At 45.9% G+C, this 57,671-nt stretch carries 37 protein-coding genes, 1 other RNA gene and 1 pseudogene (1 of these 39 running past the window's edge); 19 read left to right on the forward strand and 20 right to left on the reverse strand.

Features of this window, described 5'->3' with window-relative positions:
- Positions 1 to 171: 171 nt before the first annotated feature.
- Complete coding sequence (locus NDI34_RS11835) at positions 172 to 1,116, reverse strand: vitamin K epoxide reductase family protein (protein WP_348232748.1); 945 nt, start codon at positions 1,114 to 1,116, stop codon at positions 172 to 174.
- Between the two features lie 163 nt (positions 1,117 to 1,279).
- The gene (btpA, locus tag NDI34_RS11840) at positions 1,280 to 2,122 is read right to left on the reverse strand and encodes a photosystem I biogenesis protein BtpA (protein ID WP_190415113.1); all 843 of its coding nucleotides are present in this window, start codon (positions 2,120 to 2,122) and stop codon (positions 1,280 to 1,282) included.
- A gap of 339 nt (positions 2,123 to 2,461) precedes the next feature.
- Here btpA and rimO point away from each other — a divergent pair, with 339 nt between their 5' ends.
- The 3 genes from rimO (at position 2,462) to thrC (ending at position 6,649) form a co-directional block, all read left to right on the forward strand.
- Positions 2,462 to 3,787, forward strand: a complete 1,326-nt coding sequence (rimO, locus tag NDI34_RS11845) for a 30S ribosomal protein S12 methylthiotransferase RimO (protein ID WP_190428665.1) — start codon at positions 2,462 to 2,464, stop codon at positions 3,785 to 3,787.
- Positions 3,788 to 3,915: 128 nt separating this feature from the next.
- Positions 3,916 to 5,349 carry a DEAD/DEAH box helicase gene (locus NDI34_RS11850; RefSeq protein WP_190428666.1) on the forward strand — a complete coding sequence of 478 codons (1,434 nt, stop codon included), beginning with the start codon at positions 3,916 to 3,918 and terminating at the stop codon, positions 5,347 to 5,349.
- A 187-nt stretch (positions 5,350 to 5,536) separates the two neighbouring features.
- Complete coding sequence (gene thrC / locus NDI34_RS11855; RefSeq protein WP_190428669.1) at positions 5,537 to 6,649, forward strand: threonine synthase; 1,113 nt, start codon at positions 5,537 to 5,539, stop codon at positions 6,647 to 6,649.
- Positions 6,650 to 6,743: 94 nt separating this feature from the next.
- On the opposite strand, the gene NDI34_RS11860 is transcribed toward thrC, so the two are convergent.
- Positions 6,744 to 7,322 (reverse strand): hypothetical protein, encoded by a 579-nt coding sequence (locus NDI34_RS11860; protein WP_199292084.1) that lies wholly within the window; start codon positions 7,320 to 7,322, stop codon positions 6,744 to 6,746.
- A 151-nt stretch (positions 7,323 to 7,473) separates the two neighbouring features.
- Between NDI34_RS11860 and NDI34_RS11865 the strand changes: the two genes are divergently transcribed.
- Positions 7,474 to 8,427 carry a YihY/virulence factor BrkB family protein gene (locus NDI34_RS11865; RefSeq protein ID WP_190428667.1) on the forward strand — a complete coding sequence of 318 codons (954 nt, stop codon included), beginning with the start codon at positions 7,474 to 7,476 and terminating at the stop codon, positions 8,425 to 8,427.
- Positions 8,428 to 8,435: 8 nt separating this feature from the next.
- Here the strand turns inward: NDI34_RS11865 and NDI34_RS11870 are convergent, their stop codons facing one another.
- The 4 genes from NDI34_RS11870 to NDI34_RS11885 form a co-directional block, all read right to left on the reverse strand.
- On the reverse strand, positions 8,436 to 9,221 hold the full coding sequence (locus NDI34_RS11870) for a hypothetical protein (RefSeq protein ID WP_348232749.1): 786 nt from the start codon (positions 9,219 to 9,221) through the stop codon (positions 8,436 to 8,438).
- 428 nt (positions 9,222 to 9,649) lie between these two features.
- Positions 9,650 to 10,041: a transfer-messenger RNA gene (gene ssrA / locus NDI34_RS11875) on the reverse strand.
- A gap of 183 nt (positions 10,042 to 10,224) precedes the next feature.
- Positions 10,225 to 11,943, reverse strand: coding sequence for a protein kinase (locus tag NDI34_RS11880; protein ID WP_348232750.1), 1,719 nt, complete (start codon positions 11,941 to 11,943; stop codon positions 10,225 to 10,227).
- Positions 11,944 to 12,007: 64 nt separating this feature from the next.
- Positions 12,008 to 14,155 carry a BamA/TamA family outer membrane protein gene (locus tag NDI34_RS11885; protein ID WP_348232751.1) on the reverse strand — a complete coding sequence of 716 codons (2,148 nt, stop codon included), beginning with the start codon at positions 14,153 to 14,155 and terminating at the stop codon, positions 12,008 to 12,010.
- A 224-nt stretch (positions 14,156 to 14,379) separates the two neighbouring features.
- Between NDI34_RS11885 and NDI34_RS11890 the strand changes: the two genes are divergently transcribed.
- Positions 14,380 to 15,705, forward strand: a complete 1,326-nt coding sequence (locus NDI34_RS11890) for a lipid-A-disaccharide synthase-related protein (RefSeq protein WP_348232752.1) — start codon at positions 14,380 to 14,382, stop codon at positions 15,703 to 15,705.
- Between the two features lie 269 nt (positions 15,706 to 15,974).
- A complete protein-coding gene (locus NDI34_RS11895) occupies positions 15,975 to 16,379 on the forward strand; it encodes a response regulator (RefSeq protein ID WP_348232753.1) in 405 nt (134 codons plus the stop codon).
- A gap of 89 nt (positions 16,380 to 16,468) precedes the next feature.
- Here NDI34_RS11895 and NDI34_RS11900 read toward each other — a convergent pair whose 3' ends face one another.
- Together NDI34_RS11900 and NDI34_RS11905 are read right to left on the reverse strand one after the other, a co-directional pair.
- Entirely contained in the window at positions 16,469 to 17,194 is a 726-nt protein-coding gene (locus tag NDI34_RS11900; protein ID WP_190415674.1) for a 2-phosphosulfolactate phosphatase family protein, read from the reverse strand.
- A gap of 80 nt (positions 17,195 to 17,274) precedes the next feature.
- Entirely contained in the window at positions 17,275 to 17,769 is a 495-nt protein-coding gene (locus NDI34_RS11905) for a thioesterase family protein (RefSeq protein ID WP_190415105.1), read from the reverse strand.
- Between the two features lie 74 nt (positions 17,770 to 17,843).
- Here NDI34_RS11905 and NDI34_RS11910 point away from each other — a divergent pair, with 74 nt between their 5' ends.
- From NDI34_RS11910 to NDI34_RS11940, 7 genes are all read left to right on the forward strand, one after another.
- A complete protein-coding gene (locus NDI34_RS11910) occupies positions 17,844 to 17,996 on the forward strand; it encodes a hypothetical protein (protein ID WP_190415104.1) in 153 nt (50 codons plus the stop codon).
- A gap of 58 nt (positions 17,997 to 18,054) precedes the next feature.
- Positions 18,055 to 23,247 (forward strand): tetratricopeptide repeat protein, encoded by a 5,193-nt coding sequence (locus tag NDI34_RS11915; protein WP_348232754.1) that lies wholly within the window; start codon positions 18,055 to 18,057, stop codon positions 23,245 to 23,247.
- Positions 23,248 to 23,436: 189 nt separating this feature from the next.
- Complete coding sequence (locus tag NDI34_RS11920) at positions 23,437 to 24,594, forward strand: DUF928 domain-containing protein (RefSeq protein WP_348232755.1); 1,158 nt, start codon at positions 23,437 to 23,439, stop codon at positions 24,592 to 24,594.
- 108 nt (positions 24,595 to 24,702) lie between these two features.
- A complete protein-coding gene (locus tag NDI34_RS11925) occupies positions 24,703 to 28,239 on the forward strand; it encodes a tetratricopeptide repeat protein (protein ID WP_348232756.1) in 3,537 nt (1,178 codons plus the stop codon).
- Between the two features lie 53 nt (positions 28,240 to 28,292).
- Positions 28,293 to 30,446 (forward strand): caspase family protein, encoded by a 2,154-nt coding sequence (locus NDI34_RS11930; protein ID WP_348232757.1) that lies wholly within the window; start codon positions 28,293 to 28,295, stop codon positions 30,444 to 30,446.
- A gap of 566 nt (positions 30,447 to 31,012) precedes the next feature.
- Positions 31,013 to 31,750 carry a hypothetical protein gene (locus NDI34_RS11935; RefSeq protein ID WP_348232758.1) on the forward strand — a complete coding sequence of 246 codons (738 nt, stop codon included), beginning with the start codon at positions 31,013 to 31,015 and terminating at the stop codon, positions 31,748 to 31,750.
- Positions 31,729 to 32,238 (forward strand): RNA-binding protein, encoded by a 510-nt coding sequence (locus NDI34_RS11940; RefSeq protein WP_190429814.1) that lies wholly within the window; start codon positions 31,729 to 31,731, stop codon positions 32,236 to 32,238. The genes NDI34_RS11935 and NDI34_RS11940 overlap by 22 nt, the downstream gene beginning before the upstream one ends.
- Positions 32,239 to 32,288: 50 nt before the next feature.
- On the opposite strand, the gene NDI34_RS11945 is transcribed toward NDI34_RS11940, so the two are convergent.
- The 3 genes from NDI34_RS11945 to NDI34_RS11955 all read right to left on the reverse strand — a co-directional run bounded on the left by NDI34_RS11945 (position 32,289) and on the right by NDI34_RS11955 (position 36,620).
- Positions 32,289 to 32,681, reverse strand: coding sequence for a hypothetical protein (locus tag NDI34_RS11945; RefSeq protein ID WP_190429815.1), 393 nt, complete (start codon positions 32,679 to 32,681; stop codon positions 32,289 to 32,291).
- 59 nt (positions 32,682 to 32,740) lie between these two features.
- Positions 32,741 to 33,751 carry an EAL domain-containing protein gene (locus tag NDI34_RS11950; protein ID WP_242031472.1) on the reverse strand — a complete coding sequence of 337 codons (1,011 nt, stop codon included), beginning with the start codon at positions 33,749 to 33,751 and terminating at the stop codon, positions 32,741 to 32,743.
- Positions 33,752 to 34,697: 946 nt separating this feature from the next.
- On the reverse strand, positions 34,698 to 36,620 hold the full coding sequence (locus NDI34_RS11955) for a tetratricopeptide repeat protein (RefSeq protein WP_348232759.1): 1,923 nt from the start codon (positions 36,618 to 36,620) through the stop codon (positions 34,698 to 34,700).
- A 271-nt stretch (positions 36,621 to 36,891) separates the two neighbouring features.
- Here NDI34_RS11955 and rpiA point away from each other — a divergent pair, with 271 nt between their 5' ends.
- Positions 36,892 to 37,602: a ribose-5-phosphate isomerase RpiA gene (rpiA, locus tag NDI34_RS11960; RefSeq protein WP_190415094.1), complete on the forward strand. Its 711-nt coding sequence runs from the start codon at positions 36,892 to 36,894 to the stop codon at positions 37,600 to 37,602.
- Positions 37,603 to 37,759: 157 nt separating this feature from the next.
- Here rpiA and NDI34_RS11965 read toward each other — a convergent pair whose 3' ends face one another.
- Positions 37,760 to 38,293: a DUF3421 domain-containing protein gene (locus NDI34_RS11965; protein WP_348232760.1), complete on the reverse strand. Its 534-nt coding sequence runs from the start codon at positions 38,291 to 38,293 to the stop codon at positions 37,760 to 37,762.
- Between the two features lie 72 nt (positions 38,294 to 38,365).
- Between NDI34_RS11965 and NDI34_RS11970 the strand changes: the two genes are divergently transcribed.
- On the forward strand, positions 38,366 to 39,547 hold the full coding sequence (locus tag NDI34_RS11970; protein ID WP_348232761.1) for an aldo/keto reductase: 1,182 nt from the start codon (positions 38,366 to 38,368) through the stop codon (positions 39,545 to 39,547).
- 106 nt (positions 39,548 to 39,653) lie between these two features.
- Entirely contained in the window at positions 39,654 to 40,832 is a 1,179-nt protein-coding gene (gene mnmH / locus NDI34_RS11975; RefSeq protein ID WP_348232762.1) for a tRNA 2-selenouridine(34) synthase MnmH, read from the forward strand.
- Between the two features lie 199 nt (positions 40,833 to 41,031).
- Here the strand turns inward: mnmH and NDI34_RS11980 are convergent, their stop codons facing one another.
- Positions 41,032 to 42,129 (reverse strand): tetratricopeptide repeat protein, encoded by a 1,098-nt coding sequence (locus NDI34_RS11980; RefSeq protein ID WP_348232763.1) that lies wholly within the window; start codon positions 42,127 to 42,129, stop codon positions 41,032 to 41,034.
- 149 nt (positions 42,130 to 42,278) lie between these two features.
- On the opposite strand from NDI34_RS11980, the pseudogene NDI34_RS11985 reads away from it, so the two are divergent.
- A pseudogene (locus NDI34_RS11985) lies at positions 42,279 to 42,526 on the forward strand (hypothetical protein).
- A 181-nt stretch (positions 42,527 to 42,707) separates the two neighbouring features.
- Positions 42,708 to 43,328, forward strand: a complete 621-nt coding sequence (locus NDI34_RS11990; protein ID WP_190415090.1) for a hypothetical protein — start codon at positions 42,708 to 42,710, stop codon at positions 43,326 to 43,328.
- A 104-nt stretch (positions 43,329 to 43,432) separates the two neighbouring features.
- Here the strand turns inward: NDI34_RS11990 and NDI34_RS11995 are convergent, their stop codons facing one another.
- Positions 43,433 to 43,891 carry a YbhB/YbcL family Raf kinase inhibitor-like protein gene (locus tag NDI34_RS11995; protein WP_190415089.1) on the reverse strand — a complete coding sequence of 153 codons (459 nt, stop codon included), beginning with the start codon at positions 43,889 to 43,891 and terminating at the stop codon, positions 43,433 to 43,435.
- 247 nt (positions 43,892 to 44,138) lie between these two features.
- Entirely contained in the window at positions 44,139 to 44,291 is a 153-nt protein-coding gene (locus NDI34_RS12000; protein WP_348232764.1) for a hypothetical protein, read from the reverse strand.
- Between NDI34_RS12000 and NDI34_RS12005 the strand changes: the two genes are divergently transcribed.
- Positions 44,290 to 45,687 (forward strand): carotenoid oxygenase family protein, encoded by a 1,398-nt coding sequence (locus NDI34_RS12005; RefSeq protein ID WP_348232765.1) that lies wholly within the window; start codon positions 44,290 to 44,292, stop codon positions 45,685 to 45,687. The genes NDI34_RS12000 and NDI34_RS12005 overlap by 2 nt on opposite strands.
- Before the next feature lie 75 nt (positions 45,688 to 45,762).
- Here the strand turns inward: NDI34_RS12005 and NDI34_RS12010 are convergent, their stop codons facing one another.
- The 4 genes from NDI34_RS12010 to metH form a co-directional block, all read right to left on the reverse strand.
- Positions 45,763 to 47,517 carry a DUF262 domain-containing protein gene (locus tag NDI34_RS12010; protein ID WP_348232766.1) on the reverse strand — a complete coding sequence of 585 codons (1,755 nt, stop codon included), beginning with the start codon at positions 47,515 to 47,517 and terminating at the stop codon, positions 45,763 to 45,765.
- A gap of 362 nt (positions 47,518 to 47,879) precedes the next feature.
- Positions 47,880 to 53,693 carry an AAA family ATPase gene (locus tag NDI34_RS12015; RefSeq protein ID WP_348232767.1) on the reverse strand — a complete coding sequence of 1,938 codons (5,814 nt, stop codon included), beginning with the start codon at positions 53,691 to 53,693 and terminating at the stop codon, positions 47,880 to 47,882.
- 369 nt (positions 53,694 to 54,062) lie between these two features.
- Positions 54,063 to 56,177: a carotenoid oxygenase family protein gene (locus NDI34_RS12020; RefSeq protein ID WP_348232768.1), complete on the reverse strand. Its 2,115-nt coding sequence runs from the start codon at positions 56,175 to 56,177 to the stop codon at positions 54,063 to 54,065.
- A gap of 667 nt (positions 56,178 to 56,844) precedes the next feature.
- Positions 56,845 to 57,671, reverse strand: partial view of a methionine synthase gene (gene metH, locus NDI34_RS12025; protein ID WP_348232769.1) — the end only. The gene runs 2,734 nt beyond the window's last position; 827 of the gene's 3,561 nt are visible here — the last part of the coding sequence; its start codon lies beyond the right edge, outside the window; the stop codon is at positions 56,845 to 56,847.

Genomic DNA, 57,671 nt, shown 5'->3' on the forward strand with positions numbered 1-57,671 from the left:
AACAAGTCTTTGAGCCGCTCCCATTGGTCATCGCGCAGGGCATACCGTCGTGTCATTGCTCAGCCTTTTCTTCTCTCTCTTGCTCTAGCTTATCTAATTGATGACACGCCCTACGGCAAATATCTTTTTTTCCGTTTCGGGTGACATCGCTATTTTCTATGGCACCCAAATTTAAAGTCCCGGCAAGGAGTTCTGAAAGTTGCGAGGTCCTGTATAACCCGTTAAATCAGCCAGTGTCTCTAAAGATTTCACACCTGGAGCGACCAATTTACCGTTGACTTCCCAGCTGGGGTAGCTTTTAATTCCTGCTTTTTGGCAGATTTCTGCCTGCTGCTGTGGTGCTTTGGGATCGGCACACTCAATATAATTTATTTGGCTGAATGCCTCTTTCCCAAACAATTGTTTTTGATCGTGGCAGTGAGAACACCAGAAAGCACCGTACATCTTTGCTCCTGCTGCTTCAAGATGTTTCGCTAAAGCAACTTCTGCGGAGCTAGAGACGGTGGTAATGGGAAATGTTTGCGATCCGGTGGTGGCAGAGCCACCCCCTGAAGCAACTGGTGACTTCACAGTGGCATAGACGCCCAGAGTGCTAACTAGGGCTACCATTGCCACCACGATCCCGGTAAAAAAGAGTTGTCCCCAGTCTTCCCAAGCGCGACCGATCAAGGTCAGCACTAACAAGCTAAGGGAGAAGAAAGCGGAGGCAAGACAGTAGAGACAAACGGCTTTGATTTCAAATGCCAGTAGATACATCAAGTAGCCGCTGAAAACCGTCATAGCGGTGCCACCGGCAAATAGTAGCAACCAAGTCCAGTTTTCCAGTTGAGAATGGAGGTCTTTTTTTTCAACTGGGTTGGCTACCATCGGAGCGAGGGCGAAAGCGACCATGCTGACATAAGCCAGCAAGCCAAATAAAGTTAAGGGAACACCAAAGACGGAGGCGTAGGGGCTTGAGAGGACTTGATCGCAACCGCTGGTAGGACAGGCAGCAGAGCCTCCTGTTAGCTTGACTACGGTTAGATAGCCCGTCACTAAGGCACCTAAAATAGCGATCGCCGCAATCAGCAGACGGGACCAGCGATGAATCCAGGGAGTAGAACGTCGGCGGCTCATGTCAGAACTGAGGTAGGAGGGCTGAGAAGTGAGAATCGAAAACTGAAGCGCGAAATTATCGCAGGTTAGAGAACTCAGTAAAAAGTTTTGAGATGTTAGTTTTTTGGAGTTAATTTAGAAAACCAACAACTAAAAACTAACAACTAACAACTGCAACTAACAACTAATAAGTGACCGAAGAAACAGGCTTGGGTTCCGCTTTGGTCGCAAAGCTGCGTCGGGTTGCTTCCACAAATTGGCTGACCCGAATCGGGTCAATGGGCTGCTCGATCCGCCCGTGGCGCTTGAGAGAGCTGGAAACAATCACGCCATCTGCGGCTTGCATCAGCGTAGAAATATTTTCCCAGTTGGCACCACTGCCGATAAATACGGGCGTCCCGTTGGCAGCGGCGGTTGCTAGTTCCAAGTCTTCTAGACTCGGAGGGCTACCCGTCGCCCAGCCACTTAAAATGACGCCATCTGCTAAACCCCGCTCAATCGTCTCTTGCACTGCTGTGGTTAGATTTGGGGAACCTAAAGGGCGACCGTGCTTGACTAAGACATCTGCCAAAATTTTTACATTACTGCCCAATTCCCGACGGTAACGGAGCAATTGATGCGCCTCTCCCTCAATCAGCCCTTGGTCAGTTGCCATGACGCCGGTAAGGACGTTGACGCGGATAAACTGAGCGTGGACGCAGGATGCAATTGCGATCGCGCTATGGGCATCATTGCGTAATACATTAATGCCTACAGGTAACGTCACCAAGTTCATGAGCCGCTGGATAATCAGTGTCATTGCACTAACGACCGCTGGATCTACCTGGTTTTTACTAAAAGGGGCGTCAAAGAAATTTTCCACAATAATGCCGTTCACGCCTCCAGCAGATAGCGCGGTCGCTTCCTGCTCAGCTCGATCGATAACCGCTTTCAGGCTACCTCCCCAGCGGGGAGATGTCGGCAGCGGCAGAAGATGAACCACGCCAATGATGGGATTCGGTGTCTTGAAGATTTGATTTAAGTCCACTTGTCTACCTGAAAACACCGGCGAATTCTTGCTACACCTGTCGGTTATTCTCCTCCAAGCAGCAAAAATGGCAGTGAAATGAATCGCATCTTGGATGATGCCATTCTAGAATTTTATCTAGAATGGAGACAGGGGTAGATACCACTATCCAGTTCCCTACTCTGGTTGGTGAGTGGAAGATAGATTCTTCAACGACTCAACTCCTATCTTCATACCCAAACCCGCTCCTCCCAGTTTGACACTCACGTCCCACTGGGTCGTACACTGCTGTGCCAAGAATAGGGTATAATATTTTGGCTTCAGCTTCTAACAGAATTTCTTTAGCCGTATCTAAACCGCATGGGCAATAAGCCAACAATTGCAATTTCTCACTTGGGCTGCGAAAAAAACCGTATTGATACCGAACATATGTTAGGTCTGTTGGTACAGGCAGGGTACCAGGTAGACAGTAATGAAGAATTAGCAGAATATGTTATAGTTAATACATGTAGTTTTATTGAGGCTGCAAGGACAGAGTCTGTCCGCACCTTAGTAGAACTGGCGGAAGCGAACAAAAAGATTGTAATCACAGGCTGCATGGCGCAGCACTTCCAGGAGCAGCTGCTGGATGAATTGCCAGAAGCGGTTGCCGTGGTGGGCACCGGCGATTATCACCAGATCGTCGATGTGGTTCAACGAGTGGAAGGCGGTGAACGGGTCAAGCAAGTTTCAGAGCTGCCGACCTACATAGCCGATGAAACAACGCCTCGCTACCGCACGACATCGGAAGGTGTCGCGTACCTGCGGGTAGCGGAAGGATGTGATTACCGCTGCGCGTTCTGCATTATTCCCCATCTCCGGGGAAATCAGCGATCGCGCTCCATTGAATCCATCGTCGCCGAAGCCCATCAGCTAGCCTCGGAAGGAGTCCAAGAGTTAATTCTCATCTCCCAGATCACTACCAACTACGGTCTGGATATTTACGGGAAGCCGAAACTGGCGGAACTTCTACGGGAGTTGGGAAAGGTTAACATTCCGTGGATTCGGATGCACTATGCCTATCCCACAGGTTTAACACCAGCCGTCATCGAAGCAATTCAGGAGACTCCTAACGTATTGCCTTATTTGGATTTGCCGTTACAGCACTCCCACCCGGAAATTCTCCGCGCCATGAACCGACCTTGGCAGGGACAGGTAAACGACCAAATTATTGAGCGGATTAAAACAGCTCTGCCTGATGCTGTACTGCGAACCACTTTCATTGTCGGGTTCCCTGGCGAAACGGAAGAGCATTTTGCACACTTGCTACAGTTCGTCCAGCGCCATGAATTTGACCATGTAGGTGTGTTTACTTTTTCTCCAGAAGAAGGCACCCCTGCCTTCACCTTGCCCAATCAACTGCCCCAAGAAGTCATGGATATCCGTAGGGATGCCTTGATGGAAGTTCAGCAGCCAATTTCCTTGAGAAAAAATCAAGCTTGTGTCGGCAAGATGGTTGATGTCTTGATTGAGCAAGAACATCCAGAAACTGGGGAATTAATCGGTCGATCTGCCCGATTTTCTCCGGAGGTAGACGGATTAGTCTACGTCCAAGGCGACGTCCCATTAGGTTCTATAGCATCGGTGGAAATTACAAGCACTGACATCTACGACCTGTATGGTCATGTCGCCAAGCCCGAAGCATGAAGAATGACAACTCAAGAATGAAGGCTGAAGAACTAAGGCAAATATTAATTCATACTTCAAACTTCATACTTAAAAACTTCATACTTCGCAATTCACAATTCTCGAACACTAACAACTAACAACAAATTATGACCCTTTCGTTCACAAGCCTAGGCCTTTCAGAAGCTCGCATTCAGCAACTAGAAAAACTAGGCTTCACTGCGCCCACACAAATTCAATCCCAAGCCATTCCTCATCTGTTGGCTGGTCGGGATGTGGTGGGACAATCCCAAACTGGAACCGGAAAAACAGCGGCTTTTTCGCTGCCGATTTTGGAACGGATCGACATTAAAAATCCCGCAGTCCAATCGCTGATTTTGACACCGACGCGGGAATTAGCTCAGCAAGTTGCTCTGGCAATTCGCAGCTTTAGCAACGAGCGGCGGTTGGGTGTGCTGACAGTATATGGCGGTCAAGCTATCGACCGGCAGATCCAGCGCCTCAGACAGGGCGTTCAGATCGTAGTTGGAACCCCAGGACGGGTGATTGATTTGCTCAACCGGGGAGAGCTTAAGCTCGATCAAGTCAACTGGCTGGTATTAGATGAAGCCGATGAAATGTTGAGCATGGGCTTTATTGACGATGTAGAAACCATCCTCAAGCAAGTCCCCACCGAGCGTCAGACGGCATTTTTCTCGGCGACAATGCCGCCGACCATTCAAAAATTGATTGCGAAGTTCTTGCGATCGCCAATGAACGTCTCTGTGGAGCAGCCCAAAGCCGCTCCCTCCCGGATTAACCAGGTGGTGTACATGGTGCCCCGCGGCTGGTCAAAATCTCGCGCCTTGCTGCCCATCTTAGAACTGGAAGATCCCGAATCTGCCCTAATCTTTGTGCGGACACGCAAGACAGCCGCGGAACTGACCAACCAACTGCAAGCTGCCGGTCACAGTGTAGACGAGTACCACGGCGACCTCAATCAACAAGCCCGGGAACGGCTGCTGATGAGGTTCCGCCAACACCAAGTGCGCTGGGTAGTCGCCACCGATATTGCGGCGCGGGGTTTAGACGTTGACCACCTGAGCCATGTGATTAACTACGATCTGCCAGATAGCGTGGAAAGTTACATCCACCGGATCGGGCGTACAGGTCGCGCTGGTAACGCAGGAACAGCCATTTCCCTGATTCAACCGATGGATCGTCGGAAATTGGTGCTAATTGAGCGGAAAGTCCGACAAACCCTGAAAATCGTCCAAATTCCCACACGGGCGGAGATCGAAGGGCGACGTCTGGAAAAACTGCAAGCTCAAGTACGCGAAGTATTGAGCGGAGAGCGCATGGCTTCGTTCTTGCCTGTCGTGGCGCAACTAAGTGAAGAATACGACGCCCACGCGATCGCGGCAGCAGCACTGCAAATGGTGTACGACCAAACTCGTCCCTCTTGGATGTCCAGCGAACAAGAAACACCAATGGACGATCGGGGAATCTCTACTAAGCCAAAGCTGATCAAGCGTCCCAAACCAGAAGTGAAAAGCGAGAACACAGAAGTCAGAAGGCAAAAGCCTGAAGAAATCCGCAATTAAAGTAGCGTAGAAAACGAAAATTTCTTCTAGCTTCTGTTGAAGGAGAGAGAATAAATGACAGGGGTGAACTTCTCCCCGTCTCCCCTCTCCATTTTGAGAAGAGTGGGTTTAGTTCAAGGGTCGGTTTTTTATAGACAAACTCTGGAGCGAACCCACTTCGGCAATCCCTTTCCCCTCTCTGACTCCTGTGGCTTTAACTGTATCTGCTGCGAATTCTCCTGCCCTAAGTAACCCTGTTGGACGGCAGTCCTGGCCTGGACTGATTGAGGCATATCGGCAATATCTGCCGGTGACGGACACAACGCCAGTCGTAACACTGCTGGAGGGCAATACTCCATTGATCCCGGTTCCCGCGATCTCTCAGATTGTGGGTAAACAGGTGCGCGTGTTGGTGAAGTATGACGGTCTCAATCCCACTGGTAGCTTTAAAGACCGGGGGATGACGATGGCAATTTCTAAGGCAAAGGAAGCTGGTGCCAAAGCCGTCATTTGCGCCAGTACCGGCAACACTTCAGCCGCTGCTGCTGCCTATGCCCGTCGGGGCGGAATGCGAGCGTTTGTATTGATTCCCGATGGTTACGTGGCGCTAGGCAAGTTAGCTCAGGCGTTGCTGTATGGGGCGGAAGTTTTGGCAATTAAAGGAAATTTTGACCGGGCGCTTGAAATTGTACGGGAGATGGCAGAAAATTACCCCGTCACGCTGGTGAACTCGGTAAATCCCTATCGCTTAGAAGGACAAAAAACTGCTGCTTTTGAAGTGGTAGAAGCGTTAGGAAATGCTCCCGATTGGCTGTGCATCCCCGTAGGGAATGCCGGAAATATAACTGCATACTGGATGGGATTTTGTCAATATCATCAGGAAGGGAAATGCGATCGCTTGCCCCGAATGATGGGATTCCAAGCGTCTGGCGCATCTCCCCTGGTTACAGGTCAGGCAGTGCCGAATCCAGAAACCCTGGCAACCGCTATTCGCATCGGTAATCCTGCTAACTGGGAACGGGCGATCGCTACTCAACAAGCCAGCATGGGTCAGTTCAACGCAGTGACAGATGCCGAAATTTTAGAAGCCTATCGTCTCTTGGCATCCGAAGAAGGTATTTTCTGCGAACCTGCTAGTGCGGCTTCCGTTGCTGGACTTCTGAAAGTAAAAGATCAAGTTCCCGCAGGCGCTACCGTAGTGTGCGTCCTGACTGGGAATGGTTTAAAAGACCCAGATACGGCAATTAAACATAGCGAAAATTCGTTTAAACAGGGAATTGAGCCAGATTTAGCGACCGTGGCGCAGGTGATGGGATTTTGAGCAGTTAGGCTCAGTTTCATTAGATTATTTCTGAAGTGTGCGCTCCCTCCAAACCTTCCTTATTGCGGTGGTTAAGGAGGGAACTTTACACCTTTTAAGCTTTTGAGCCGGGATTGCGCCCCTCCTCTTCTTGTGAAGACGGAGGGGTTTGTTTATTGTTTTTGCTAGCTTGAGTGCTTACTCCTACCCACTGACCGCGCGGAGCTGATTGGCCTGATGCCGCTGGTTGGCGGGTTATGCGCTCCCGACTAAGTCGATCGAGGGTATCCCCAATCGCAGTCGTTAAACTTCTGCGGGTTTGTGCATGATTGGTCTGCTCAGATTTTAAAGCCTGGGTAAGGCGATCGCGCTCAACCATCGCCTCGGTTAGTTTCGCTTTTAACTCCTCCAAATTTTCTAGTTGTTCTACTTCTGCACGAATTGCCTCCATAGCACCCGGATCGTCCTCTGTGGGTTGTGGTGAACTCTGGAGTTGCCGTAGTTGACTTTTGAGCTTTTCAATCTGTTGTTGAGCTAGCTTTGCCTCAGTTCGGCGTTGCTGCGCTTCTGTGTTATACAGTTGACGCCAGTTTGCCGCACTTTCCAAAGCCGCATCGCGATCGCGCTCTAACTCTGCTAGCTGCTGTTTCAGGGTCTTAATTTCAGCCAACCACTGCGCTACCTCGTGGGCCATTAATAACGACTCCTCATCGGTTACAACGATCAATTTTTAACAAAATTTGCCGATTTGTCATACACACTATCGATAGTTGTACAAAACCCCTGTAACCTTAGTAGTTGATTTGGCACAGTATAGAAAACGTTGTATACGGAATCAAACAATAATGCGCTCGTTCTTAGCCTATGCTGCTCTTAGAGGCTCCTCAATCCGTTTTTTCCGTTTCTTTCGACATCTCAGCTGGGCGACTTTAAAGAAAACCTTCCAGCGCGTAGCCCAACGGCGGTTAACAGGACTTTCGGCAGAAATGGCCTACAACGCCATGTTAGCTTTGTTTCCAGCCATTTTGGCAATCTTGACCGCAATTGGCCTGTTTCAATCCTCATCAGACACTTTTGAAGGGTTAGCTAAGCAATTGAGTGAAATTGCTCCTCAAGAAGCTCTTTTCCTTATTGAAGGTTTTGCCCGCGAAATCAGTCAATCGCAAAATCAAGGGCTGTTTTCCCTCAGTTTTGTTGCAGCTATTTGGGCGTCTTCTGGGGCGCTGAGTGCCGCCATGACCGCTCTCGATCAAATCCATCAGATTCCGCTAGAACAAACCCGACCCTTTTGGAAAGCCAAATTAATTTCTATCGCTCTAACAATTGGTACCATTGTCCTGCTGATTATTGCTTCCTTTTTAGTATTTATTAGCGACCTGATTGTGAAGCTATTAATCAGCCAAAGTGGATTATTGGAATTGTTAAGTATTTGGCGGCTTTTTAGCTGGCCTTTGGCATTAGGCATTGTCGCCTCAGCCTTTGCTTTTATCTATCGCTATGGTCCTAGCCGCTGGGTTGCTGGAACCCCGATTATGCCAGGAGCAATGGTAGCGGCTGTATCCTGGGCGATTATATCAGCTTTGTTTCGGCTTTACGTCTCTAACTTTGGTAATTACAACAAAGCCTATGGTGCAGTAGGTGCCGTTATTGTTTTAATGCTATGGCTGTATATGAGTTCTCTAGTACTGCTGATTGGCGATCAGTTAAACGTTACGGTGGGAGAATCTATGCGGCATCACAGCAAGGCGAAACTAGCCTCTTTAGAGGCTGAGTCGGCACCAGAATCAAAAGCTGGGTAAATTGAGATTTAAACTTTTTCTGGGTACTTCATTAAGGGAACCGTCGGTGTTTCCTCCTCAATGCGGATTTGCACTTCTTTGACATAGGAACTCATGTAAGACATCACTGCATAGATAAAGAGAACAACACCGACCATCTCCAAGCACTCTTCCAAGCTTGACATCAGCATATATCCAATCGCCTGTATTGTCTGCTTGGTTGAAGTGGCTCCCCAAATTAAACGACCATAGTGATATACGTAAAATCCACTCACTAACTCCATGCCAATCGACCCTCCAACAAAGAAAGTTCCGGCAATCAGAAATAAACGCCGTATCTTTGCGGGAAGATGGACGAGAAATTTTAAGAAGAATATTAAGGTAAGAAATACAAAAGCAATACCGAAAATTACCCAAGTATAGTATAAAAATCCGGTAGCTTTGAATGTATCTCGAAGTGGCTCGATCGTCTTTTCATGGAAACTTAGCCATTCGTCTGCTGATAGAAAGAGAAAAAGAACCGACAGAACGCCCCAGTGGAAGGTATAGCGATCGCTTTCAGTTTTCTTCGCGTAGGTAATAACCGCTAGCAAAATTGCACAAAGTAATAACAGCGATGCTGAAAACAAGGCTGGAAAATTTTTCTCGCGATCGACGTTGAATAACTCTACTACTTTATTTAACCATAAGAGCTTATAACCTTGCTGGTATAAGAAGTGCCTTGTTAACTGACTGGCAAGGCTGGCAAAGATGAACCCTATGACTGCGAAAATCAGAAATTTCCTAGCTTTCTTTGGAGAGATGAAAAACTGCATTTTGAAACCTCTCTTAAAAAATTTAAGCTTGGTGAAACGGAGAATTGAAAAATTTCCCGAATTTTTAAAGTGCTATTTGAGTGATAATGGGCGATTAAAAAGCAGGAAGTGTACGGGATTTCTCGGCTAGCGAGCGCGATATCCAGCACAAATGACACGAGGTTACGCTCGTGTTTTGGTAAAAGTCCCGCGTCAAAATGATTAAGAATAAGTTAATGATAGATTAAGCAATATATAACAAAGTGTCAAGTCAAAGTCTATTGAGATTTCCGTCGAAGAATGGACACCGACACGCAAAAGTGTTATTAGGTCTGCTTTCCAGGAAAGTTGACTCTAAACGATTAACTTAAAATAATTAAAACTAAACTTATTAAAAGCAAAAACCACCTTGTACTTTTGGGTAGAAGGTGGTTTGAAAAAGTAATTAGAAGTGGAGCCTACGGGAATCGAACCCGTGTCCAAATTGGGTATTAACCTATCGCTCATTCACAGGTTTAGCCTATCTAACCCTCAAGGCGGGAACCATCCATTATCCCGGATGACAGGATTCTCTGATGAGGTCTTAGCTAGCAAATCTACCAGAGACGACTTGCTATCGCATCCGTTGGGGTTGTTCTGTAGCCCTTAACGGAGTCAGACTACAGACGCTCAGAAACCTAAGATGAGGTTTTTAGGCAACGACAGCTGCCTGACGAGCGAATGCTACGATGTTGTTTTTCGCAGTTACTTTTTTTTGAGTCCAGTATTAACGAGAGAAGACTCACTCTCGACCTGAATCACGGGGCAGCGTTCGCCAACCTGTCGAAACCATTAAGGCCCCCTGTCTCACATATTCTATTATAGTTATTTGTTGAAGGAATGACTGAATTTAACAAGGTTTCCAGAGACAGTTTTCGGGAGTAATAGCCGAACGATTCAGTTCGGTTTAATCGGTGGTTGGCATCCCAAATATAGAGGGAAAAGCGATCGCTGCCAATTGTGCAAACGTCGATACAAGCAGTCGCTAATTATCCTTCTGTTTGTCCGATTTCTCCGGCTTGTCCGGTTTTTCTGGCTTGTCCGGCTTAGACTTCTTTTCCGATTCCGGTTGGGATTGAGTTTCTGGTTTAACAACTGGCACGACAACTGAACCTGGCGGTGCGGAAGTCTCTGGTGCAGATGAGGGTGCAGGATTAGTTGGCTTGCGATCGCTGCGAGGGAATGGCGGCGTCACTTCCGAAGCGGCGGGAGGCTGCGGATTGGCAACCGGGGATGGTGGCGGCTGTTCCGAAGCGGGAGAAGGTTGTGGATTGTTAGCAGCCGGTGGCGGAGTTTGTTCGGATGTAGGAACCGGCTGTTTTTGCTCCCTGCGTTCTATTTCTGCCTGTCCGGCGTTCTTGTTCGTTTCACGATTAGATTGCGGCTTGTTTGAGTTCGGGGATTTCGATGAAGTGTTTGCAGGAACATCCGGAACATCGCGCTTAACCCGCTGCTGAGATTTTCTACGGAAGGATTTTTGAACTTCAACGGGTTGCCGTTCAGACTCAGTAGGGGTGATATTAACTTTCTCTACGGATTCGGGAGTGACAGTTTGTGCCTCTTGTGGCTGATTTTGCGGCTGGGATTCCGGTTGGGCAACAGGGGAAGCGTCGGGCGGTTGAGGCTGACGCCAGACAGAACTCAACGCGATCGCTAAACCGGATGCGATCGCGATTCCTGTAGCAATGAAAAGACTGCGGGGATTTCGGAAGAAGGAAGAACTGGATTGATGGTTTCTCTCTTCTGGTACGGGCGAAGCGATCGCGCCCCCATTTCTTGAACCCGAATTTTTTCCCGCCAAAGCTTCGCCTCTAGACGGTGATGGGGAGATAACTGGGATAGTTGCCCCTGTATGAGTTGGCGGCATTGTTTCGGCAGTGGAACCTGCAAACTGAAGATCCGGCAACAGAGACAGCCACTCATCTACACTGCCAGGTCGATATTGAGCATCCACAGCCATCCCACGCATTACCGCCTGATTTACCGCCGGACTTAGGTAGTGTTTTAAATCGCGGGGTGCTGGCATCGGTTGCCTGTCTCTCAGTACCGCAGGTGTTGGTACTGTTGCCGTTAACAGCGCGTAAAGTGTGGAGGCTAACCCATAAACATCCGTCGCTGGGGTACGCTTTGCTTGGGGTAGGTACTGCTCAATGGGAGCATACCCTTCAGAAACAATACTTGTATGAGTTTGGGTTGAGTCTGGCGTAAACTCCCGCGAAATCCCGAAGTCAATCAGCACCACCTCTTGAGTTCCTTGGCGCAGAATGATGTTCTGGGGCTTGATATCCCGATGCAGCAGATTATTTCGATGCACCACTTTAACTGCTGCCCCAATCTGCTGCATGAAGTGGATAGCAGCTGACTCTGGCAGAGGCTTGTCTGGAAACACGACCTCTTGCAAAGTATTACCTGCAATATAGTCCATTACCAGGTAGGGCAACCCAGCTTCCAAAAAGAAATCATTAACCCGAACGATATTGGGATGGACGCACAACGCTAAACGTCTTGCTTCATCCTGAAACTGACGCCCAAATCTGGCAAAGTCAGGATGCCGACAGAGGGAATCGTTGAGCGTTTTAATGACTACAGGTTGCCCCAAGTAGTGGTGGGTGGCTTGAAAGGTAACGCCAAAGCCACCCCGTCCCAGTTCTCGATCGAGAGTGTATTTGCCACCCTGCAAAGTTTTGCCAACTAGCGTGTCCATGCAATCACCAAGAATGAAGGATGAGCTAATTTGAACTCGTTTTAAATTTCTCTTCCTTCCGATGTTAGAACCTTTGACCGATCCCGAATTGGAGTCGGCTTTCACCGTGGTCGTTGATACCAAAGTCAGCCCTGAGCAAGCCAATCGGGGATTGGACGCGCACACCAGCTCCGTAGCCAAAGCCAGTTCCTTGTTTGCCACGGACAGTTCCAGGTTCTCCCGGCACCGTATCGCCAGAGCCTAAGTCGGAGCCAAAGTCAGCGAATAAAACGCCACCTACCGGCTTAAAAACTGGGAAGCGATACTCGGCAGAGGCTAACACATAGCTGCGACCGCTGGCAACATCACCACTTCCGTAGCCCCGTACAGAATTGATGCCACCTAGATTAAAGGCTTCATAGGGCGGGAGATTGCCGATGGTTGTGCCTCCCTGCACGTTGAAGGCTAATACATCTGGAGTTGCACCGTTGGTTAAATTAAAGGGTATGTACTGGCTGTAGTTTGCCTTAACCCGGTTCATCAAGATACTGCCGTTCCCAACCGGGATCGATTGTTCTGTACTGAGGCTGACGACCGACCCTTTGGTTGGGTTAATTGGATTGTCTCGTTTGTCTTGTGCGATCCCAGCAGACACGGAAACTTTGTCGTCGATACCGTTTTGGCTATAGGAAAGGCGATTTCCTAATTCATCTACGGGTGAGAGATTGCCTTTGCTATCGCGGATGCTGGTGCGGGTGTAGTTCACGCCTACCGATGCCTGCACATCGCCTACAGGTTTCGTGAAGGTGACGCCGCCGCCAAACTGCCCTTCCCGAACTTTGTCCCCATTCGGCAACTTGACATCTTCATTGAAGGTTTCGGAAAGTTGCCGCTGTCGAGATGCCTCGATACTATATCCAGGGCGGTCTGGATTGCTGGCGCGATAGGGACTGGTAATATTCCCATTAAACTGTAAGTCGCTCCGGCTTGCTTGGACATTCAAACCTACCTGCTGGTTAATGCCCCCAAAATTCTGGTCTTTATAATTAATGCTGCCGAAGATGCCACTGTTCTCGCTGTAACCACCCCCAACGTTGACGGCGCGGGAAGTGCGTTCGGTAAGGTCGTAGCTCACGTCAACTTTTCGAGAATCGCCAGTGAGGGAAACATCCGCGTTGTCAAACAGCCCTAACTGATACAGCCGTTGCAAGTCTGTCCGTGCCGCATCGACCCGGAAGGGTTGACCCGGCTTCAGTTTTAACTCCTGACGGACGAAATTTTCTTGGGTGCGTCCTTTGGTTGGCTTGCCCTCGCTGTCTAAAAAGCGGATTTTCACATTCCCAACGATACCCTCAGCGACTTCAATGGTGACTACCCCATCGCGGCTGGGTTGCACGGCTAGCACTTGTGCTGCCACATAACCATTTTGCTTGTACCACTGGTTAATTTGTTCGGCACTTTGGTTGAGGGCATTGGGGCTAATTTTTGCCCCCAGTTGGGATTTAAAAATATCGTTGGCAACCGCTGGAGTCAGGGCTTGGGCACCGGAAAGTTTGAGCGATCGCACCACCAAGGGTTTCACCTCGAAGACTGTTCTCAGTCCATTTGGCTCGGTATAACTGTTTACGTTGGCATCAGTAAATAGTCCGGTCGCTAAAATCGCCGTTACATCCTTTTGCAGCTGGCTTTGACTGGTATCTCCACCCGGACGAGTTTTAATCGTTTGACGGACAATTTGCTGCAACTCTGGTGTCGCTCCCGCTACCTCAATACCTGTCGCGGTCACGACCAAGTCTGGTGAATTGATAGAGCTAGCAGGCGCTTTTTGGGGAACGCGAGTCGTCTGAGTAAATTGAGGCAGTGTCCGGGTTTCCGGTGCCGCAATGGCTCTCGCGGGGCGGGTGGTGGCAGAATTAACTGGAACAACCACTTGGCTATTGACGGGTTGTTGAGCTGGCGCGGATGGCTGGCGCGTACCCGAATTAACCGGGACAACGACCTGAGCATCTGCTATTTTTTGAGTTGCGGCTGTTGAGGAAGGCACATCGGAAGTGACCGGGACAACGACAACTTCTTCAGCGTTTGGTGTCTGGGTTGGAGAGGAAGAAGTTGTACTGGCGCTAGCCAGAGAACTGAGATCGCTCGCAGCCAAAACCGCTAAAGTGCAAATAGCCAAAGAAGGAACGCGCATTATAGAAAACCAGGGAGAGAGAGGAGGAGAAGGAGATTGCATACAGATATCCAGCGAAATGGTATAAGACGGTAGCTAGTGTAAAATCGCTAATTGCTTATCGCTTACGAGGTTTTGTTAAATTTGACACTCGCTATTGCCGTCTGGTTCCATTCGTCGATTTTGAATTTGGAAATTTTTCCCTGGCTTCTCTGGAGTCAGGAAGGTTGGATTTTGGATTGGCAATGGAGAAACAATCGAAAATCTAAAATCTGTGGAGGTCTGGGATGAGGGTACTGTGCCTCAGCAATGGTCATGGGGAGGACATTATTGCCGTCCGGATTTTGCAAGAACTTCAGCAACAGTCTCATTCTTTGGAACTAGCAGCCTTGCCATTGGTGGGTGATGGGCGAGCTTACGCTGAGTTAGATATCCCTATCATTGGTCACGTGCAAACGATGCCCTCCGGTGGCTTTATCTATATGGATGGGCGTCAACTGGTGCGAGATGTACAGGGCGGTTTACTACAGCTCATCCTCGCCCAGCACCGCGCGATCCGGAAGTGGGCGTCCCCAGGCAGAACCAAGGAGCGAAGCAGAGGCGTAATCCTGGCGGTGGGAGATATTGTCCCGCTACTATTTGGCTGGTTAAGCGGCGTTCCCTATGCTTTTGTGGGTACGGCTAAATCGGAATATTATTTGCGAGATGAAGCGGGGCCATTGCCACGGCGCGACCAAAGAGGGCGCTGGGAAGGTTGGTCTGGGTCTGTTTACCTGCCTTGGGAACGTTGGCTGATGAGTCAGCGGCGTTGTAAGGCGGTGTTTCCCAGAGATGGGCTGACAACTCAGATGTTACAAAAGTGGTCTATCCCGGCGTTTGATTTAGGGAACCCGATGATGGACGGTCTGGAACCGCCGAGATCCAGGGCAATATTTTATTCGTCAAATGCTGAACAGGAAGAGATGAGGCGATCGCTAATTGTGGCTCTTCTCCCCGGTTCTAGACCTCCCGAAGCTTATGCCAATTGGCAGCAAATTATGCAAGCTTGTGTGGGGTTAATGCAGGGGTTTGCACCTCGACCCGTCCTATTCCTGGGCGCGATCGCACTTGGGTTAAATTTAGACCCTTTGTGCCAAACCCTTGAAGCTCACGGTTGGCGACAATCTAATGCACTGGGGGCAAATGAGAAATTCTCTCCCTCACCGATTTCTGACCCAGAAGCACTAACTTTTACGAAAGAAAATGGCACTCTGATTCTGACTCAGCACGCTTATAACGATTGCTTAAATCAAGCAGATTTAGCGATCGCAATGGCTGGTACGGCAACGGAGCAGTTTGTCGGATTGGGGAAACCCGCGATCGCGATCCCCGGAGAAGGTCCTCAGTTTACGAGCGCCTTTGCCGAAGCTCAATCTCGCCTGCTAGGACCCTCCCTGATTTTGGTAGAACAACCCGCTAAAGTCGCCGGGGTTGTGCAATATTTATTACGCGACCCCGATCGGCTGCAACTGATTGCTGAAAATGGACGCCGCCGCATGGGAGAAGCGGGAGCCGCCGAGCGGATTGCGGCTTGTGTGATGGAACGCTTGTTGGGTTTTTACTTTTCAATTTAGGCTCAACCCATTGCTAATTGCCACTGACAGTAGGGGAGCAAAGTTGTTCTTCCCCTACTCTGATGGCGTAGCCTTGTTGAAAGAAATGATTGCCCAACTCATGCCCACCCCGTTTATTTAATTGAGTTGATGTCCCAACTATCATAGAGAATAAAGAATGAGTTTCGTTGAGAGTAGATTGCTTTGAGCTGAGCGAATACATTTTAGGTTTGGGCTTCGCCCAGCTATTGATTAGAGAGGGATCAAAATCCATGTACAAGATAGGTGTATTGGATGATGATGAAAATTGGTGTTTGATTATCGAGCGATTTTTACGAAAAGATTTTGAAGTTCATATTTATAAAACAGTCTTTACGTTTTTACAAGAAATAGAAAGTTACGATTTACTGATTATAGATTTTTCTATTCCCCCCGCTCCGTATGAGAGAGGCATGGATGGTTGCGAGATCATCAATCATATCAAAAATGATTTTGTAAATCCTCCCTTATTAGTTTTAGCAACCGGCTTTATTAGTGCTAATGAGTTAGAGTTTGGCAGAGAAATCTGTCCGGAAGCCGATGCTTTTTTAGCGAAAGATGCAGGGTTAGACATCATTTTGAATGAAATCAAACGACTGCTGAATTCTAAAGATAGTGATGCATCTAATCGAGCGATCGCAAATCCACCCAGTTAGATGCTTCATGACTTTATAAGTAATACATTCCCGTTCGTAGTCGCTCAGTAAACTGCATTCTAAAGACGGAGAAAAGTAATAAGGCGTGCTTAGATATTCTTAACCAACACTCCAATGTCTCGTTGAATCGGCAGCACATCTAAAATATCGGTTTGGGAGCAATATTTCAGGTCTTCTTGACAATCGAGGCGTAACAGCCGTTGACCATGACTAGCGTGGTGGAACAACTCTAGTAAATTATTTTGCCACTGCTGGTAAAGAGCGATCGCGGCACATCCTTCATCGTTACCTATTTCTAGCGAACCTTTCTCTTGCAAAGAATGAGCGATCGCACCTGCACACACCGTATCCTCCAGAGAAAAACTACCTTCCCAACCCGATCCCAGCAGCCAAACCGTCTCTGGCTGCTTGCTGAGAACGTATTCTACCACCGCTTGACGATTCACTAACGCTGCTGCCAGAACCACTGGAGCCTTCTGTACTCGCGTTAGGGCGCGAGTGCCATTCGTAGTACTGATAAATAATCGTCGTCCCTGTACGCGCTCTGGCGTACAATCCAGGGGAGAATTGCCCAAATCGCAGCCAGACACTTTAGCACCGCCTCGTTCACCGGCGCGCAACCGGAGATCGGCTTGCCACTGTTCGCTGACTTGCATCAAGGTTCCCATATCGCTAAAGACTTGGACAGCCTCAGCACCCGCATTCAGCGCGGTGGCGATAGTAGTCGTAGCGCGGAGTACATCGATGGCGATCGCACACTCAGGTACGCTGTCGGAGGGAGTCAGTTCGGGCGTGTGGTAGACAAATAACTTCACAATTAAGGTTTTACCTGCAATCAAAACTATTGACTTAACATTTTAGGGAGCATTAGGTAGGAAAGCCTACCAAATTTAGATTAAACCGCTGAAAGTCGTGCCAACGCATCTTTCATCGTGGGTGGTAACTGGCGCATAATCTTACCCTTTTCTCGATCTACTACCACTAACGTGACTTTGGCAGTGACGTACAACTCTTGTCCATCGAGAGATTGAATCTGATAATCCCAATTGATGCGGACGCCCTCGGTATCTGCCATGCGCGTCTTTAGCACAGCACTCATTCCCATCCGCAGAGGGCGGTGGTAGCGCACCGAAAGATCCACAACCGGCATATCGCATCCCAAGGCGACTAAATCTGCAAATTCGATGCCAATTGAGCGCAGGCATTCCACCCGCGCTTCCTCCATCCAGGCAATATAGGAGCCATGCCAGACAATCCCTGCATAGTCAGTATGGTGAGGATGCGCCTTGACTGGGTATTCAAACCAGTTCTCTGTCGTAGCTGTTAGAGAGACGCTTTCAATCGCGCCCGTAGGTGGCAGTGATGGCGAGGTTTGTGGTTCTTCTGACACGTTGCCTATCGTCCTCAGTACACCTAGAGGATTGTACCTCTAGACTGAGCGCGATCGCCTCCTGAGATCGTTAGATGACTCTTCTTCCTGCGCGAGGGCTATTCTCAGTGCGATCCTTCCGTAACGAGCGATCGCAAGCGTGGATCTCTTCCAGTAGCATAGAAATTTTCTGCTTGCCAACCGTAATTTCCTCAGAAAGCATCGGGTTTTTGCCGATTCCCTACTGATGAAATAACCAATTTCTAAGCCAGCCATCTGCTAAACCGCTTGTAGAGGAGTCGTCTCATGCATCGTCGCGTCTATCACCTCAGTCTTCTCACGATTACCCTGCTTCTCACCCTTCACCCTTCATCCTTGATCCTTGATCCTTCTGAAAGCGCTTTAGCACAGGCACCAACCTCTACAGACCGGAAAACTGAAGCAGACCGACTTTTCCAACAAGGCGTACAGCAGTATCGTCAAGGGCAATACCCAAAGGCACTCGCCACCTATCAACGGGTGCTAGAAATACAGCAACAACTGAATGACAAAGCCGGAATTGGGCAAACCCTGAACAACATCGGCGAGGTTTACTACTGGTTGCGGCAACCTGACAAAGCTTTAGATGTTTTGCAGCAAGCTTTGGCTATTCGCAGAGAATTAAAAGATCGTACAGGGGAAGGAGAAACCCTAGATAATATTGGCTTGAGTTATTTCTGGAATGACCAAAATGACAAAGCTTTAGAAACCTTGCAACAAGCTTTAGCGATTCGTCGGGCAGTACAAGACAAAGCAGGAGAAAGTAAAACCCTCAGTAGTCTTGGCACGCTTTACGCGGGTGGTCTTCAGCAATATCCCAAAGCCTTAGAAAGCTTACAGCAAGCGCTGGCAATCCAACAAGAATTAGGGGATAAATTTCTACTGGGAATTACTATGCGCCGAATGGGGACAGTCTATCGAGGCATGAAAGAGTATCCTCGTACTTTGGAGTGGTTGGAGAAATCGTTAGCCCTCAGCCGCGAAGTGCAAAACCGTGTAGGTGAAGGGGAAACTCTCTATCAGATCGGCTTAACTTACTTTAATCAAGACAAGTATGACCAGGCTTTGCAATTTTATCAGCAAGCATTGCCTCTTATTCAAGCCGTAGGAATTCACCTAGTAGAAGCTGGCATTCTCGAAGGAATGGGAGATTCTTACTTTAATCAAAAACAATATGAGCAAGCGATCGCTTTTTACCAACAATCCCTCCCTGTTGTCAGAGAAGTAAAGAATAAGTCCCAAGAAGTTGGCATTCTTCTATTCATAGGGAAGGCTTACAGCAGTCTCAAGCAATACGAGCAAGCGATCGCCTTTAAGCAACAAGCTCTGGCAATCGCGCAAGCCATTCCCAATAAAGCGCAAGAAGCCAATGTTCTCTCTGGAATAGCCTATATTTACTTTAGTCAAAATCAATATGAGCAAGCGATCGTATTCTATCAACAAGGACTGGCGATTACACGAGAAACCCAAGATAAGCCCCAAGAGTCTAACTTTCTATCTCTAATCGGAAGTTCTTACTATTTGCAAGGTAAAGACGAGCAAGCCATTGAATTCCTTCAACAATCATTAGCTATTCGCCGAGAAATCAAGGATAAACCCGCTCAACTAGAAACCCTAATCTTGTTAAGTGGAATATATAGCTCAACAGCCATATCATTTGTCAACAGAGGGGTATATCCTCAAGCAAAAGCAGAGTATTCTCTCGTGATAGAGTTGGCACAGGAAGCTTTAAACCTTGCCAGAGAATTGAAAAAAACAAAATCAGAAGCAAGTGCTTTAATTCATCTGGGAGCAGCTTACAGCTTCTTTCAAGACGAGCGAAAAGCGATTGAAGTGTTACAACAAGCGATGAGCATTGCGCGAGAAACCAAGGATTTAGGTATTGAAGACTCAGCTCTGACTCAGCTTGCTAGCATTTACAATACTCAGGACGACTCTCGCAAATATATTGAAATCAGGTTGCGACAAGTCGAAATTGCACGACAGCAAAATAATAAACGGGGTGAGGCAGATGTTTTACTCACTTTAGCCAGCACCTATAACGTACTTGGAGAAAATCAAAAGGCAGTCGAAACCTACCAGCAAGCATTAGCCGCAGCGCGACAAATCGAAATCGCTAAACTATTGCCAAATTTACAAGATAGTGCTTTAAGCACAGAATCGAGTGCGCTATCTGGCTTAAGTCTGAGTTACAGCAATCTTGGGGAATATGACAAAGCTATTGATTGGGCGCAACAGCTATTAAAGCGTGCACAAACCCTCGGTAAACCTGAATTAGAAGTAGACGCGCTGCTGCGGTTGGCTTTCTTATACAATGTACCTCTCAAAAATGTTCCGAAAGCCATTGAAGTCAGTCAGCAAGCCTTAACCATTGCGCGGAAAATCAAAGAATCCTCCCTTGAAGCAAAGGCACTGGCAAGCTTGAGCAGCGCTTACAACAAACAGGGCAACTATCCCTTAGCGTTGCAGTCGGCTGAGCAATGTTTAGCAATTGCCAAGCAGCTAGAAAACCCCCAACTAGAGCAGAATGCTTTGGATATTCTTGAAGAAATTTACTCCAACCAAGGTAACTATCAAAAAGCGGTGGAGTTTGCTCAAGCTAGGTTGGCAGTAGTGCAAAAGGCAAAACTGAACAACTATGAAATCAGTGCTTTAACGTCCCTAAGCCAGAGTTATGGCTTGTTAGGTGATACTACCAAAGCCGTGGAAACAGCCAAGCAAGCTTTAACTTTAGCACGACAAAGGCAAAATACTTCTCGTGAAGCCTTAGCTTTAAATGCTCTCAGCGACGCCTACAGAGTTCAAGGAGAATACGAACAGGGGATAGCAGTAGGACAAACGTCTTTGGAGATATCGCGCAAAAACAAAGATTTCATTGGAGAAGTAGCGGCGGCGACTATTCTTAGTGGAATGTATGAGGCTTTGGGAGAATATCAAAAAGTAATTGCAGTTGCAGAGCCAAGTTTAGCACAGGCAAGGAAAATAAATAATCGCGAACAAGAAGCAGAGTTACTAATCAAGTTAGGAAACTCTTACGGAATTATTGGCAAATACACAGAAGGCAAACAGTTAGTAGAGCAAGGATTAGCAATTGCGCGAGAATTAAAAAATCGTAGGCTAGAATCCCATGCTTTAGCTCGGTTGAGTAACCGCTACAAAGATTTAGGTGAATATCAGAAAACATGGGATTCACTTCAACAAAGTTTGAAAATTGCCCGTGAAACTAATATTCCAGCAGCACAGACCTTACCGCTAACTTCTCTGGGGATTGTTTATGCTGAGCTTGGGGATTACCAAAAAAGTAACGAATTCTATCAACAAGCACTGCCCATACTACGTCAACTCAAAAATCGCTTTGACGAAAGCCTTGTGCTGCTTTTTATCGCCCAAAACTATTTTGCCCAAGGAAATCCACAAAAAACTATTGAATCCGCTCAAGAAGGATTAGCAATTGCTGGAGAAATTAAAGAGCCGCGAATCCAAGCATTTGCTAATATCTTGCTAAGTCTTGGCTACGGGCAATTGGGTAATGACAAACAAGCAATGGAAGCCGCCCAAACTTGGTTAATTTTCACTAGAAAAGTCCAAAATAAAGTTTGGGAAAAGCAAGCCCTTACTCTAGTTGGACATATCCATCGCAAATTTAGACGCCAAGAAGAAGCCATTGAGGTATATCAACAAGCACTTGCGATCGCAACCGATAATCAAGCTCCTAGCGCTGATGCTTTCATTTATTCAGGGTTAGCGCGTATCTACCAAGATTTAAATCAGTCAAGTGTTGCCATTACTTACTACAAGCAATCGATTAACAAAATTGAGGAAGTCAGACGCAGTATCGAAGGCTTACCACAAGAGTTACAAAACTCTTTCTTAGATGCAACAGTTGATTTCGATAAGGTGAAGGTGTCTGATATCTATCGCCAGCTAGCAGCCTTGTTGCTCTCTCAACAACGGGACAAAGAGGCATTACAAGTACAGCAACTTTTGAGAGAGCAGGAAATTCGCGAAGCTGTCAGCCCTAGAGATGCTGCGGGGGATAAACCTAACATTCCCCTTACTCCGACAGAGAGACAGATTCCTGCTCAAAGCGAGTCTATCATTGCCTTAGCAAGCCAAATTAATGAGTGCGATCGCACTAACTGTAGCCAACTTAAAGAGCTTACGACTCGCCGTACTTCTCTGATTGTTGAATTTGACCAACAATTGCAGAAAATCGACCAAGAAATTCGCGCTAATCGTGCCAAAGATGACGCTTTCTTTGACCCGAATAAACTGGCAAAAGCTCAAGAAATTGTTGAAGCACAACCAGGCACGGTGATGATTTACCCCTTGGTTCTAGAAAACGAACTGTGGTTACAACTATATGCCCCAGGGGGTGCGGTCAAAACCGTTAAAGTTAACGTCGGAAGAGATGAATTAGGAAAAACGGTCAAAGAGTTCCGCGATTTAATGAAGGAGTGCGAGAACGCTGCTCATTGCGGTTCTGCTGAAGCTACTAAAATACAAGCAGTTAGTCTAAAACTTTATAACTGGCTAATCAAAGACTTAGAGGCGGAACTTCAGAATAAGAATAACCAGGTGAAAAACTTGGTCTTTGCTCTCGACAGAGTGACGCGCTATATTCCAATGAGCGCCCTTTATGACGGGAAACAATACCTAATCGAAAAATACACCATCTACAATGTATTGACAGAAGATACTGACACCCGCGATAAACTACCTGTCGGTACTCAAAATAGCCCTGTTTTGGCAATGGGATTATCTGATGCTGTCCCTGGTTTTGGTTCTCTACCAAATGTGCCTGCTGAAATCGATGCGATTGTGCGTCAAGAAACTAAAAATAATCAGGGAATTTATCCCGGTCAAAAGTTTTTAAACCGTTCTTTTGACTTTGCTACTCTGCAAGACAATTTGAAAAATTATAGAATTTTACACCTGGCGACTCATGGGGTATTTGTTCCTGATAGCGCAGATAAATCTTACATCCTCTTAGGAACCGGCGAACAACTCACGATTCCTCAGATAAAAACTTTAACCGGGTTAAATAACATTCATTTGGTTGTACTGTCAGCTTGCCAAACCGCCTTGGCTGGTCCCCGTCAAGACGGCATAGAAATTGCTAGTATGGCTTACCACTTCTTAAACCGGGGAGCGAAGGCGGTGATGGCTTCCCTGTGGCTCGTGGACGATAGCAGCACCAGTCTTTTGATGCAGCAATTTTATAAAAATTTAGCCAACGGCACCTCTGAAAAGGCGATGACTAAAGCGGAAGCGTTGCGCCAAGCTCAACTCAATCTGTTACAAGGCAATGTCTCAACAGCAGCTAATACCAATTCTCGTGGTGGCATTGTTGTGGAACAAATACCTGGCTCTCGACCGCCGATAGCCCCCAGCAACGGCTCAAAATTTTCTCACCCCTATTATTGGGCACCGTTTATTTTGATAGGAAATGGACTTTAAAAAAGTATCAAAATTCAGGTACTTGGTAAAGGTAAAAGAGATGGGAAAAATTTCTCACCTTCTTGCTTACGATTGGGTACCTCTGATGCTGATTAGAAATGGATAATAACACGCCCAACTCAGATAGTTGATGCTTTGGCAATTGGCTATACTAGAGGCGCTTAACGCTTAGGAGAGGCAACAAATGCAATGAAACAAAGAATTCTAGCCGCCGTTGGACTTTTGTCTGCTCTCTGGTTCGCTACGCCAGTGAGAGCGGAAAATCCCGAACACGTTAAACGGTTGCTGGAAACCAATAAATGCTTGAATTGCGATCTTAGTGATGCCAACCTGATTGGTGCCAAATTGGTTGCAGTCGACTTGAGAGGAGCTAACCTGAGTGGTGCCAACTTAAGTGGCGCTGACTTGTCTGGTGCTAACTTGACCAATGCCAACTTAACCAGGGTGAATTTGAATAATGCCAAATTGACGGGTGTTATAGGACTTCCTAACAATCTCGTCTCTTTTGAGCCAAGAACACAGAATAGACAGGAAGGTGGAGGATTCCCTTTGAGGGGTATCGTTTACAATCCTCCAGAGCAAGAAGTTCCAAATATTCGAGAACCAGGAGCCTCGCGTGGTAGTAGCGCCTGTATTGTTGATGCAAAGCGTCTAACTGCATTGGTACCAGGCAAGAATCCTGGTAAGAATTTTGGGGTGACGGTTACAGGATATCCAACCTTCTTCTTTTATATTCCTAAAAATGCCCCGCAGGCAGCAGAGTTGATGGTATGGGATGTAGAGGGAAAACAGGTTGTTTACGAGACCACTTTCAAGATTTCTCAAAATCCTGGTGTTGTTAGCGTTAGCCTCCCTGAAAAAGCAAATGCGCGATTGCTGCAAGTTGGAAAAACATACCGTTTTTCCTTAGCACTGCTTTGCGACCCTGAAGACCGGGGGAGTAATATTTCGGTTGAAGGCTGGATTCGACGCAACGAATTAAGCGCCTCTCTTGCCAGTCAATTACAGCAAGCATCTCCCCAAGAGCGTCCAGTTATCTATGCAAAAGCTGGCATCTGGTATGAGACTCTGACGACTCTGGCTGAGCTACGTCGCTCTCGCCCTAACGATTCTACGCTAGCGACAGCCTGGGAAGATTTGTTGAAGTCAGTGGGACTTGAGGCGATCGCTACCGCACCCTTACTTCCGCAGCAAACACAGGAAAGCACTCCACCAATCTCTCAACCTGCTGGTGCTTTAAATACACCTAAAGGGCAGGCAGGGGGCGGAACCCAGCTTAGAGGTGGCGCTTACAATCCTGCGGAAATTGCAGTTCCTGGCGGGACGCAAGGAGGAGGATCGCGCTGACGATTGGATAAACCTTTTACTGGTAAGACTGGCAAATATCAATTACTTACCGCAAAAGAAACGCGATGAAGGATATTAAAGCTAATCCGCTTGTGTAGCAGTATTTTTATGCGTCCCCCTGTTCAGAAACTTAGCTTTACTACAGCCTTACTTTTATCTTTCGGTTGCTTCTCCCCAGTGGCAGCGAACTCCTTAGCCTTACCGGGATTTTTGGCGGAACCGGCAAAAAAAATGCGGTTTATCGCCTCTCGACAAGAGCAAAAAACTGAGGCAGATCGGCTGTTTCAACTAGGCATTCAGCAATTTCGTAACAGCCAGTTTAAAGAAGCTCTGCAAACCCTAGAAAGAGTTCTGGAAATTCGCAAAAGAATTGGCGATAAACCAGGGGTTGGGGAAGCACTTACTAGCCTGGGGGAAGTGTACAACGGCTTGAGTCAATACGCCAAAGCTTTAGAAAGCTTACAGCAAGCACTGTCATTCCGCAAAGAAGCGCGCGACAAGGTAGGCGAAGGACGGACGTTAACAGAAATTGGTGCTACTTACCGCGAGTTAGGACAGTTTCCTAAAGCAATTGAGATTCTACAACAAGCGTTGGGAATTCTGAAAACAACAGACGACAAGGTAGGCAAAGGCAATACTCTCTATAACATTGGTATTGTTTATAGCGGGCAGGGACAATATCCGCAAGCACTAGAGTTCCTCCAGCAAGCTTTGGAAACGGCGAAAGCAGCAGATGACAAGCTAGGCGAAGGTAGAACTCTGAATACGATTGGTGGAGTTTATGACAGTCAGGGACAGTATCAAAAGGCGATAGAGTTTCAACAACAAGCTTTAAAAATTCTTAGGGATATTGGCGATCGCTTGGGTGAAGTCCGCACTCTAAATAACTTGGGCATCACTTATCGCAAGCTAGGCAGGTATCCTCAAGCCCTAGAAGTCCATCAACAAGCTTTAGCAATCAGCCGAGATATCGGCAATCCCGCCAATGAAGGGCGTAACCTTTACAACATTGGTGTTGTTTATCGCAGCTTAGGCAACTATCCTCAAGCTCTGGAATATTATCAGCAAGCTTTAGCAATTAGCCAAGAGATCGGTGACAAGACAGGTGAAGGGCGCACCCTCATTGGTATCGGGGCAGTTTATGACAGTCTGGGGCAGTATCCAAAAGCGTTGGAGTCTTACCAGCAAGCGTCGAGAATTCTTAAAACCATCGGCGACAAGGCAGGTGTGGGGGCGACTCTCAATAACATTGGGGGAGTGTACTACAGCATGGGCGAGTATTCCCAAGCACTGGAATTGTATCAGCAGGCATTAGAGATTGCTAGAACCATCGGTGACAAAGCTGGTGAGGGGCGCACGCTCAGCAACATGGGGGGAGTTTACGATAGTTTAGGTCAGTATCCCCAAGCACTGGAATTCTATCAACAAGCTTTAGCTAACCGCAGAACTATTGGCAACCGCGCGGGTGAAGGAAATACCCTCAACAGCATTGGAGGAGTATACGAAAATTTAGGGCAGTATTCTCAGGCACTCGCATTCTTCAAGCAAGCTTTGGAGATTCGTCGAGAAATCGGCGATAAGGCAGGCGAGGGAACGACTCTCAACAATCTTGGAGAAACCTACCGCAATTTGGGTCAATATCCCGAAGCGTTGAAACTCTATCAGCAGGCGGTGGAGATTCTCAAAGAAATTGGCGACAAGGCGGGTGAGGGAGTCACCCTCAACAATATCGGAGTCGTTTCTAATCAGTTGGGACAGTATCCCCAGGCGCTGGAGTTCTTTCAGCAAGCTTTAGCGATTCGTCAAACCGTTGGCGATCGGGCTGGAGTTGGGGCGACTCTTAATAACATTGGGGGAGTTTACAACCAGTTAGAACAGTATCCCCAAGCGTTAGAGTTTTTTCAGCAAGCATTGGGAATTGCTAGAGAAATTGGCGATAAGACAGGCGAAAGAATTGCGCTTGGCAATATGGGTTTTTTGTTGGAGAAACAGAATCAGCCAGAATTAGCGATCGCTTTCTACAAGCAAGCAGTGAATGTCACCGAAGTAATTCGGCAAGATTTACGAGTGCTGCCACGAGAGCAACAGGAATCATATACTCAAACCATTGCCGACACCTATCGCGCCTTCACTAACTTGTTACTGTCGCAAGGGCGAATTTTAGAAGCTCAACAGGTGTTAGAACTGTTGAAAATTCAGGAATTACCCAACTATACAAAAAATGCGAGAGCTGGGGATAAAACTTCAGGAATTGCCTTGAATCCAATTGAAGAAAAGATTCTCAAGGAAAATGGAACCTTAATCGCTTTTGGGCAACAAGTTGAACAGTGCAAGCAGAATCGGTGCAGCCAATTGAGCCAATTCAACGATCGGCTTCAGGCTTTGACCGAACAATATAATCAGACAATTGAAACTATTCAAAAAGAAATCCGCAGCCGTCGCGCTCAAGATGATGCCTTTTTTGACCCCAATAAACTTAGTAAAGCTAAAGAGATCGTCGAATCTCAACCAGGTACCGTGCTGATTTATCCCTTCGTACTAAAGGACAAAATTTGGTTGCTATGGGCATCGAAAGGAGGCATTGTTAAAAGCCTGGAAATTCCCGTAACGCAGCGGCAATTAGGCGAATCCGTTTTAAAATTCCGTCAGTTAGTAGAAGATTCCCGGTCTGATATTTCCGAAGTCAAGATGACGGGTAAACAACTCTACGACTGGCTAATTAAACCGATTGAACCCGAACTTAAAGGGAATAAAATTCAAAATTTAGTTTTTTCGATGGATCGGGTTACTCGCTACATTCCCATTAGTGCATTGTTTGATGGCGAAAAATATTTAATTGAGAACTACTCCGTTTCTACGGTGCTATCTGCTGACTTAACAGATGTACGCGATCGCCTTCCTCCTGGCATTCAAAATACCTCCGTTCTAGCGTTAGGGCTATCTCATGCAGTTGCTGGCTTTAATTCCCTGCCCAATGTCCCAGCAGAATTAGATGCGATCGTGCAAAAGAAACCGAACGACACAACAGGAATTTATCCGGGAAACGAATTTCTCAACAATGCTTTTGATTTTCCTACCTTGCGAGATAATCTGACAGGTCATCAGATTTTGCATATTGCTACCCACGGTCAATTTGTGCCAGGACGCCCAGACGATTCATTTCTGCTATTAGGTACGGGTGAGAAATTAACAATTTCTCAGATTCAAACTTTACAAGATTTGGGCAATGTTCATTTGGTTGTGCTATCAGCTTGCGAAACGGCACTGGGTGGGCCAGACCAAGATGGTGTAGAGATTGCTGGCATCAGCTACTATTTCCTCAATGCTGGAACCAAGGCAGTAATCGCTTCCTTGTGGCTGGTGGACGATCGCAGCACCAGTCAACTGATGCAAAAATTCTACGGCTATTTAGCTCAAAGTACACAGCAGGCACCAATGACAAAAGCTACAGCCCTTCGCCAATCTCAACTGGGCTTGCTGCACGGTGATTTCTCAAGCCCAGCGCTTAATAATGTTGATAGTCGCGGCAGTATTAATGTTGAAGCAATACCCAATTCTAGAAGCAAAAATCCTCTCGGTGCTGAGTCAAAATTTGACCATCCTTACTATTGGGCACCGTTCATTTTGATAGGAAATGGACTTTAAAAAATTTTGAGTTTTGAGTTAAGACAGTAACACCAATCTAGTTAGAAGTGATTATGCCTTACATTAAGCGCCGTCAGTTTTTGCAGTTTGCTGGATCGACTTTGGCAACGCTGGGTTTGAGCCATCTGGATATTATGCAGCAAGGCAATCGCTTTGGTCGTGCGATCGCTCAAGGAACACCTCGGAAACTTGCCTTGCTGGTGGGGATTAATGCCTATCCGACAGCACCGTTGCGAGGATGTGTCACTGATGTCGAGTTGCAGCAACAACTGCTGATTCACCGATTTGGCTTTAATCCGAAAGACATTCTGCTCCTAACTGATGGGCAAGCGACCCGCAAGGGCATCTTAAATGCCTTTGAAGAACACCTGATTAAACAAGCTAAAGCCGGGGATGTCGTGGTCTTTCACTTTTCCGGGCATGGTTCCCAAGTAACCGATCCCGACTGCGACTTCAAAGACCCGACCGGGAAGTGTCTTAATAGTACCTTTGTGCCCATCGATAGTGCGCTGCCTACCGGATTTCCCAATGAAAGAGGCGTTGTCGAGGACATCATGGGTCACACCTTATTTTTATTGATGGATGCCCTGAAGACAGAGAACGTTACCGCAGTGCTGGATAGCTGTCACTCAGGTGGCGGCAAACGGGGGAATTTAGTCGTGCGATCGCGTGATGGGGGTTCCCAACTTCAACCAGTTCCCGCCGAAATAGAATATCAGGAACAATGGCTCTCTCGTCTAAATCTCTCACCCGCTGAATTTGTGCGTCGTCGTCGCGAGGGTGTCGCCAAAGGTGTCGTCATCGCCTCTGCCAGACGGGAACAGTATGCCGCAGATGCCCCCTTTAGCGACTTTTATGCCGGTGCTTTTACTTATTTAATGACTCAATATCTGTGGCAACAAACTGGCAGCGAATCTTTTGCCAGCGCCCTCCCCAATATTGGTCGTAACACTACACGGATGTCATCTCGTCAAAACCCAGAATTTGAGGCGAAACCAGGCAGCAATAATCTCAAGCAACCGATGTACTTTATTGGTCAACAAACGCCTCCCGCAGAAGCTGTGATCACTAAAGTAGAAGGCAACCAAGCTCAATTATGGCTGGGCGGACTCAACCCCCAAAGTTTAGCGGCTTTTGAGCAAGATGCCCTGCTTACCGTCGTAGACTCCCAAGGGCGCGAACAAGGAGTCGTGCAGTTAGAATCTCGTCAAGGCTTAATCGGACGCGGCAAATTGTTAAAAACTGCCAAACCCGGATCGCTGTTGCAGGAACGCACTCGCGGGATTCCTACTGATGTAACTTTAAAAATTGGTCTTGATCCCTCTTTAGGCAACGACACCGCGCAGGCGAAGCAAGCTTTGCAAGCGATCAAGCGCCTTGAAGCTGTACCTTTACAACAGCAAGAGGTGCAATACATCTTTGGAAGGATGAAGAGTGAGGGCAGTTTAGGTCTATTTTCGCCAGCGATGGAGCCGATTCCTGACTCCTTTGGCAGTGCTGGTGAAACCGTAGCCGATGCTGTCAGTCGCCTGCAAGCCAAACTGAAATCTTTACTAGCAGCCAGGATTGTCAAACTCACTCTGAATACCAATTCATCGCGCCTAAACGTCAATGCTTCGATGAATCGAGCCGGTCAAAATGAAATTTTGGCTAGCGCTTTCACCGTTCGCGGTAGCGATCGCAGTATCGGTCAAAAAACTTCTTCCAATAATTCTTCAGGAAATCTTCCCTCAGATGCCCGCAAGTTACCAATTGGAACGTCGGTGCAGTTCCAGATTACAAATAACGAGCCGCGCGACCTCTATTTCAGCGTCCTAGTCATTGACCCAACGGGAGAAATATCGGCAATCTTCCCGAATCAGTGGACGGCGACCGATGATGTTACGCAGGTGAAGGCTGGGCAAACACTACAAATTCCTGGGACTGACGATCAATTTAACCTTGTCACCCAAGAACCCAAAGGAGTCGCAGAAGTCTTGATTGTTGCCAGTAGCACGCCCCTGCGGAAAGCCCTGCAAGCGTTACGGAACCTAGCACCACGGGATACAAGAGGCCCCGTAGCTCTTTCGGAGCCAACTCAAGTGGTCGGCGATTTGCTGGATGACCTTGCGGAAGGCACGCGCGGCACTGGAAACTCTCCCCAAGGCGTGAGTAACGTAGATACAACTCAGATGGCGGCGATGTCGATTACCTTTGAAGTTATTTAACCGTTCCGGCGAAAACACAAAGCAGTATCTTGAGAACCGATCCACTTGGGGGTGGAGGTTGAGTGCTTCACGCCTGAAGATACTGCTAAAGACGGAAATCTGCTGTTTAAACTAGCCCCATAGCAGAGACCGTGATACCTTTAAAAATAATGTTAATATCTTGCAATAATTAGGAGCGATCGCAAACGTCTCGCCTCGATACTGCTGTAAACCACTCGATATCCATAAAGGTCGAGTGCAAAGATTACAGTAATTTAGGATACAATTCTCTAATGAGAATCGCCCATGAGTATCGATTGCGCCCAAGTCAGCAGCAGTTAGTTACAATGGAGGAATGGATAGAAGCGCTCAGATGGCAGTACAATTATCGGTTGGCTGAACGCTTTAACTGGTGGAAGCAAAAAGGTTGTAATACTAACTGCTATTGCCAAAGCAGTTGTTCAATCGCATCAATTAGAGATAAGCTAGATTCTTGCAGCCAAAAGCGCAATTTTAAAAAAATAAACTCTTTATTTCCAGCCGATAAAAGACTTTTTTTTCAACTATTACAAAACTGCGTTGAGCAGGTGGCAATCCCTCGATACAATAGGAAAGCCCAGAAGCGGATTGAGCGGTTACAGCGTCAGTTGTCTCGCCAGAAACAGGGCAGTAAGCATCGAGTTAAAGCTGTCCAGCAGATTGAATTGTCACCGTTAAATGTTGCAAACCAGCGTCAAAATTTTTACCAACAAGTTGCCAACTGGCTATTGAAGCAATTAATGGTGGTTGCCGATCGAGACTTGATCAACAAAAAACTCGCCGGGAGCAAATTGGCAAAGTTTGTTACGGGTGCTGGATGGAAAAAATTCGTGTCTATCTTGGCGCTCATCGGTGCCGGGAAGAAGCGCTATTCGGCGTTTAAGTGTTTGATAGCAGGAAGGCGTTTCTATGGGCTAATACATCCATCTGGCACGATTCAAGAAGATTCTAGCTGTGAGGCGGAATTCTCCAAGACGCAGGCTGATAGATGGTTTTTCTATTCTGATAACGGATTGGCTCTTAATCGAGCTGAAAACGTTTTCAGGAAAATGAAGAAAAAGGCGGCGGTCATCCCATCAGGCTGTGGAGTTGGGGTAGACCAAAAGGCTCTCGCTGAAACGAGAAATCTCCAAATAAGCCGTAAGGTTGATTGGGAGAAGCTGTCACCGAAGAGCGGGTTTAGTGCGAGCAGCCCAATCGAGTATACGCTTTGTGCGCGATCGCAATTTTTGTCTAAAGATATTGAGTCTGGAGGTATTTTTCCATGTCTATCCGTTTGTATGTAGGCAATCTGCCCAAAGAAGAAGTAGACCGTCAGGAGTTACAAGCTCTTTTTGGGGACATGAGCGATTCTGTTTCCACCAAGGTGATTAAAGACCGGAAAACCGGCAAATGTCGGGGTTTTGCGTTTGTAACCGTGAAGACGGATGAATTGGCTGATGAAATTATTGAAAAGTTCAACGGTCAGATGTTCCAAGAAAGCCCCCTGAAAATAGAAAAGGCATTGCCACGAGCTAAGGGTGAAGGGGAAGAAGAACCTCGCCCAGCAGCTCCAGCTCCTATTAAGGACCCCAACAAAGCTGCTAGCGGCGGCGGTGGCGCTCCCGCTCCCGCTCCCACAGGCGGCGGTGGTCGTCGTGGTGGCAGCAACAAGAAGTCGCGACGCTCTGAAGGGACAACATCTAATAATGAATCAGATACCTTTCAACCCGACCCCCGCTGGGCTGGCGAATTGGCGAAGCTGAAGGAACTGTTGGCTGCTCAAAGCAATTAGTCGTTAGTCATTAGTCAAAGGCTAATGACTAATGACTAAGCAACTAAAAGCTAATTACTCAGAGGGAGTTGCAACCAGTCTTGCAGGTAGCTGCGTAGCTGCTTGGTAAATTCTGGTCGTTGGTTAAATCGTTCGGTGCGAACGGGCTTGCGATCTTCATCGAGAGTCCAGCCATAATCACTGCTTAGACGCAATTTGCCTTGCCAGTCTGCTACTGAGACAATCAGCTGACTTGCAGGGCTGTTGTCTAGCTCTAGAACCCGAAATACATAATTAAACGTATTCTGGGTGGCTGCGGCAACGGTGGAAGGCTGACCGTATTTGAGGTTGAGGCGCGATCGCACTTGTTCTATTAAACCCGGTTGCTCCACTTCCTCCAAAGTTTTGACGGCTAAGGTTAGTGCGAAATAAAATTCTTCGACTGGAATAAATTCAAGCTGCATAGATAAGAGTCAGTTGTACCAGGAAAGCATCTTACAGCATCTGGTTACAGCATCTAGTTTTAACAGGTGCAGGGATCTGTGTAAGACAAAATCCTGAGCGACGACTTCACAAAATCGAGCCGTTGCTGCTGCAAAGTTACCTGGGGCATTGCTAAGCCAAATCCCTGCCCGTAATCTGCCCCTAAATCGCGGCAAAATTCAACATCTTCCCTGTCTTCAAGTCCCTCAGCGACAACTCGAATTCCCAAGTTATGAGCAGAATTCACTAAACTTTTGAGCATCACCTGCTTGAGAGAATGCTGGCTGCAACCATGTACCAATCGCCGATCTATCTTGATCAAATCGGGGCAAAACTCCATGAAGTAGTTGTCAGGCGAAACACAGGCGCACAAATCATCTACAGCAACTCCAAACCCCCGTTCTCGCAGGCGATTAATGGTTTTCAAGAGTTTTGGACAGCTGACCAGCGCTTCTACTTCGGTTAATTCAAATACAATTTGTTCGGGCTGTAATCCCAGGTCGAGAATTAACTTGATGTTCTGCTCTAAGGATGCAGGATCTTTGCTGATTACATTGGGTAAGATATTAATAAAAAATGTTTGATGACTCTTGGTGTTAGCAATTGATTGTAAACAAATTGTCCGAGCCAGTTCATCAAACTCGTAAGCCAATTTTGTCGAAAGGGCTGCTTCAATTAATTGATAACCGCTGAAGTGTCCCTCGCGTTCGTCTTTGGCGCGTGCCAAACATTCATAAGCAATTATTTCGCCGGTTGATAAATTGAAAATAGGCTGATAGTGAAAAAATATTTGCTGCTTCGCTAAAATCTGAAAAAACCAAGCATATTTAACCGCCTGGGTAATCGTACTAATCGGTTGCGCTTTTAAAAAATCTCCTAGTAAATTTTGATAATCGCGTGACGATGTCTCAATAGAAGAATCCTTTTGCTCGGTTCGCGTCAGAAAAAAGCGTGAGGAAGCTTGACTGGTTTCTGAAAGGACTTGGCTGATCTTGACGAAAATACTAACCAGTTCACGATTATTTACAGTTTGATAGAGAAGCTGAGGCATGGCAGGAAGCTCCTGAAACCCAATGCTGGAAAGACAGCAGCTAGTTTCCTTGTCATCAGGTTGGATAACCAGATTAAGCGGATGAATCTGTGACATTACAGCAGAGACTACCAATATTTTTTTCTAAGGAATAAAGATATATCAAACCAGGAAATACCCTGTATCCATTGAAACTGTCTTCTGCCTGAGGGCGTAAGAGGTATTCCCAACGGTACTATAGGTTAGTTTTCAAAAAATGGGAAGCTCGTAGTAAACATTATGTGCTTATAGGCTGCGCTCAAATTGCCATGAGCCGTTTTAGGCAAAACTTTGCCATCCTCTGCGAACCCACAGGAGATGTTCCTACAAAATCATGCCGTAATCGGGCAATACCTTGATATAGGCACTCAAAAGTTTCATTTAGTACAGGGAGGTTTCTTGTAAATCGGCACACTAGGAGAGAGAACCGCCATAAGTTCGCTTCATGCTGCGCGTGAAGCGAAGCTATCACGACAGGGAATCGCTAACGTGTCGCTCTTTCCCAGATGCTTCGCTCATGCTAACAGACTCAAGCTTAGAGCTATACAAACTAAGCCTGCTTCAGTGAATCTTTATATATAGGGATTCTTGTTTGGATGCAGTAAAGTTTGATCCTGCTGCCTTTCACCGAAAAGCGGAAACAGGCATGGGGTAAGGTTCCGAGTGGATTGCACTCTTAATGAGAACTGCTATATCGTCTGCCTGCGCGGACTTTGTTTGAAGGACAGGCAAAGGTTATTTGGCTGCGCTTACAGTCGTCGGCTATGCGTTGTAAGTCAAGAAGTCTGTTGTGGACAGACGGATACAACCTTCGCCCCTACTGCTGGAAGTGCTAGCTTAGTGCATCGCTTCCATGAAGGGAATAGTGCTGGCGCGGCATTAGGTGAGTAATAGGAGAAGAGAGGACGCGATCTCATCCTTATCTGAATTATGTAGTTAACATTACGAAAACCAAGAAAGTGATCAGGATTGCATTGTAGATTGCATGATCGGCTGTACTTGCCTGAACTCCTGCTTCCTGAGCTATTTCTTCATTATTATTTTTTTTGAAAGACTGGTCATGTACAAATTTATAGCGACAAGCAAATAAGAAACCTGGAATAATCAGCAGAAAACCTGCATAAATAGGAATTCCTACGGTGATATGGACTAAACCAAAAGCTGTAGAATTCCCGATTATCTGCTTCCAGGTGTTAGCACCTTGACGAAAAATCTTTTCCTCCAATCCAGCCCAAAAAGGAACCATTAAAATTAAACAGATCCAAAAAACAACCATCAAAACTTTTGTGTAATCAAAAGGGGGTTTTTGATCTGTACTGTTTGTCGGTACTGCTTTATAAGTCTTATTTGCAGCCTTTTCATTAGGTATCGGGCGAGGTTGAGTTGCAACATTTGCATTGGGTGATGGCTTGGGTTGGGTTACAACTTTTTCATCGGGTGATGGCTTGGGTTGAGTTACAACTTTTTCATCGGGTGGTAAGCTTTCACTGGGGCTGGGAAGTTGAGAATTAATATTATCTGGTGGTGGAGGTTGAATGCTTTTAATCGTATCAAACGGTTGAAATATAATATTTCCAGAATTCCCGAAAACTGCACTAGCCCATCCCCATTGCATAAATTGGGGTACGTATGGGCTTACGACTGCAAATGTCGTTAAGGTAACAAAAAGAATAAAAGCTGCCCGAACATAACTTAAAATCCCACTTTTAAAATAAATTGCTAATACCCAACTTAATTGGGACTTGTTTTTCCAAATATCCCCTAAGATAAACCAAATAATTGCAACTGAAAATAAAGTAGAAAACATCTGCTTAAAATTTGTTGCCCAAGGCGATTGAGCAGAACTGATGATAAAAATAAATGTTGCAACAAATAAAAATTGATACTTAAACGCATTGACAATAATTTTTAGATCGTTAAATAGGTGATTCCTTTTTTCAGAATTTAATAAATGCGGAAAAATTTTACCTGTTATGAGCAAGCAGATGAGTTTATAGAATGCAGCCGACGCATATTCCGGCTTAAGTTGTAAGGCTTTTTCAAAACTAGCGATCGCTTCTTGATAGCGATGTAATTTTGCTAGGATGAAGCCTCGACCGTACCAGGCTTGAGGAAACCAAAATTCTTGACAATCTGGTTGAATTGTAGTGGCTTTTTCAAAGCTAGCCAGTGCTTCTTCATCCCGCCCTAAATTTACCAGTAGCGAACCCCGATTGTACCAAGCTCGCTGATAGGCTGGATTGATTTCCAAAGATTTTTCAAAATTGGAAAGTGCTTCTTGGCGGCGTTTTGGTAACGGTAGCACAGCCCCACGGGTACACCAGGCTTCATAGCCGTTTGGATTAATCTCCAAAGCTTTATCGCAGCTAGCGATCGCTTCTTTGCGGCGATTTAACTTACTCAGCACCCAGCCTCGCTTGTACCAGGCTTGATAAGATTCTGGTTGAATTTGCAAAGCCTGTTCGCAACTCGCTAGTGCTTCTTTCCCACGATTTAACATGATCAGTGCATGGGCGCGATCGCTCCAAGCTTCGGAATAATCTGGATTTAACTTTATCGCTTTGTCGTAGCAACTAACAGCTTCGTTGTAGCGGCTTAAATAAAATAAGGAAAGTCCATAGTTGTATAAAATTTTATCAGAATCCGGTTGAAGACCTAAAGCCTCTTGATAATGGGCAACAGCCTCTTTATACTTTCCTATTTCGGCTAATTTTAATCCTTCTTCAAACAGCAATAAGGCTTTGTGTGTAGTGCTTGTTTGCTCACCCTGATTTTTTTGATGGTGTGCTTCTGGAGTCAGATTTGAGTCGTGTTGATAATCTTCCTGAGAAAAATTTTCACCCTGAGTCATAGGAAGGGAACTCCAGATAGTAGACTGACTGTTGCAGCTGAGTTGGTTTAGGTTTACGCGATCGCATACTTTTCGGAGCGGAGCAAACCCCTCACACCCCCCTTCCCGCGGAGAGAAGGGGGTTGGACTCTCCTCATCGCTAAAAACACTCGTCTTTTAGAAGTGGTTTAGGCAGAGGTAGAGAGGCAATGGAGAGAAGTGAACCGAGTAGTATTGCTAAGCGATCCTAGCCTACAGAGCTAAGTTGTCAATATCGCCAGGAGTTTTAAGAATGAGTGCAGAACAAGATCCCGTTAAGGTGATGAAGCAGGAAGTTGGGAAAGCCGCTGCCGCCCGCGTCCAGTCGGGGATGATAGTGGGACTGGGCACCGGATCGACGACTGCTTATGCAATTGAATCTTTGGGCGATCGCTTGAAGTCCGGCGACCTCAAAGACATCAAAGGCATCCCCACCTCATTTCAGGCATCCGTGCTAGCTAAACAGTACGGAATTCCCTTAACCACCCTGGATGAAGCCGATCGGATTGATATTGCCATTGATGGAGCCGATGAAGTCGATCCACAGCACAATTTGATTAAAGGGGGCGGTGCTGCCCACACCCAGGAAAAGATAGTAGATTGTTTGGCAGAGCAGTTTATTGTCGTGGTCGATAGTTCCAAGCTCGTTGACAAACTGGGTTCCACCTTCCGCGTGCCAGTAGAGGTAATTCCGATGGCGATAACACCCGTGATGCGGGCGATCGAAAAGCTAGGCGGGAAGCCAGAACTACGGATGGGCGTCAAAAAAGCGGGTCCCGTTGTCACCGATCAAGGCAATCTGGTCATTGATGTAAAGTTTGACACCCTCGATAATCCTGGAGAACTGGAAAAGACGCTTAATAATATTCCTGGCGTTTTGGAAAATGGTTTATTTGTGGGCGTCACAGATTTAGTGTTAGTGGGCGAAGTGGTAGATGGGAAGCCTATTGTGCGAGAAGCTTAATCTTCGTTTGCGATTCTCCAAGCAAAATTACTAATCTGCTCTCTACCTGGATTTTGTCTCTTTTCCCGTGCGAGACAAAATCCGACCCTATCCTGGTTTCCGGGGTTTTTGGGTTTACGTGCAACTGTAGCGATCGCACCAGCTTAAACTCGGATTTTTAACGATTTCTCCTAAGCACGGCTACCTGATAGTTGCGCTTGAGAATTTCCTGTCCTCCCCAACTGATATTGCAATTGCTAGCGACAATTTTTCCGGGATGAACGCCTTTATTGTGAGATGCCCGACAGATAAATAGATCTCGATCTGCTTCTATCCCACCCGCGATCGCTCCCGCTGGCACCCGTCCGTTCGATGCTTCTATCCAAACAATCCGAACGTTTCGCGGCGCGGTTAAAACTTCATAGAAAGGGGCGAGAATTTCCTCTCCTCCCCAACCAAAATTACAATTGTTGGCAACAACTTTTCCCGGATGCACGCCACCGTTATATTCGGCGCGACAGATGTACAAACGACGCCCCGATTCAGACCCACCAATCACGGCATTGGGGGGGATGTCTCCATTCGATGCACCTACCCAATTTAAGGCTTCAGAACCAGAGTTATTCTGAGCCAGAATCGCAGAACTCGATGTCAGAAGCAAGGTAGCTGGTAAAAAAGATAGCAAGGTAGCACGAACAACGTTTGCAAGCATCGTCAATTACCCTAAAAATAGTTGTGCTTAACTACAAGCACAATTCAGCAGTTTTCTTATGTATTTAGAAAGATGCAGTATCGGCGATTTGGGCGTACAGAATTACAAATGCCCGTGTTTTCTTGTGGGGGGATGCGCTATCAGTTTAAGTGGCAGGATGTCCCCGGATGGAGAATTCCTCGCGATAATCAACGGAATGTAGAAGCAACGATTCGCCGAGCCTTAGAAGTCGGAATCAATCATATTGAAACTGCTCGTGGCTACGGCACCTCTGAGATGCAGTTAGGGCGAATTTTGCCGACTTTTCCCCGCGAAAAACTGATTGTCCAGACGAAAATCAGCCCTAAAGCGGACGCTAAAGAATTTCGCCAAGAATTTGAGAAGTCCCTAGCTTACTTAAAGCTAGATTACGTTGATTTGCTGTCGCTACACGGTGTCAATACCGATGAGTTGCTGCACGACAGCATTAAACCGGGCGGCTGTTTGGAGGTAGCGCGACAGCTACAAGAGCAAGGCAAAGTTCGGTTTATTGGCTTCTCGACGCACGGGCCAAGTGATGTAATTGTGAAGGCGATTGAGACGAACCAGTTTGACTACGTTAACCTGCACTGGTACTACATCAATCAATTCAACTGGTCTGCCATTGAGGCAGCTTCTCGGCACGATATGGGCGTTTTTATTATCAGTCCTTCAGAGAAAGGAGGAATGCTGTTTAAACCGCCACAAAAATTGGTGGATTTGTGCTATCCCCTCAGCCCAATCGTGTTTAACGATTTGTTCTGCCTGAGTCATCCGCAGGTGCATACTCTTAGTGTGGGGGCGTCACGACCAGAGGACTTTGACGAACACTTGAAGACCTTGCCGCTGTTAGAGAATTCAGAGGCGGTTTTGTTGCCAATTCTGCATCGTTTAGAGAAAGAAGCGATCGCTACCTTAGGAGAAGACTGGGTAAAAACCTGGCACGTTGGCTTACCAAAGCCAGAAGCAACGCCGGGGGGACTAAATATACAAGTGATTTTGTGGCTGAGAAATCTAGCGATCGCCTACGATATGATCGAGTACGCTAAAATGCGCTACAACCTGCTGGGCAACGCCAGCCACTGGTTTCCAGGAGCCAAAGCGGATCGGGTTCGAGAACTAGACCTCCGCCAATGTCTTACCCATAGTCCCCACGCCGACAAAATTCCCGCATTGCTGGAAGAAACTGACCGACTGCTAGGCGGTCAAACCCTCAAACGCTTATCCCAAACCTAAAATGGTATGAGTTGAGGTAATGGCTAATCAAAGAGTGGCTAATCGAAAAGTGGCTCTTGAACAATCCTTCAATTAGCCATCAGCAATTAGCCATTCATATTTAACAATGCCGCGATCGCCCAATTATACTCAGCTATCTGAGACAGAAACTTACAGCGAAATTATTGATGTCCGCTCACCCAGCGAATTCGCTGAAGATCGGATACCCGGTGCCATTAACCTGCCCGTTTTGGATGACGAGGAACGCGCTAAAGTCGGGACGCTCTATAAACAAGTTTGTCCTTTCACTGCCCGTAAACTAGGAGCGACCTTAGTTGCTCAAAATATTTCCCGTCACCTCACCCATCACTTTGCTGAAAAAGACAAAGACTATCATCCCCTCGTGTACTGCTGGCGGGGAGGACAACGTTCTAACAGTTTGGCAACCGTTTTGAGTCAAATTGGTTGGCAAGTCACTGTCCTCGAAGGTGGCTACAAAACCTATCGTTCCTTGGTACGCGAGCAACTGCAAGCCCTTCCAGAACGCTTTAACTTCCGGATATTATCTGGAATGACTGGTAGCGGTAAAACCCACATTTTGCGCCGTCTGGCTGAGTTTGGCATTCAGGTGCTGGATCTGGAAGGTTTGGCAAACCATCGCGGTTCTCTCCTGGGTGAAGAGTGGGAGAGTGGGAGTGGCGCTGAGGAGCAGCTTGTAGAAACAAGGGCGATCGCATCTGGAGCTGAGGGACAATTACCAAAAACCCATCCCCAGCCTCAGCCATCCCAAAAACACTTTGAATCCCTGCTACTGCAACAGTTGCAAAGCCTCGATCCCAACTTTCCCGTATGGGTGGAAGCGGAGAGTAATAAAATTGGGCGCATTTATGTGCCCCCATCTCTCTGGCAACAGATGAAACAAGCGGGTTGTGTAGAAATTGAGATGCCTGTAGAAGCTAGAATTCAGTGGCTTTTGCAGGAATATCCTCACTTAATGGCCCACCCGGAAGTTTTAAAAGCGAAGTTGCACAGACTGAAATCTCGCTATGGCTGGGAAAAACTCCAAGAATGGTACCAGCTGATTGATACCCAACAGTGGGAAAGATTGGTGAGAGACTTGCTAGAGTGCCACTACGATCCGAGCTACAACCATGCTATCCGTCGCTGCTTTCCCAATTTAGAGCGGGTGGTTTCCCTGGCGGATTTATCGGATGCGAGTGTTGATGCTTTGGTCAAAATTTTAGATTTAAGCGCAAGTTCTACGAGCGAACAACCAAAATCTATCCGTTGCTCAACCCCAGCCTAATCATCCAAAATCTAAAGTCGAAAATCAAAATTGAAAATACGGAAGCCCCATTAGATGCTCTAAATTGTTCTAACATCAATGGGGCTGAGGACGCAGTTAGGAGGTATCTTGCAGTCCAACTTATCCGCAGAAATTTCCACAAGCCGAGACTCTTAATAAGTTTTTAAGAAACTATCCATCAGTTATTCGCCATTTGCCCTTAGCCTTTGTCTTTTTGAAGCTCTCTAAGGGCGGAAGTCGCTCTCTGAGAGCCTTCCTTCTGACCTTGACGCTGGTAAAGGTCGCGGGCTTGCTCAAAAGCTGCGATCGCTTCCGGTACCCTTTCTCGCTTTCTCAACGCCACTCCCAGATTGTAGTAAGCTTGGGCATTTTCCGGCGACATTTCTACCAGCCGCCGATAGGCAACAATTGCCATGAGGTAATCCTGCTGCTTCAGCAAAATATCAGCGATCGCTGTCTGAGCTTCCACGAGATCGGGTTTGATCTTCACTGCCTGTTGATAAGCCTTTAAGGCATCATCCAGATTATTCCCGGTTTGCAAAATTTTGCCAATTTGGAGGCTAATCTGAGCATTGCGAGGTTCAATCTTGGCTGCCCGTTCTAAAGCCGCCATCCCAGCCGTGACGTTGCCTTGCTTCATGTAGGCGTCTCCCAAGTTCAACTGCACGCCGCTGTCATTTGGGGCGAGAGCAACAGCCTGTTGGAGCGCTTGAATCGCTTCTGCGGGACGCCCCTGCTTCAGGAAGGCGGAGCCGATAAATTCATAAGCTTGTAGATTTTTCGGATCGAGCTGGAGGGCAGTTTCATAAGCTTGCATTGCGCCTTGATAATCTTTTAGACGCTGTAATACCACCCCTAATCCTAGATAGGCATTCAGGTTCTTGTTGTCGATCTGGGCAGCACGCTGGTAGGCGGCTGCGGCACTGGCATTGTCTCCAAGATTCGCGAGAGCGTACCCCAATGCATACTGAAAATCAGCATTCTTCGGTTCGAGGGTGACAGCCTGTTGATAAGCTTTAGCGGCTTCTCGGTAGTTGCCCTGAACTGCTTGTAAATAGCCGATGGCGGAGAAGATACGGGCATTTTCGCGATCGAGAGCCGCAGCTTGTTGATAAATTGTCAAGGCTCTGGCAATATCTCCCGTATCCACCAACTTACGCCCCTGCCGCAGCAGTTCGCTCACCTGCTGTTGGTTGCCTTGAGCTACCAGTGGAGCCGCTTGGACAACTGGCATTTTGATGGTAGCGATCGCTGGCACCAACAAGAGACTAGCTACTAATAAAGTCTGTTTTTGCACGGTCGATTTATCTTGAGTTTCTACAATGGCTCAGTGTTTCTATTCCGGAAGCATGAATCCAGAATGGCTAAACACAGCAGAGGGATGAGCTTTACCTCGTCTACACCCCTAATTTGCCTAAAAAGAAATTTTGACGAGGACAGTTAACGATTGTAACAACAACTGATGTCGTTCACAAAGCTGTGTTAAGAGCGTATTTAGCAATTATCACCGCTGAAGGCGTCTCGGCTAGTCGTGACCTGTGGTTTTTTTGGCTGGGGTTGGGGATATTATCGGCTGACGGAATGGCAGTTATATATCTGTAGTTTTTGAGCAGAACGGGGTGTGATAGCAGAGTGACCAGCCTGGCTTTTTATTGCTCATTACTGTCACGGAAACAGCCGTAAAGCTCTACTAATTTATTAATAATTGCGATCGCGCTTTTCACTTATATAGAACACATATTTCTATCGATAGATATCCTGATTATTCCTACTGATAGATATACCCAGAAAAATACCAGTATAAAGTATAACTCAAGGGTGAAAGTTAGAAGAAAGTAGCTCTATAAAAAATAGAAACAGGAAGAGCGGTGAGCAATGTCATACACAAATCGAGAAGACAGGGTTGTTATTGAGCCAACTGCTGGCAATCAAATTGTTGAGTACCACGATCGTGTAAGGTGGGGTCCCATTTTTGCCGGTATTGTTACTGCTTTAGCTACTCAGCTAATTCTGAGTGCTTTAGGAGCCGCAATTGGTGCTACTAATATTTCCGGTTCCGGCGCACCTAGAACCTATGCCGATGATGTTGGCAGAGCGGTCGGAATTTGGTCTATTATCTCTTTGTTTATTTCCCTTTTGGTGGGTAGTTGGGTAGCAGCCCGTGCCAGTGGTCCGATGAACCGGAATACAGCAATGTTAAATGGAGCCATTCTTTGGGCGACAACTTTGGCATTGAGTTCCTGGTTGTTGGCAAGTGGAATCTCAGGCGCATTCGGTATTGTAGGTGCGAATGCTGGGGAAATCGTCAATCAAGCGCAACAAGGTGCAGTGAACGTACCCAACGACGCGCCGAATGTAACGGCTCAGCAAACTCGTGATATTGCGGGTGCCACAGCGAAGGCAGGTTGGTCGTTTACAATTGGTTCTCTGCTAGGTTTAGCAGCATCGCTGATTGGCTCATCTATGGGTGCCCGGACTCCTCGGCATCACACATAAGAATTGATGACTCAAAATCAAATTTGCAGGCTTATTTTAGCCACCAGTAAAAACACCTTTGAAAAGGTGTTTTTTTTGTAGATTAATTGTGAACTGCCGCAAGATTATCTCTGGCGACTGTAGCGTCCAATGAGTTCTGCTGCTGCCAGAATATGACCATTCATTGCCGCTTCTACCTTGTTTTTAGTGGCACCCGCTGCTAAATCTAACAGTCGATCGAGTGCGTAGAGTTTGAAAAAGTACCGATGCGTACCACTAGGCGGGCAAGGGCCACCATAACCTAAATTGCCAAAATCATTTTTACCTTGGACGCCCCCCTCAGCGAGGTTTGCTTCGCTGGGAATGCCGCCAGGTAGATGGCGAATTTCAGGTGGGAGATCGTAGAGAACCCAATGGACAAAAATGTCTCCAGGCGCATCCGGATCGTCAACGATTAAAGCAAGGCTCTGAGTACCCTCTGGCGGGGAATTCCAGCTAAGAGAGGGAGAAATATTTGCGCCGTCGCAGGTGTATTTAGACGGAATTACACTGTTTTCAGTAAAAGCCGTACTCTCAAGTTTCATCGTCTTTAGTGCCAGAGATTGACGATTGATAGGGGTGATTGGCGAATCGTTCTTACTTGCAGAACTCTAAGCGCTTGGCGGTAGTCCTGCTAATGCCAGTAGATTAGCGTTTTGGCACAGGGTAATTCTTCAACCAATAGGCTTAGCTACAGAAATATTTTGCGATTTACTGGTAGTCAATCACGATGGCTTTAGATGGTTTAGGGTAAAAGTTGTTCGTATTCATCCATTCCATATAGAGATAGAACTAGAGGGGGATGCGATCGCATCCTCCTCTAAACTTTGCTCGCTCCACCCCAACCACTTCATCTGGCTTGTTCCACAACCATAGTGTGAGACGCGATCGCGTTCGCTCAATCAAAATAAATATAGATAAGACAATCGATTCAGCACAACGCATGACCACAACCGCAGTCAATCCCTATCTAGATGGCAACTTTGCGCCAGTACGGGAAGAAATCGCACCCACCAACTTGAAAGTAATCGGCGAACTACCCCCCGATTTATCCGGGATGTTTGTGCGGAATGGCCCCAATCCTCAATTCCAACCTATCGGCAACTATCACTGGTTTGATGGGGATGGAATGCTGCACGGAGTGCGAATAAATAACGGCAAAGCTCAATATCGCAACTGTTATATCCGGACGCGGGGATTTAATATTGAACGCGAAGCGGGTAAGGCGATTTGGACGGGTTTGATGGAACCGTCACGAGGTAACAATCCCTACAATTTCCCTAAAAATACCGCTAACACGGCTCTAGTGTGGCACGATGGGCGGCTGCTAGCGCTTTGGGAAGGAGGCGAACCTCACGCGATCGAAGTTCCCAGTTTAGAGACATCAGGTGCTTACACGTATAATAGCAAGCTGGTTTCTGCCTTTACCGCTCATCCCAAGGTAGACGCTGAAACGGGGGAGATGATGTTTTTTGGCTACTCGTTTGCCCCACCGTACCTAAAATACAGCGTCGTTTCAGCGAAGGGTGAGCTGTTGCGAACCGTTCCCATCGACTTGCCGATGGGGGTGATGATGCACGATTTTGCCATCACCGAACACTACACAATCTTTATGGATCTGCCGCTAACTTTCAGCATGGCACGAATGCAGCAGGGTAAACCACCATTGATGTTTGAGCGCGATCGCCCTAGTCGTTTCGGCATTGTCCCCCGTCATGGCGATAACAGCAACATCCGCTGGTTTGAAAGTCCCCCCTGCTACGTCTTCCATACTCTCAATGCCTACGAGGAGGGAGATGAAGTGGTGCTTGTCGCTTGTCGCATGAGTTCCACCAGTGTTTTAACGACTGATATGACCCCCGGCGAAAATGAGGGAGACGCTGGCCGTTTGTACCAATGGCGCTTTAACCTCAGCACGGGTACGGTAAAAGAGGAGATGCTGGATGATGCGCCATCGGATTTCCCCCGCCTGAACGAACAGCGAATGGGACGACCGATGCGCTACGGTTATACGGCAAAGATGGCAAATAATCCGATGCCTCTATTTGAAGGGGTCATCAAGTATGACTTTAAGAATGGTAAGTCCGAAACTCACGAATTCGGACGGGGACGCTATGGTGGCGAAGCGGTATTTGTTCCTCGTCCCGATGCGACTGCTGAGGATAACGGTTGGCTAATGACTTTTGTCCACGATGATGAAGCAGACACTTCGGAACTGGTGGTCGTAAATGCCCAAGACGTGACATCTGAACCAGTGGCGCGTGTCCTCATCCCCCAGCGGGTGCCTTACGGTTTCCACGGGGCATGGGTTTCTGAGGAACAGTTAAGCGCTTCTGTCTAATTTGTGGTGAGATGCGATCGCATTCTTGAAATCGTCAAAGATGCGATCGCCCATTGTCCTGTTCGCACTCAAACTCTAATTTTCTATCTCTTTAGCCGCCTCCCGCAGAATCGGCTTACCCATTGCCTTCTCAATCCGATCTAAAAGTGCATTTTTTCTAGCTTGGAAGAAGGCATCAAAATTATCTGTGCGTAAACTAGCTGGATCTATAACGTGCGATCGCAAAATCTCATTCAGATTGTCTTCTAAGATGTCGGATTTCTTCTCAATATCGGTTAAGTAGATGCTTGGTGCTTTACCTCCAATCATCTTATTAGTTTTGGCTGAAAGTGGGGTTTTGTTGATCGCGCAGTCGTAAACCTCGGCTGCAATGCCGTTGTGGTGGCACCAGTGTCGCGGAAAAATGTGATGGATATCAATAGATTCATTAAACTCCATCAGAGTGTCAATGGGATAACTTGTAAAGAAGTCGCAACCACCATCCCTCAACAATAAAGCAGATAAGCCTTTATAAGCAGCACTTCTGCGAGTATAGAGACTCAAAAGACGGTCAGGAGCAAAGTTAGCATCTCTGATTGTGTCAGGTTCAGCACCACAACCATTAATCCAGTCCCGTACTTGTGGTACATCTTTTGCTAAACGACTTTCAATGGCACTATTGTAAAGTTCTCCAAAAACTCCACACCAATACCAATTAGCTAATTTTGCAATTGCTCCCGTACCAATAACGCGATCGCCAAGTGCCGCGAAGATAGCTGCAAGGGCTGTAAGCTGAGTTTGATAAGGCAGTTCGCGATCGCTAAATATCTTTTGTGTGTGGAGAAATTTTGCCGCTTGCTCGAAGCCTAAAGTAACTAAATCAGCCCATTCCTTGTATTGCTCTAAGCTCAGGTTTAGAACATCCTTGCGCTTACAGCTTACTGAGGATTTGTCAAGGGTAGCAAGTAATGTCACCGCCTGTAAAAAATCTGTGTTTTCAATATCTCTTAGTACCTGATGGATCTTCAGTGCCTTCTCTCGTGTTGCCCAATCTTCTCGGAGGTTGAACTTATCGGCTGCAAAAGTTGCTGTGACTAGCTCAAAAACAGTAAGAGATATACCACCTGTATTCATTTTTTCAAAAACTTGACATACTGCCTCTCTTGGTGTTTCCTTGTGCAGCAAAATAACTGGTACATCGTAATGCTCAAACTGCTTTACAATGTCATTATTAAATTTATTAACAAGCTTGACTTTTTCCTTTTGGTAGTCCCAGTATTCGTTATAACTGGTCATCCAATCGGAGGAGTAAAAAGTTTGCGAAATCGGGAACATTTCATTTTGGTACTCTTTTTCAGAAGTTGAGTAATCCGCCACAATTTCTTTACGAAAATTGCGGATTATCTTGTCCTCTGGAACGCTAACAATAGCTTCCTCTCGGTCAATAGTTGGGTCGAGTGCTTTGGCAATGTTAATGTAATACCATCGGTAAATTTCTTTACCTCGTGTATCTTTTGTTTTAACTGCTTTTCCTGATAGCAATGTCTGAAAAAGCGAGGTCAAGCGCTGCTGCCCATCTAGAATTAGTTCCTCTGGTTCTGTCGGATTATTCAGTGTCACTCCTTCAATCGGACGAGGTTGGAATCGCACATCAGGGTTGCCTGTTTCGAGCATCATCACTGCTCCAATTGGGTAAGAAAGTGAAATGCTGGCTAACAAGCTGCATACTTGGTCATCGTTCCAAACCCAGCTACGCTGAAAGTCTGGCAGTTGAGCTTTTCCCTCTTTAGTGCTTCGCAACAGGTCAAGTAATGGGATACTCTTGCTATCAAAGTTCTTAACTGGTGGCATATCATTTCTAGTAGTGATTGCAGCAGAGCTAATCAGAAAGCTCTATTTAAAGTATTCCCAAGAGCAAGCTCCAGCTAACAGTAACAAAAAGTTAACAAAGCACTCAGGTAGAGGTTGATGGGTTGGCGTTAGCGAAGTGTGCGCTCTCTTGTCATAGCTTTCAAAATGCGATCGCTACAGTTAAAACAACCGCAAGCTCTCAACACAGCAGTATGGTACAAAAACTACCAACCGATGCCGCGCCAGCTATCAAATGAGGAACGCTGCTGCGAGAACGAGAAATTAATCCCGAAGAGTTGTAAAGCGCGATCGCTCTGTTGATATTGCATCCTGGATATTCCGACAAACTGCATTGGCAATGGTTACTGACTTATCGGCATCTCAATGATAAATTCAGTACCAAGACCTGAAGAAGAAACACAACTGAGCTTTCCATTATGTTTGTCTACCACGATCTGGTAGCTAATGGATAATCCCAAACCAGTACCAGAACCTACAGGCTTGGTCGTAAAAAATGGGTCAAATATTTTCTTTTTTACATCCTCAGTCATTCCCGATCCATTGTCAGCAATTCTAATTCTGACTGAATTAGAAGAAGCCATTTCTGTGTAAATACTAATAGTAGGCTTTTTATCAGATACTTCTCCAGAGTTTCTTATTTCCTCTAAAGCATCGATTGCATTACTTAGAAGATTCATAAATACCTGATTTAGCTCAGAAGCGTAACAAAAAATTCGTGGCAGTTGACCGTAATTTTTGATTACTTCAATACCAGAATGCAAACTATCTTTCTTGAGCCGATGCTGCAAAATCAGCAAAGTAGATTCGATGCCCTCATGGATATCAACTGGTTTCATTTCAGCTTGATCCAGCCGTGAAAAATTCCGCAAGCTAAGGACAATATCTCTGATGCGCTCTGCCCCTACTTTCATGGAATCAAAAAGTTTTTGCAAGTCTTCTACCACAAAATCCAACTCGATTTCTGACATCGCCTTCTGAATCGCAGGTGTAGGATTTTGATACTCCTGCTGATAGACGCCAATCAAAGCAAGCAGGTCTTGGATATAGTTATTGGCATAGTCAATATTGCCATAGATAAAGTTGACAGGGTTATTAATTTCGTGAGCAATTCCAGCAATCATCTGTCCCAAACTAGACATCTTTTCAGTTTGAATGAGTTGGGATTGAGTTTGTTGTAGTTCGCGTAAAGTCAATTCTAACTTTTTCGCTTGTTCTCTCAATTGTGCTTCTGATTGTTGTTGTGCCAACTCGGCTAGCTTGCGGTCGGTAATATCCAGTGCTGTCCCTAATAACTTAGTCACCTTACCAGAAGCATTGCAAGTAGGTTCCCCCTTGACAAAAATATATCTAATAGAACTATCTGGGCGAAAGATTCTCAACTCCAACTCATAAGCCTTCCCTCTTTCAATCGCTAGGTCTACTGATTTTAACCATAAGTCAACGTCATCTGGATGAATCAGGTTTTCATGTTCCCTGAAAGTGGGTTCAGGTTGTTCGGGGTGGAGACCAAAAATCCGGAATAGTTCATCGCTCCAATTAACTTCTTGCGTTTCTATATCAAATTGCCAGCTACCCAGATGTGCCAGTCTCTGAGCTTCTGCAAGCCTAGCTTCTTTGAGTTTTAATTCTCGCGTGCGCTCCTGTACTCGGTGTTCCAAAGTACGCGAATAATCTTCTAGTTGCTCGTTAGCTGTAGCTAAATTAGTGTAAAGTAGAGCATTTTCTAGAGAAATAGCCGCTTGAGAAGATAGCAGCTTTAGGACTTCCATTCGATTAGGAGTAAATGCCCCAACCGTTAAATTATTTTCCAGGTAAAGAATAGCAATCAGCCTACCGCTATTAATGATAGGAATACATAGGACTGATTTCAATTCCCGCTTTTGAATATAGATGTCATTCGTAAATCTCCCCTCCCAAGCTGCATTTTCTAAAACTACATCAGAACGAGTTCTCGCTACATAATTGATTACCGTTACGGGTAAATCTTGGCTAGTTTCCATTGGAATAGATTGCTGCACAACTACTTCTAATAAATCCATTGAGGCAGCAGCTTCGATCAACAATTTTCCATTTTTCGGTAAGACGAGAAAACCTTTTATCGCTCCAGCATTTTCAATAGATACTTTCATTAAGGAAGCGAGCAACTTATCCAGCACAATTTCTCCAGAAATCGCCAGAGATGCTTTCATCACTGTGGCTAAATCCAGCACTGAAACTTCACCACTAGTAGTCATTTTTGATGTTGTGGCAGTATCTTCACTCGAATTCGGCTCTGTTGATTGCATCTGGGAAATTAAGTATGGATACTCTATTTCCAACTCTTTAACTTTGGCGGTTGCTCCCCAACGAACATAGCCATAATATGCTTCACTCATATGATCTCTAGCGATTTTCTCTCTTCCCAGAGTTAGATAGAATTCAGCCGCCCGCTCATAAGCTAGCGCTTCTTCTTGGATATATCCCTGAATTCTTGCTCCATTTATCGCTCGGTCATAATACTCCATTGCTTTGAGCGTTTGACCTGAAACTCGGTAAATCTCTGCCTGTATTAACTCATACTTATGTTGAGAATTTGTAGGGGCATGAGTTGCCCATTGCTGCATTTTTTCCTGATTCTTCGCCACAATAGCCATGTATTCCTGTTGCTCTGTGGCTGTAAGGTTAGGGTACTGGGCAAGGAGGGCTAAAGAATAGTAGAGATTATATTCAACAAATACTATTAGGGCTGTGATAGGTTGAGTATGCTGCGATGCTGCTCTAGCATTTTCAATTGCTTTATCGTAATCTTTAAACAAATAAGCCAGCATCAATTTATAAAAATATACAGCAAATACAGATTGTAAATTATTAGTTTCAAATAAATGGGGTAGCATTTCTGCTTCATTGAAATATTTACCAGATAGACAAGATTTTTTAGATGAGTCGTCAGTTAAATTAGAAACAACTTGCCCACCTATGCTGGCATAGTAAAGCTGAAATTCTTTTTTAAACTTGCCGATCATTTCAATATAGTTAGCTTGTTTTTGCGTAACATTTTCTAGATATTCGCCAGCTAGAAATGAATGTTCGCAGTAGAATAGAGCCGAATGACAAGCAAATTCTATATCACCGACTTCTAGCCCACTTTGAATTGATTGTCGCAATAATTCTATTGTTTCTTTAATATGTTCCTTCCAATGTAGAATACAAGCACAATAGCTACTGTAGATTTTTGATTTAATTTCTTTGGCATAAAGCTTATCTAATAGATGAAAAGCTAGTTTGCCAAATTTATATCCGGAATCAATATCTGCCATTGGCCCGCACAAAAGCAAGCCATAAGTGCTATAGCCATAGATAGCTAGGGAAGAATTCCCATATTGGCTACACAGCTTGACCATTGTGTAGACAATTGGTAACGCGATCGCGCTACTTGAAATAAAGGCAGGGGGAGAAATTGTTATCAAAATCTTCATAGCTGCCATTTTATAAGGATCGGTCATTTCTGGAAGGTTATAACAGTCTTCTATATTTAGGTGTGGCGAAGGTTCTTGTTCTAAGGGCACTTCCAACATTTCCAAAACTTGCTGACCGAGTTCTATGGCTGCTGGCAACTGATTTTGGGCAATATGATATTGAATTTTTATTTCATTAATCTTCACTCTATCTAATAGAGTTTTTGCATTTTGAAGTGCTACTTCAGCTAGTATTTTTGATTGTTCAAAATTCGTGTTGAGGTATTCTGCTTCTGCTGCTGATACATAGAGTTTATTTGTCAGCTCGTAGTTGCAAACCCAACTGTCTGCTGCCAAGAGTCCCAAACCGATCTTGAGATAATTGACGGCTGCTTGATAAGCGGTCGCTGTACTAGCTTTCTGACCAGCAATGAGATTAAAATGAGCCAGGTCATCTCTTTGGGATTGACAGTTTAGTAATTCAGTACCAAAATTTAATTGGTTAACCAGAGCAAAAATATTTTCTTCTCTTTCTTCAGAAGAAGTATTTTCTAGCAGTAGTTGACCAATTTTTAGGTGAGTGGCTTTTTTCTCAAGGTCGGGTATAAGAGAATAGGCTGCTTGTTGCACCCGGTCATGTAAAAACTTATAGCTAATCTTTATATCATCAAGAACCAAAGTTCCCTGTTGTAACTGGTCAAAAGATAATGGAATTTTGTAAGCATCGCTTAGAGGCAAAATCAAACCTGTTTGAAGTGCATCCCACAAGTCTGTTGCTGTAGCTGATTGAGTTTTTTCATTCACGATTGCCAAAACATCTAAATTAAACTGGTTGCCAATACAAGCAGCCAGTTTTAAGACTTGCTGTGTTGCATGGGGTAACTTTTGAATATTTCTGGCAATCAATTCAACAATGTTACAATCTGTAATTCCAACTGCTTGAATTTCTTCTATATCCCACTGCCATCTACCTTGGCTGAAGTTATAAATTAGCAGTTTTTCGGCGTATAAAGTTTTTATTAATTGGGTCAAGAAGAAAGGATTGCCTTGAGTTTTATTAAAAAGGAGAGACGCGAGATTTTGTGCCTCTCCTCGCTCTGTACATACATTTTCATGAAAAGTATCTGCAACTAACAAGCTGACGCAATCGCTATCTAAAGGTCGAAGAGTGATATTATTCACTACAGCGCCTAGAACCTGTATTTTCTCAATCGCTTGGATTAACGGATGCGTTGGACTAACTTCGTTATCCCGGAATGCTCCAATTGTTAATAGATGCTGGCTATCTGGGTCAGTTACTAACAGTTCAATTAACTTAAGCGATGCAGAATCAGCCCACTGTAAGTCATCTAAGAATAAGACTAGCGGGTGTTCTTTTTGGCAAAAAACCCGGATAAATTGTTGAAACACTCGATTAAATCGGTTTTGTGCTTCAGATGGTCCTAATTGTGTTAGTTCTGGTTGTTCGCCAACAATCAGTTCTACTTCGGGAATGACATCGATAATTACCTGACCATTTTCTCCCAAAGCCGCTTTAAGCTTTTCTTTCCAAATGTCTATCTGTTCCGAACTTTCAGTTAACAGTTGTCGCATCAATTCAGAAAAAGCTTGAATTAAAGCAGCATAAGGAATGTTTCGCTTGAACTGGTCAAACTTGCCATTAATAAAATATCCTCGTACTCCCACAATTGGTTTATGGACTTCATTCACTACACTTGTCTTACCAATTCCTGAGTAACCACTTACCAGCATCATCTCAGCTGCTCCAAGGCTAACTCGCCCGAAAGCATCCATTAAGGTGGCTACTTCGGTTTCGCGTCCGTAGAGTTTTTGCGGGATTAGCAGAAGGCTGGCGCGATCGCGCTGACCGCAGATAAAATCTTCAATTTCTCCTGTTGTTTCAAGCTGAATTAAACAATTTTCGAGGTCAAATTTTAGACCAGCAGCGCTTTGGTATCTGTCTTCAGCTGTCTTGGTAAGTAACTTCATCACGATCTCAGAAACAGCGAGAGGAATTTCTGGCACCAACACATGAGGAGGGATTGGTTGTTTGGCAATATGACAGTGAACTAATTCCATCGCGTCGGTTGTTTCAAATGGCAGTTTCCCCACGAGCATTTCATAAAGAGTTACACCCAAAGAATAAAAGTCGGTACGGTAGTCAATAGAACGATTCATCCGACCCGTTTGCTCTGGTGACATATAGGCAAGCGTGCCTTCGATCAAATTGGGACTGCTGATTGTTTGGTTCTCTAGGGATAGACGGGATGCAATGCTAAAATCAATAATTTTAACTTCCCCTGTTTCTTGATTAAAAATGATGTTATGTGGCTTAATATCTTTATGAATAATATTGTGAGAATGGAGTTCTCCAATAATTTCTGAAACCTGAACTGCTATCTTAAGAACAATTTTAAAATTTATAGGTTTTTCGGCAATAACTTTATCAAGCGATTCTCCCCCAGAATCTTCTAAAACTAGCGCAAATCCATTCTTATGATTCTCCAGCCCTAGGGTTTTCACAACTCCCTTAGCATTTAAAGCTTTAATAATTTCATATTCATTTTTTATCCTGGCAATATCTTTCGGACTTGGATAATTATTTTTAATTAATTTGAATACAAGCGATTTTTTATCCTGATGCCTTTTTCCTTGATAAACAACAGTTCTTGTACCTTCGTAGATTTTATTTGTAATTTCGTATCCTGATATTAAGACCATCACTTTTACCCTTCTTGTTTAAAAAGTCAAAGAAATCTAAAATTTCTACTAATTCATTCTTTTAATGCTACATCTACTATTGCGATCGCCTAGCGGCGCGGATGCGCGCTTCGGATGCTGTGATGATTCGGCTGTTCCCGAATCGCCGCCCTTACAAGCCGCTGTAGAGGCACTAGAGAGCGCTATTGCAGACATACAGTGAAATGGTATTTGCAAAACTGCTTTTAAACAAAAAAATACCTCACTGTTAATCTTATATACCAAAAATCTATCCCAAGATAGATACAGACGCGACGTATCGCGTCTGTATGAGAAGTTACTACCTTAAAAGATTTTCCGATACACAGTGATGCGTATCCTGGGCTTCACTCAACAGGCAGATCGCGGAGTTGGCTCAAAATGGGGATATACCTCAGTTTCAAATAGGTCCTGGATTTCTTGAGACTTTTGCTTCACTAAGTTCTTGTAATCCTGACGCACAGGGATGTTGTACGTGGCTGTGCGGGGGGCGATTTTTTCCAACCACGCTGTGTGAATCGTCAAGCTAAACTTCAGTGAAGGATGGCTCAATCTACACCGGGGACCATCCTCCAGATTTTGAGCATCGAAAATCCAAATTTCGTTGCCGTCTGGCGTGAAAACGGTGCAAACAATGTAACCATCGGTTGAACTGTCTTCTGAACTCTCTTCGCCGTTGCGGCGTGGCATAAACTGGGGTGAACTGACAATATAGCCACCAGGGAACTGATAGCGATCGCCAATCTTGAGCGACTCCTCCGACGAGGTGTTTAACCGGAACAAAGAAGCGGGTATACCAGCCTCTGCAAGGCGAAGCATCTCCGTCCGCGGTACTACCCGGTACTTATAGTCTTTGTACAGGTCGAAGACAAACTGCGTCAGCAACTGCTTCCATAGCCCAAAAGAGATCCAGTAAAGATTATCCAGATGTTTCGGAGGCTTGCCATCAGGCAAGAGACTGCGATAAGCATAGAGTCCAACGCCCCAGGTACACTCAGCATCCGAGATTACCTTCGACTCCAGAATTTGACCGCTTTCTCCATCAATTACATAGCGTCCCATCCGGCTGATGTCCATCTCAGTGTGTTGCATCCCACACAGGCAAGATGGGACAGAAATCTTAGGGTTGTAGGCAGATACATCATACTCGCGGAGCCATTCAGATACATCCCAAGCACAAATATGAGATGCGTGGAGGGTAATGCGTCCATCTGGATTCGCATAATCCAGGAGAAAATGAGCCGCTTCCAGGGGAATCACAACCCGTCGTGCGACCACTTCAACTTCTTGCTGACTGCACGCTGGGCGCTGTCCCGCTTTCAAGTCAGCGCGGCGCACAATGTACACCACAGAATCCGCTAACTCTCGAAGTGTAAGTAAGTCTCTGATGAGTCTTTTGGTTGCCTTACTTTTGGGGATAGGGTTACTGAGCAACTGCTCTACCCCAGTCGTGAAGGCTGTGTCCATTAGCACCAGATAATCTTCTGTCAACCCAATCTGATGGATAGTTTGCTTAATCTTGACGGGGGTTCTATCTGGTAATACCAGCTTCCAGCGCTCTAAGTTGTTTACACCATTCCAGCGGATCAAATAGACGAAATCTTTAAATTCTATGTTGGTAGTTCTCTCAAGCAACCTCATATAAAATTCCAAGATATTTTGAGAGATATTGGAGAATGTCTTGAGAAAATCTTGCACAAAGTCTTGTGCTTCGATAAACCGGGCAAGTTCTTTGAGGAGTTCCTCGATTTGTTCTGGAAGTTCATCCAAATCGTAAATTAAGGGAATGGTTTGGAGAATATTCGCTACTGATTTGCCGTAATTGACCGTAAACATTTCGCTTTTATCAGGGTCAAAAACCGGATGTGCGGTACTCAAAACGGGTGGAAAGGGAAACTTTAAGGAAGTTTCGGATTGCCACTCTGTATTAGCTCCGATCGGAGTTACAACCTCCAGCGTTTCGGTATCAATTTCGTAGGGACGACCAGCATCATAGGTTACTAGCAGACGCTCGTTGGCATCGTCTCGAAATTTAATGGGCAGAAAAGCTGTATTCAACTCGTTGCGGAAGCCAAGAGAAAGAGAAAATCGCGAAATGCCATGATTGCGAAATTGATACTTGACATACTCGCTGCCAGGTCGGGTCGCCTTATCAGCGTAGTAACAGGGCGGCTTAACCAGCCGTGTTTTCAACCCCACTTCACCTTGGCGATCGAAGTCAAGCCGATAAATCATCCCATCGCCACCTAAAAGGGAAGTTCCGTCAGCATCTGGAGCATCTCCGGAGTTGACAGAGCCTACTGGCGCAACGATAAAAACGTGACCCTGTAAATCATCTGGTAACTCTCCATGAATCTGCATTTTGATGTCGCTGAGTTCGTAGCGATTTGCCGTCATTATTGACTCTGGAACTGGCGGACAACAGCCGGGTACAGATGAGATTGAGTCAAGAATTGGTTCTTTCATGTTATGGCTGCCTAGGTCTCTATTGAAGGAAGTAAAATACTCAAGAAATTGCTGAAAGTAATCCATTAACAAACTTACGCAATGTGAAACTTCTTCTTAGCCCTCCTAAAAAGTAGGGTTAGGGGAGTGCAAACGTAATACCATTAGGGCTTATCGATGCAAAATTGAATTGTTGTAACTGCCTAAATGCAAGGCTTTCACAATTCAAATTTAAAATCTCAAATGGTATAAACTGTACCAATTTAGATTCTCCTTAAAAAAGAAGAGTTCTAATCTCTAAAGCTGTACATTGCGTAAAGTTGACTCCTTTGAAACTGTCTGGCTTTTTGCACAGCCGTTTCAGCATCGGAGATTATCCAATTTGCTCATCAAACTGTATATCTAGGCTGTGTTGAATCCGAGCGTTTTCAAAGCGATAAAGAAACTCCTCTGTAGATAACTGATATTTACCTACAAATTCCTAGAGTCATTTTCCGTTCGCTGGATATTATTTTTAAGCGATTCTCATACCCAGTCGCCGCGCGATCGCAATCTAGCGCAGCACGATCCTCGATTATCTGTTTTAACAAGTCTGGGTAATTGCAGATAATCTTGACAGCCCTATTAATTTGTTTTGGAATAATTAATGATATGTAAGGTGAGCGTTGCCCACCCTACACCTTACTGTTTAAGCGCTAAAGTATTTAGCTGCGGGGTGATAGGCAATAATCGCAGTCGTAGATTGTTCGGGATACAGTTGTTCGCTTTCATCCATGTGAAGGTTGATGCGATCGCTTCCTAGTAACTCCAACAACTTATACTGATCCTGAATATTCGGACAAGCCGGATATCCAAAACTATACCGACTCCCTTGATAACGCTGCGCCAGAATATCCCGAATATTATCCGGTTCTGATGCACCCAAGCCTAATTCCCGTCGGATTCGGGCATGAAGCCACTCCGCCACAGCCTCCGCTGTTTGCACCGCCAAGCCGTGGAAATACAGATAATCGCTGTATTGATTATTTGTAAACAACTTCTGCGCGAACTCCGTCGCAATATCCCCCACCGTCACCGCCTGCATCGCAAACACATCTACCTGTCCCGACTCCACAGGTGCAAAGAAATCAGAAATACACAGACGACGCATGGACTTCTGACGAGGGAAATTGAACGTCGCAACAACATTCTTCTCCCTCTCTTCTTTCGCATCTTTACGATTCATAAATTCCGGATCGTACAAATGCAAAGAATTTCCCTTAGCCTGACACGGAAAATACCCGTAAACAACTTGCGGATGTAGCAAATTCTCCTCTACAACCCGCTGTTTCCACTCCTTCAAAATTGGGTAAACTTTTTCCTCTAAAAACTGATTGTACTCCTCGCGAGACTGTTCCTGCGGCTTGCGGAATTGCCACTGTCCAGCAATCAAAGCCTGCAAATCCAGATACTCAAATACCTCCTCTAATGGAATATCTTCAGCCTGTAATAATTTCGTACCCCAGAAAGGCGGAA

The organism is Trichocoleus sp. DQ-U1 (genome assembly GCF_039961925.1).
In the GTDB taxonomy this organism is placed as follows: domain Bacteria; phylum Cyanobacteriota; class Cyanobacteriia; order Cyanobacteriales; family FACHB-T130; genus FACHB-T130.

Excerpts from the sequence above, each read along its gene's own strand:
- NDI34_RS12020 (WP_348232768.1), bottom strand. The coding sequence starts at position 56,177 with ATGAAAGAACCAATTCTTGACTCAATCTCATCTGTACCCGGCTGTTGT.
- NDI34_RS11945 (WP_190429815.1), bottom strand. The coding sequence starts at position 32,681 with ATGCAGCTTGAATTTATTCCAGTCGAAGAATTTTATTTCGCACTAACC.
- NDI34_RS11920 (WP_348232755.1), top strand. The coding sequence starts at position 23,437 with ATGAAACAAAGAATTCTAGCCGCCGTTGGACTTTTGTCTGCTCTCTGG.
- NDI34_RS11915 (WP_348232754.1), top strand. The coding sequence starts at position 18,055 with ATGCATCGTCGCGTCTATCACCTCAGTCTTCTCACGATTACCCTGCTT.
- NDI34_RS11950 (WP_242031472.1), bottom strand. The coding sequence starts at position 33,751 with ATGCCTCAGCTTCTCTATCAAACTGTAAATAATCGTGAACTGGTTAGT.
- NDI34_RS11835 (WP_348232748.1), bottom strand. The coding sequence starts at position 1,116 with ATGAGCCGCCGACGTTCTACTCCCTGGATTCATCGCTGGTCCCGTCTG.
- NDI34_RS11965 (WP_348232760.1), bottom strand. The coding sequence starts at position 38,293 with ATGCTTGCAAACGTTGTTCGTGCTACCTTGCTATCTTTTTTACCAGCT.
- NDI34_RS11990 (WP_190415090.1), top strand. The coding sequence starts at position 42,708 with ATGTCATACACAAATCGAGAAGACAGGGTTGTTATTGAGCCAACTGCT.
- NDI34_RS11865 (WP_190428667.1), top strand. The coding sequence starts at position 7,474 with ATGCGCTCGTTCTTAGCCTATGCTGCTCTTAGAGGCTCCTCAATCCGT.
- NDI34_RS12015 (WP_348232767.1), bottom strand. The coding sequence starts at position 53,693 with ATGGTCTTAATATCAGGATACGAAATTACAAATAAAATCTACGAAGGT.
- NDI34_RS12005 (WP_348232765.1), top strand. The coding sequence starts at position 44,290 with ATGACCACAACCGCAGTCAATCCCTATCTAGATGGCAACTTTGCGCCA.
- NDI34_RS11995 (WP_190415089.1), bottom strand. The coding sequence starts at position 43,891 with ATGAAACTTGAGAGTACGGCTTTTACTGAAAACAGTGTAATTCCGTCT.
- NDI34_RS11860 (WP_199292084.1), bottom strand. The coding sequence starts at position 7,322 with ATGGCCCACGAGGTAGCGCAGTGGTTGGCTGAAATTAAGACCCTGAAA.
- mnmH (WP_348232762.1), top strand. The coding sequence starts at position 39,654 with ATGCCGCGATCGCCCAATTATACTCAGCTATCTGAGACAGAAACTTAC.
- NDI34_RS11910 (WP_190415104.1), top strand. The coding sequence starts at position 17,844 with ATGACTCTTCTTCCTGCGCGAGGGCTATTCTCAGTGCGATCCTTCCGT.
- NDI34_RS12000 (WP_348232764.1), bottom strand. The coding sequence starts at position 44,291 with ATGCGTTGTGCTGAATCGATTGTCTTATCTATATTTATTTTGATTGAG.
- NDI34_RS11955 (WP_348232759.1), bottom strand. The coding sequence starts at position 36,620 with ATGACTCAGGGTGAAAATTTTTCTCAGGAAGATTATCAACACGACTCA.
- NDI34_RS11890 (WP_348232752.1), top strand. The coding sequence starts at position 14,380 with ATGAGGGTACTGTGCCTCAGCAATGGTCATGGGGAGGACATTATTGCC.
- NDI34_RS11930 (WP_348232757.1), top strand. The coding sequence starts at position 28,293 with ATGCCTTACATTAAGCGCCGTCAGTTTTTGCAGTTTGCTGGATCGACT.
- NDI34_RS11940 (WP_190429814.1), top strand. The coding sequence starts at position 31,729 with ATGTCTATCCGTTTGTATGTAGGCAATCTGCCCAAAGAAGAAGTAGAC.
- NDI34_RS11925 (WP_348232756.1), top strand. The coding sequence starts at position 24,703 with ATGCGTCCCCCTGTTCAGAAACTTAGCTTTACTACAGCCTTACTTTTA.
- rimO (WP_190428665.1), top strand. The coding sequence starts at position 2,462 with ATGGGCAATAAGCCAACAATTGCAATTTCTCACTTGGGCTGCGAAAAA.
- rpiA (WP_190415094.1), top strand. The coding sequence starts at position 36,892 with ATGAGTGCAGAACAAGATCCCGTTAAGGTGATGAAGCAGGAAGTTGGG.
- NDI34_RS12010 (WP_348232766.1), bottom strand. The coding sequence starts at position 47,517 with ATGCCACCAGTTAAGAACTTTGATAGCAAGAGTATCCCATTACTTGAC.
- NDI34_RS11885 (WP_348232751.1), bottom strand. The coding sequence starts at position 14,155 with ATGCAATCTCCTTCTCCTCCTCTCTCTCCCTGGTTTTCTATAATGCGC.
- NDI34_RS11850 (WP_190428666.1), top strand. The coding sequence starts at position 3,916 with ATGACCCTTTCGTTCACAAGCCTAGGCCTTTCAGAAGCTCGCATTCAG.
- NDI34_RS11880 (WP_348232750.1), bottom strand. The coding sequence starts at position 11,943 with ATGGACACGCTAGTTGGCAAAACTTTGCAGGGTGGCAAATACACTCTC.
- NDI34_RS11870 (WP_348232749.1), bottom strand. The coding sequence starts at position 9,221 with ATGCAGTTTTTCATCTCTCCAAAGAAAGCTAGGAAATTTCTGATTTTC.
- NDI34_RS11970 (WP_348232761.1), top strand. The coding sequence starts at position 38,366 with ATGCAGTATCGGCGATTTGGGCGTACAGAATTACAAATGCCCGTGTTT.